Origin of the sequence: Chryseobacterium limigenitum (assembly GCF_900114875.1) — a bacterium.
Taxonomy (GTDB): domain Bacteria; phylum Bacteroidota; class Bacteroidia; order Flavobacteriales; family Weeksellaceae; genus Chryseobacterium; species Chryseobacterium limigenitum.
In genome coordinates, this window is sequence record NZ_FPKW01000009.1 from 113357 (window position 1) to 171027 (window position 57671).

Genomic DNA, 57671 nt, shown 5'->3' on the forward strand with positions numbered 1-57671 from the left:
AATTAAGAACGAAGAAACCGACATAACCAATAATTTTGGAACACTTTACTATCCTAAATCAGCACTGGTCTTTTATGAGACAGAAGATTATAATCGCGATGGTTATGTTGAACATTTTGATATTGACCCTAATGGAAACCCTGTCAATGCCCACCCTTTGACTGTAAGGGAGGCACAACGACTCTCCAAATCTTTAAATATTCAAAATAAGAAAGAAAAAGATTTTCTAAGACCAAGTGGTATTATTTCTGAAACTGTACTATTTATAGATACATCGGAAAATGGAAAAGTGGTCTGGTACACAAAAGCACAGGAACGACAGTTACTATTTACCGAAAAGCTTTCCATTCCAAATGGTTTAGCGAATGTGCCACCTTTGCTATGGTGTGCCAATAAGCAGGGAATGAAAATATTCGCATTGGAGACAGACCAACGCCCCAATACAGATACACCACTATTTCACGCTCCGTTCTTTAATGTTTACGAAAGCGGAAGTGTTTGTATGGGAACGGTCGACGTAAACATTAAAAGTTCCGCATCACTCGAAGAGTTTACTAAGAAATGGGAAAACTATTTTTTCAATTCTTATTTCAGCCATTTGGTCAACAGCCATAATCCGATTAAAGGAAACTTGGTAATCCTTTGGAAAAGCCTTATTGATTCAAAAGAGCCGTTTCCGACAGATATTCTAATCAATTCAAATCTAACTTTAAAAAATCTACTCTAATGATACAATCTGAAAAAACAAAAGTCCATTTTACCGATGATAGCCTTTTAAATCCTACCAATCCTGTAATGGTAAACCTCATAGGTGCAGGTGGTACAGGTTCTAAAGTATTGACCGCCTTGATCGAAATGAACCATTCATTGATTGAATTGGGACACGCAGGATTACAGGTGCGGTTGTGGGATGATGATATTGTCACAGAAGCGAATCAAGGCAGACAGCGTTTTGCAGAATGTGAAGTAGGATTACCAAAGGCAGTTGCACTGATAAATCGGGCAAACCGATGGTCTGGAACGAATTGGAAAGCCGAAGTCAGAAAGTTTGAAAGAGATTCTTTAGGAAGAATCCAAGAGAATATGCAGTCCGCAATTTATATGTCGTGTGTTGATAATGTCAAATCACGATTTGAAATTGCTGATATTCTGAATGAATTGAAAGAGGGTAGGAGATTATACAGAAACCAGGCTAAATATTGGATGGATTTTGGCAACAACCGATATTCTGGACAGGTTTTGCTTTCTACAGTTGAGAATATAAAACAACCTGATTCCGAAAAATATCAAACAACGTCGAATCTTCCTTATGTGACGGAAGAATTTGGAGAACTGCTTTTGCAGTCTGAAACGCAAGATGATACACCAAGTTGCAGTTTAGCAGAAGCATTAGAAAAGCAGGATTTGTTTATTAATTCTACATTAGCACAAATGGGATGTTCTCTATTGTGGAACTTGTTTCGCAACGGACTGACTGAAAACAGAGGTTTTTTCCTTAATCTAAAAAATTTCCATTCTCAACTGATAAAAATATAAAAAACCGCCTGACCAAAAGTTGGGCGGCAAAAATGCAATTCCTCCCTGCGGTCGGAAACGTATTTTTGCGGAAAGCGGAACAACCCCATTTCTAAAACAATTCCGGACTTTGGCTTTGGTTTGTTTTAGAAAAAAGGTTGTAAGTATTAACTGACTATAGAAAACTCGTTGTGCATAGTTTCAATTAAGCATTAAAATAGTTAGTTGAAACTATGCACTTTCAGTGCAAGAATTTCAGTTTCTATAAATTTTTTATTCGACACAGATGCACAGATAATAAAATGAATTTTTTAATATTTTATTATCTGTGCATCTGTGGAGTTTTTTAAACGAATTTCATTCGTTGTTCAAATCTATGGACTGAAAGTCCATAGTGGTTTAGTTATTTACAACAAGCATTTCCCTCTTGAATAGGTGGGCACTTTACTGTACCGTAACTACAAAACACGCAACAATCTCCCTTTATAGGTTTTAGAGTTGTTTTGCAACTCTCACACTGATAGAAAAATTGACAAGCATCAGTTGGCATTTCTTCGGATTTCTTATGTCCGCAGGTTGGACAAGTTATTTCGGATATTAAAATGATGTCCATTATGAAATAATTTTGCTTTTTAGTGATTTGTAACCAGTAGAGTTGATAGCTTTTTCGATTTGCTCGATGCTGGTTTGTTTGTTGTCGAACTTTACAATTGCGTTGCCTTTTTCGTAAGAAACAATAACTTCAACAATGCCTTTTAGTTTGCTAATTTCTGTCTTTACATGATGTTCACATCCTGAACAAGTCATTCCTTTAATAGTAAATTCAACTTTCTGAATTTTAGAAGTCGAAGTAACAATTGCCGTGATTTTTGTCTTCGGAACAAAGATGTGAGCATAACTCGGAAATGATAGAAGTAAAACTGATATTACGGTAATACTTCCTAACAATGATTTCGTTTGCATAAAATTTTGTTTTTGATTTGTTTCACAATTACAGTCAATTTGTTTTTGAGGTTTCAGTTTTTGATACCAAGCAAAGCCAAGAACTAAAACAGTCATACCAATAAAATAAGGTCGAAAAGGTTCGAGCCACGAAAAGGTAGAAGCAATTCCGCTTGAACCCGCAACTATAGCCAAAATTGGCGTAATACAGCACAAGGACGAAGCAATTGCTGTCAAAAGTCCTGCACCGATTAATTTTTTTTCTGTTTTCATATTGCTTCCAAAATTTTGTTTTCGTTAAGGATTTTGAAAAAAGGTTTGAGCATTTTTTCATACTCTTTTGCCAACGAATAGAAAATAGTTTGCGCTTGTCTTTCCGTTTCAATGAGTTTTCTGTCTTTGAGTTTTCGCAAGTGCTGAGAAACTGCCGAAATGGTCATACTGAGAATATCGCTTAGGTCGCAAACACAAAGTTTCTTTTCTTCATAAAGAAGAAAAAGTATTTTCAGTCTTACATTGTTACCCGCTAACTCAAGTCCGCTGGATAAATAATCAACTGTCCCTTTGATTTCACTAATCCGGTCTTTGCAACGCATTATCTGCTTAACGTCCGCCTGCTGCCTTATACAAGAAAGATTATCCATAAGTACAAAGATAAGCAAATTGTTTATTTAAGCAAATACTAAAATACAAAAACATCTTTTTATACATTTTCATAAAAGGATAAAAGATTTCCGTATAAGTCTAATGCTGCAAATTCTCTTGTGCCATAATAGGTACTTTCTATCTCTGTTTTTTCATTGTGAAGCACCTCTTTTTCTTTTAGCTCTTTATACAGCTCTTCAACTCCTTTTACTTCAATTCTGCAACTGTGTGTTCCTGCTAAAAAGCTTTCTGCCCCACTACTAATCGGTTTTAGAAATAGAAAAATGCTTTTCCATTTCCAACTATAATTGCAGGAAGCCCACAAATGCAGTTCTATGTTGCCCCGAACCAAAATTGCAAAAGTGTCTTCCTTGTGCCGACAATCAAAACCAAATTTGTCTTTGTAAAATTGAACTGCTTTGTCAATTTCCCTGACAGGAAATGCGGGTGTTGCCTTTATCAGTTCTATCATTGTCATGTGCAATTTTAAATTGTAATATTGTGGTAAATAGTTGAGACAGCTCAAACGGATTGAAAAAACGTTTTCGGTTTCCTGGCTTAGCTGTTTATCCTTTGTTTTAATAATTTAAAGATAACCCAATACCCCAGCCCATATCGCTATCATAATGTGTACGAATACCCACATTTTTATTGATAATATATTTTAGCTCTGTCATATATTCCATATCGGTGTTGACCATAAAACCAGCCCTCAATCTCTTTGTGATGGGAATATCTTCACGCATTAAAGAAAGACGTACAATTCCATCGTGATATACCTCTGCCTGAAAGTTTACTAACATTGGTAATGTGTACATAAAGCCCAAGCTAATAGCTCTACGTGTATCTTTTTCATTTTTCTGTCCGAATAAATTGGTTTCGTGTTCATCCATACCCATTTTACGATACCTCCAATCAAAACCTATAAACGGCATAAACCATTGCATTTTTCCAATGTACCTTCCTAAATGTGTTTCTACTTCATAACCGTGCATATCGTTATAGCCTAATCGCCATTCTGTCCCTAAACTCCATCTTGAATTCTGAAGCATCGCATCACCATCATTTCCATTGCTAGCAAAATCATTCTGAGCCATTAAGTGTGGCATATTGCTTTCTCTTTGCAACATATTATATGCTTGTTTTTTGTTAGGTAAATTCGGATTTTGATAATCGTCAACTGCAAATACCCTGTTCATTCCTGACATCATATGATAAAGGATATGACAGTGGAAAAACCAATCTCCTTCTTCGTTTGCTAAAAACTCAATGGTATCAGTTTCCATTGGCATTATATCTATAACATTTTTTAGTGGTGATTTTTCGCCTTTGCCATTGATTACCCTGAAATCAAAACCGTGCAAGTGCATTGGATGGCGCATCATTGAGTTATTATGAATGGTAATTCGTAGAATTTCTCCTTTTTTCACAGGTATTTTATCAACTTCTGAAAGTATTTTATTATCCATACTCCACACATAACGGTTCATATTTCCGGTAAGGGTAAATTTCAATTCTTTTACTGGCGCATCTTTAGGAAGTTCCGTATTGGAAGGAGATTGTAGCATTGCATAATTCAGCGTTTTGATTTCTCCCAAAGCATTTGCATTGTAACGGTTGGGATCATTTTCCATATTCATATTGTGTTGACTATGGTCTTCTTTTGGTTTTGCCTCTCCAGTAATTTCAGGATACATTACCACGTTCATATCCATTTGGTTCAGGCTCATTTTCATTCCCATATCGTCCAAATCTCCATTCATCTTCATCATATCGTTCATCATCTTCATCCCTTCAAAATATTTTAATTTAGGAAGTGGTGATATTAATTGTTTGATGCCATTGCCCACAAAATAACTTGCGGATTGTGTTCTGTCTTCAGTAGTAGCTAGAAACTGATAAGCAACACCATCTTCAGGAATTGTTACTACAATATCGTAAGTTTCAGAAACCGCAATGATTAATCTATCTACTTCCACAGGTTCTACATCATTACCGTCATTTGCAACTACGGTAATTTTACCGCCTGCATACCGCAACCAAAAATAGGACGAAGCACCACCGTTTGAAACTCGCAATCGTACTTTATCGCCCGCTTTTAGCGTTTTGCCGTCCACCTTTTTTAAATCGGTCGTATGGTTTCCATTGATTAAAATTTTGTCATAATACACATCGCTTACATCCATTGCCAACATCCGTTTCCATTCGTTGGTTAGTTTTGTTTTGAAATGTCCTTCTCTAATAGCTTCTGCATAAGACTGTGTTGCATTTTTTTTAATAGCTGCCCAATCGTTGGCATTATGCAGCATCCTGTTGATGTTGTCGGGATTAAGATTTGTCCACTCGCTTAAAATGATGGGTACAGTCGGCAAATCGTCAATTCCTTTTCTAAAGGTTTTATCATCATCCTTTTTCTTCATTATAAAACTGCCATACATCCCAATTTGCTCCTGCAAACCAGAATGTGAGTGATACCAATGCGTTCCGTGTTGGATAATTGGGAAGCGATAGGTATAGGTTGTGCCTGCCTTAATAGGTTTTTGTGTAAGCCAGGGCACACCATCTTCTTTGTTGGGCAGGAACACTCCGTGCCAATGCAATGAGGTACTTTCTTTTAATTGGTTATGTACAACGATTTCGGCTGTATCGCCTTCGGTAAAAGTGAGCGTTGGCATTGGTATTTGACCATTTACGGAAATGGCTCTTTTTTCTTTGCCTGCGTAGTTTACAAGCGTATCTTTTACATACAACTCGTAACGAACTACTTTTTGTGCAAAGAGAGATTGCGAACATAACAGTATAAAAACTGCTTGCAGCAACCTGATCGTAACATTTTTAGGTATATTCATTTTGATATTTTTTTTCTTGAAACTTAATCCTGCTCTTTTAGCCAATTGGTTAAAACTTTGATTTGCTCATCATTCAGTTTTGTGTTTTTATGCATCATTGTATATGATGCTAAGGGCATTTGTTTAGTTTCGATTTGTTCTTTAATTGAGTTTAATAATCTTTCCTGCTTCCTATTTGAGTATGTACCCCATTCGTTGAAATTCAAATCCTCTTTTGCGTTTTTTATGTGGTTTTCTACTAATGCTCTCATAGGTTGCACATAGTCGTACCAAACATAATTAGTATTGTTACTATGACAATCGTAGCAAGAGGTTTGAAGCATCGCTTTTACTTCAACAGGCATTTTATACGCTTGGGTAAAATCGGTTGTGTAAACCTGCCCTTTATCTACATTAAGGGCAGGCTGATAAAATTGAATAGCAATAAAAATAAACAGCACTATTGTCAACATTATCTTTAATACTCTCTTCATTTTTAGAACTCTTTTTTTACAGAGCCACAGGTAAGCATCTTGCTGCCATAATAAGGATTTTTGATAGTCTTAGCTTCGTTAATCCAAACCGCACCTTTACCATCATTGTACATTGGGCAGTAGTCCTGATATAATTTTTGGGTAGTTCCAAATAATGTGATAAGGTCAGAAACGTCTTTACTTAGCGATGCTAAATGCTCTCTCTGGTGGTCTATTTTACCAGCATTGTCACTAATATGCTCTGCATTTTCTTTGGCATTTTCCGCTATTTCCATATATTCTTTATGTTTATTCGCTGGGATAGCGTTCATATCCACATTTTTTAAGGTAGTAAACAATTGCTTTCCTGCATTAGCCGCTGCTTTGTCATTATCTTCAACAAGTGCATTTTTTAAAGCCAAATAATCCTTAATTATAGGTGCGACAGTAAACTTTTGAGCTTGCTTCACATCGGACTTTTCTGCCTCTTGAGAAGATGTATCCGTTGAAGTAACAGTTGCTACCGTATCATTGTGTGTAGGTGATTGTAACTCCGGAGTTGCAGCAATTGTTGTGCTATCATTAGCTTGCTGGTCGCTATTTTTATTTGAAGATTGATTGCAGGAAATTGTTACCGCTGCAACTGTTACTAATGTAATGATTGAGAAAATTATATTTTTCATTTTATTTATTTTTGATATTATTGAAGAAATTTGTCTTATTTATTTGTTTTCAAATTCATTTAGCTTACGCTTCATAAATTCGATTTCTTGTGCCTGTGTTTCCAGTATGTTTTTTTGTAACTGTATCAATTCGGGGTCGGTAAGCTTAGCTTTTTCAGACATCAATACTGCTGCTGCGTGATGCGGTATCATACCTTTTACAAACTCTTTATTTCCCACAAATAATTGCTCCCGAATACCAAACCAAGAAAAGATACCAATCGCAAGGGAAACCGTTATGATTGCCCAGTTGATTTTTTTGCTTTCATACATTCCTTTCATTATCAATAGTTCTATAATCAACATTGCAGAAACCATCAGCAAAGTCATATACAAATTATTGATGTTCAGGATAAGGTTCTGTAAGCCGTCAATCATAGCATACATAATGAAGTACATAGCTATGAACATAGCAACAGCCATTACAGCAAAGCGTTTGTACATTGCTAAAGAGTGATTAGTATTATGCTTTTCATTCTTATGGTTATGTTGCATTTCGTGTTGGTTTTCCATACTTTCCATAACAATAGCGTTTTATTTGTTATTAATAGTTTCCTGTACGCTACCGCAAGTAAGCATTTTGGAGCCGTAATACGGGTTTTTAATTGCTTCTTCTTTGCTTAGCCAATTTGCTCCTTTACCATTATTGTACATTGGGCAATGTTGATAATAAACAGGTGTTTCTTGTTTTGAAACTTTGGCTAATTCGTACATATTATTAGCCAGTAAAGCGAAAATTTCTCTTTGTTTGGTAACATCTTTTGCTATAGCAATTTTTTCTGCATTAGCAGTTAAATCTTTCATTACTTTCATCCAAACGGTATGTTCTTCGTTGGAAAGTTTTGTCATTTCTACTGCTTTAATGGCTTTTACCAATTCGGTAGCTTTTGCGGAAGAAGTACCTGCATCAGTTTTTACCAACGCATCTTTCACTGAAAAATAGTTATTGAAAACGGCTTTTAATTGCGGTACATTTTGTGTTTCAGTGGTATTTTTTTGAGCTATATCGCTTTGGTTATGGTTGGCGTGTTCATTTTTCATATCCATACCTGCATCTCTGGTTTTTGCAACTGGTTTTAGTTCCCTTTTATACTGGCAACAGTCGGATAATTTTGCATATACATCATCTGGAGCCAAAAATTTCTCACTGTCATAACCTGCTAAGGCAATGCGTTTCAATATTTCGTCCTGATTTGTTTTTTTACCATCATAGTTGAGTGTAGCAATCTTGGTATCTTTATTCCAATCTACCGTGGCTACATTTTTTAAATTTCCTGCTTTTTCGATGGTTGTTTTACACATTTCGCAGTTGCCATATATTTTTACAGTTTCTGTTTTTGCATTTTTGATTTGTGCAAAACTGTTTACGGCTGATAGTAATACGATGATTACCATCAATATTTTTGATATTGATTTCATTTTTATTTTTTTTAATTTAATAAGATATACGAAGAGTTTGCGAAAACTGGATTCAGCTTTCGACAAGGCACACGTATGGCTAACAAGCCATCGTTTTAGCTTATTTTAGGTGGTTGCCAAATGGAAGAGTAGCCTGAAGAATAGTAGGCTTCTTTGAAACCGAATTTTTGCTTTTTAATTTCAGCAAAAGGGTTAGCTGTTTTTAAATCTATTGGTATTGGTAAGCTTACAGAAGATGAAGAAGTGCTACATCCACATGAACTGTGCTTACAATTGCCGTCGCAGTCGTGACCATTTTTGCATTTTTTACAGGACTTGTCCTTGCAACTGCTTTTATGTTCTGCTTTTGCAGATTGATCTTTTGAGCAGGACTTTTGCTCTGTCTTAGTTGTTTTTTTTGCACAAGCATAGCTTATGCTTGGCATTAGGAAAAAGCCCAAACATAGTAAGATGACAAAGCTGATATGTTTACTCAAATTTTTCAACACTACAAAATTATGAAATTATTTCTTTTAATTGCTATATTTTGCACTTTCGTGAACTGCAAACACAGAATTATAGATAAAATATCTAAATCACTAGTCTGCATAGTCCTTTTTATGCTTATTAAAATAAATATACAGTTAATTACCTAAAGTGTTTGTTATAAGTTAAATAACTAAACAGGTTATTAGGATAAGGAAATTATCTTTGTTTAATGGTTCTATCTTAAAACCTGCTTTCTGTACAGTTTCAATTACCTGTTCTTGTGTAATTCCTTCTGATTTTACGGTAAGCACCTTGTCTTTAGTTGTATCTACTTCCCAATGGCATATTATACCATGGTATTATCCAAATGAGGTTTTACAGATGCTACACATCCACCACAGTTAATATTTGTTTTGAATCGTAAGTCTTGATTATTCTTTTCCATTTTGTTTATTGAATAATTCATTTAAAGTTTAAAACTGCGTAATCGCAATGCATTTACGATTACCGATACAGAACTTAAAGACATTGCTAAAGCTGCAATCATTGGAGATAATAAAATTCCGAAAAACGGATATAAAATACCTGCTGCAATTGGAACACCAAGCACATTGTAGAAAAAGGCAAAGAATAAATTTTGCTTGATGTTTTTCATAACAGCATGGCTCAAATTTTTTGCTTTAACGATACCTAATAAATCGCCTTTTACTAAAGTTATTTTGGCACTTTCTATGGCTACATCAGTTCCAGTTCCCATAGCTATTCCGATATTGGCTTGTGCTAATGCCGGAGCATCATTTATACCATCACCAGCCATAGCTACAATTTTCCCTTCTGCTTGTAAACGTTTAATTTCGTTGAGTTTATCTTCGGGTAAGCATCCTGCTTTATAGGAAGATAAACCTAATTCATCCGCTACTGCTTTGGCTGTATTAACATTGTCGCCAGTAAGCATAATTACTTCTACACCTTGGAGCATTAGTTCTTTTATCGCTGCTGCACTCGAAGTTTTTATCGCATCGGTAATTGAAACAAAACCAACTGTAACATCATCAACAGCAATGTAAGAAACCGTTTTACCAAGTTTTTGTTCTGCAATAATTTTGGTTTCTAAATCGTCAGAAATAGTTGCCTTAACCTGTTCCATTAGTTTTTTATTGCCTAATGCTACTTTTCTATTGGTAACCGTTCCTGTAACTCCTTTTCCTGTAACATTTTCAAAATCTTTGACTCCAATTAATGAAATAGATTTTGTTTTGGCATAATTGACTACTGCTTGTGCCAATGGATGTTCACTGTATTGGTTTAAGGAAGCTATATTTTGCAATAAATCATCCTCGTTATTAGTTGATGCGTAAATTTTTTCTACAGAAGGTTTTCCCTCAGTTAGCGTTCCTGTTTTATCTGTTATTAAAACATCCACCTTATTCATATTTTCTAAGGCTTCGGCATTTTTAATTAATACTCCAGATTGTGCTCCTTTGCCCACACCCACCATCACAGACATCGGCGTGGCTAAACCTAAAGCACAAGGACAAGCTATGATTAAAACTGCAATGGCATTTATAAATCCATAAACCTTCGCTGGTTCTGGACCAAATAGTGCCCAAACAAAAAAGGTAATTACTGAAATGATTACTACAATGGGTACAAAATATTTAGAAATACTATCGGCTAATTTTTGAATGGGTGCTCTTGAACGAGAAGCATCGTTAACCATTTGTACAATTTGAGAAAGTAATGTTTCAGAACCTACTTTTTCGGCCATCATTACAAATGATTTGTTCCCGTTGATTGTTCCCGAAATTACATTATCGTCTTTCTTTTTGTCAACGGGAATTGGTTCTCCTGTAATCATTGCTTCATCAATACTGCTTTCACCATCGGTTATTTTTCCGTCAACTGGAATTTTATCTCCTGGTTTTACGCGTAATAAATCACCTTTCTTAATATCATGAATGGAAATCACTTTATCGCCCCCTTCACCAATCAAAGTAGCTTCGGTTGGTGCTAATTGTAATAACGCTTTTATAGCTCCACTGGTTTGGCTATGTGCTCTTGCTTCTAACAATTGTCCCAACAAGACCAGTGTAATGATTACTGTTGCTGCTTCAAAATAAAGATGAATGGTTCCGTGTTCGGTTTTAAATTCTTCCGGAAAGATATTCGGAATCAGCATTCCTACAATACTAAACAAAAATGCAACTCCAGTTCCTATTCCGATAAGGGTAAACATATTTAGATTCCAAGTGATTATGGATTTCCAAGCTCGTACAAAAAACATCCAACCAGCATAGAAAACAACAGGAATTGAAAACAGAAATTGCACCCAGTTCCACATGTTGCTGTCCCTTATTTGAAATAACGGATTGTTATGTACCATTTCCATCATGGCAATAATAAAAATTGGCACCGTAAAGAGGGTTGCAATTTTCATTTTTTTAAGCAAATCCAGATAGGTTTTTTTTTCTTCGGAATCGCTTGGTTCCATGGGTACTAAATCCATTCCGCATATAGGACATGAACCCGGACTATCTTGAATAACTTCGGGATGCATTGGGCAGGTGTACATCGTTTTCTTTACATTCAATTCTGCTTCTTTTACCAAATGCATTCCACAAACAGGGCAATCGCCAGCTTTATCATAAGTTTTATCGCCTTCACAATGCATTGGACAATAGTATTTGCCTTTTATATTGCTAGTCACTTCGATTGTTTTTTTATCATCGTGAGAATGAGCAGAGCAGCAGGATTTTGCCACTGGTTCATTTGTCGTGGTATGTTGTGGGCTTTTGTTATTGCTCATTTCTATGGTATATTTTCCAACAGCGGTTAATGCTTTTTGCAATTGTGTAGTTGGAATGTGTTTATCCATTGTCAGGGTAGCTGAGTTTTCATCTTTTGAAACTTCAACATTTGTCACATTTTCAACCTTTAATAAAGCTGATTTCACCTTTGCTTCGCAACCTCCACAGGTCATACCTGTTACTTGATATTTGTGTACCATTTTGTATGAGTTTTATGATACAAAGTTCCGTATTGTTTCCATTTTTTCGTTGTGGAATTTTGGGAATGATTTGTAAGATTTACTTAGACCTTATCCAAAGGTTTTCTTTTATCCTCTCGTATTCGCTTGAAATAACTTGGGGTAAGTCCTGTTACCTTTTTGAATTGGTTGCTTAAATAGGCTACACTTGAGTAATTTAAACGGAAAGCAATTTCACTCAAAGATAGTTCATCATATACCAATAATTCTTTTACCTTCTCTATTTTTTGGGCAATAAAATATTTTTCGATAGTAGTGCCTTCAATTTCTGAAAATAAATTAGAGAGATAATTATAGTCGTGGTGTATCTTGCTATTTAAAACATCCGACAAATTGTATTTTGTTTCGCCATCCTGATGATGAACGAGGTCAATAATAATATTTTTTATTTTTTCTATAATTCGGCTTTTTTTATCATCTATTAATTCAAAACCTAATACAGTCAGTGCTTGCACTAAATTGGTTTTAACGTTTTCAGCTAATTCTTTATCCAAGGTAACTTCTCCCAGCTTTATATTTTTCACAGTCAATCCAAGCTTCTCCAATTCATTCTGCACTACCATAATACAACGGTTGCAAACCATATTTTTTATAAAGAGTGTTGTCATATATTTTGTGCTTTATTTGAAATTAGCTTAAAATAAGCTCTATAAAATTACAATTAATATTTTCTTGTAATTGTAGAACAGTTGTCAATTGATGTATTTATCCACTGCGTTGTCCAATTCTTCATTTTTAATATTGCTTAAATTTATATCTGCCAAATGGAAAACTGGTCAAGTAGTTTGCTGACTTTCTTTATATCATTTCTTTATTCAAAGCATCAATGAGCATTTTGGTCATAATATTTCTTCTTTAGCCACAAACTTGCACGTACCAATAATATCAGTACAGGAACTTCCACCAATGGGCCGATAACGCCCACAAATGCCTGTGGCGAATGAATACCGAAAACCGATATTGCTACGGCTATTGCCAATTCAAAATTGTTTCCTGTGGCTGTAAATGCGATGGATGCGTTTTTATCGTAAGGAACTTTAAGAGATTTATTGATAAAGAAGCTCACGAAAAACATAAGTATAAAATAGATGATTAACGGTATTGCTACTTTTACTACATCCATTGGCAACTCTACTATTTTATCGCCTTTCAGACTGAACATCAATACTATAGTAAACAGTAAAGCATACAATGTAATGGGCGATATTTTGGGTACAAATTTCCGGTTATACCATTCTATACCTTTTGATTTTACAAGGATGTATCGGCTTAAAAAACCTGCCAAGAAAGGAATACCTAAATATATCAATACGCTTTCGGTAACATCTTTCATTGATACGCTTACATTGAAATTGGCTAATACTAATTTTGCAGGTAATACGTTGATGAATAACCATACTAAAAAACTGTAAGTAAATATCTGGAAGATACTGTTTAATGCAACTAACATAGCTGTATATTCTCTGTTTGCTTTAGCTAAATCACTCCAAACGATTACCATTGCGATACATCTTGCCAAACCTATCAGTATCAAACCTGTCATATAATCGGGTTCATTCCTTAAAAATAAAACGGCTAACCCGAACATTAGCACTGTACCGATAACCCAATTCAGCAATAAGGATATACCAATTACTTTTTTATCCTTAAACGCCATAGGCAATAATGAATAATCAACCTTTGCTAATGGCGGATACATCATCAATATTAAACCTATTGCCAACGGAATATTTGTAGTGCCTACGGATAGCGCATTTGTAATTTTTGAAATACCGGGAAAAATATATCCCAATCCTATACCTACTGCCATTGCAAGGAATATCCATAAGGTAAGGTATCTGTCTAAGAATTTTAGTTTTGGTTGCATCGGCTACATTTTAATCATTGAAAAAACATAGAACATTTCCGTTGCTATCTGTAAACTTCTATCAGCATAGACCTTTGATTGTTCCGGTGTATTGTCTGAAATTTTAGGGTCTTCAAATGTGATAGGTATTCTCTTTTCTGCTCCTGCAATAAAAGGGCATCCGCCGTCTGCCTGTGAACAGGTCATAATAGCTGCAAACGCTGATACAGGATTGAAAGGGCTATCATATTTTTTGGAGAAACCAACAATCGGCAAAGAATTATCACTATACTTTATGGCATATACAGGATTGTCGGTATCTGCTATTTTGAAAATACTTAATCCCTGATGTGTCAATGCTTCTGCCACTTTCGGGAATAATGCCGTTTCTTCTGTACCACCCGAATAACAATGTACCTTTGGGATAACATAGTGTGCTGCTGCTACCTGTGCCCAAACCTGCGATAAATGGCTTCTTCGGGAATTGTGGGTACAAATGAAGTTGATACTTATTTCCTGACTATTGTTTACTTTTTGCTGTACAAAATCTATCAGTGGTCGTAATATATTTTTGCGTTCTTCACTGATGTTTTGAAAAGTAGTAACATTATTTATTGTTTCAACTAAATTCTTATACATTTTGATTGATTTAAAGGGTTTAACAACATCCTGAATTAGGTGTGCAGGAAGCATTATTCAACGCTGATAATTTTATTTTTTGCTTTTCGACAGGAATACCGCAAGCATCCTGAGCAAGACAAGCTGTTGTTTTACTTTTCAGTACGAATGTTTTTCCGTTGAAATCCAAATCATATTTCCCGATAGTATCAATTTGATATTCTACTTCAATTTCGGCATCTTCCATACCTAATTTTTCTTCGGATAGTTTGATGATATTTAATAGTTTGGTTGGCTTCAATCTATGTTCGTAATCGTCAGCATTCCATAATTGGAAATTGACAACTTTTTCATTGCGGATTACACCACCACAATCAATAAAAATTTTATTGATTTGCCCAACTTCGGTAACGTGGAAATGTTCGGGAACAAACGTTCCGTTCTCTAATTGAAATTCAACATGCTCTAATGTTGGTAAGATTTCTTTGATTTTTGATAGTTTCATAATTTCATTATTTAATTGTTATATTGCATTATTACGATTGATTTGGTTAAAATAAATGCTTAGCAACATTTATCTATACCTATATCGTCAACAAAGAAAGTATTGAGTTCCTTCTTAATCTGCTGCCAGACATTTTCATCAATGCAGTAGCATACACTGGTTCCCTCTATATTTCCTTTGATAATACCAATGTTTTTTAGTTCTTTCAAATGCTGCGAAATGGTAGCTTGTGCCAATCCCAATTCCTCTACCAAGTCATTACAAATACAGGCATTTTGTTTAATGATATATTGCAGGATAGCTATGCGTGCAGGATGAGCCAATGCCTTTAGCGAAGTTGCTAAACGGTTCTGCTGTTCCGTGTATATTTCAGTTTTTGTAACTCCCATTTTTATCAAAAATTATACATCGCAATATTACGATTAATATTTTAACTACCAAAATTGTTTAAAAAAATATTTAGTGAAGTTTACCCCTGTTGCACCAAATGTTGCAAATTCGGATCATTTTTTTTATCCGCTCTTTTTCATTTTCAATAATATTTACAATGTTTATTTTTATCTGGCGGTAATTCAGTAAAGATATCCTGTTGTTGATTTCCGGGCAATGATGGCGGTTGCTTTTAGGGTTGGTTTTGTTGGATGTCCTTTCAAAGCCACTTCGCTTTTTTGCAAAACGCAATTCCAAAGTCTAAAGTCCTACGTTTTTCCGAACAAAAAAGCTTTGAGGGGATGTCAGGTTCTCTTCCCTTTTTTAATTTGACGGAATGTATTGTGAACTCTGCTGTAGCTTTCCCTGCAAACTGTATAAAAAGGATTATACTAGTCATCAACCTGCATAAAATAAATACAGCTTTAAATTCATACCTGTGTAAATAAGATACAGATCATCATCATAAAATAGAATCATGCCGATCATCAAACCTGCGTAATACACATACAGCTGGAGTTCATACCTGCGTAAATCATATACAGGTCACCTGCTTAAGATAAGTACAGGTCAAAATCCTTACGATTTGATCTACAATACGATAGATAAATTATCACTTTGAAAGGATTTATTATTTACTTTCGTATGCTCAGACTTCACTTCCACACATTTCCAATAAAAACAATAAAAGAATCAAAACTGCTGATTATCAATACTATTAATCGTTTTTCAGAACTCCGAAAAATAAGCGGCTTTTTTTGAGCAAGATGTGTCTTTGTATATACAAACTTTTCAAGTTTTATATCCAAAGACGATCTTGCCTTTTTTTCAAAAAGGGGAAAAAAACTGCGGAACTTGTTTTTTTGTTTTTAATTAAATTTTGGTACAAGAATCCAAATTAATCCAAATCATTCTTTTTTAATCCTGGGAAGTTTCCAAACTAATCCAGATTATTCTTATTTAGCCCAAACCCATTGAATACTATTGTTTTAGAAGGTTTTAACGCCCAATTTTGTCACAGAATTTTTAATCAAAATACTAATGAAAAAATTGAGTCATCTTCTACTGGCATTAATAGTAGTATCAATCCAAGGTCAGGTCGGCATCAATACCGAAACTCCAGAGGCGACTTTAGAAGTGGTAGGAAAACCAAATGATGTCAATCATTATGACGGAATTATTCCTCCACGAATTACAGGAAATCAACTCGCTGCAAAGACATATTCATCTACAAAAAAAGGAACTGTCGTCTTTGTAACATCTCCGGCTAACAATTTATCAGGACAAGTCATTCAAATAACTGAACCCGGATTATATTATTTTGATGGCAATTTGTGGCAAACATTTTCAAAAGAAAAGCAACCCACTGAATATAGAATTCTATTGACGTTTGACCATACCAGTACTGCGGCTCTTAGTGCAACTTCTACATGGTCCGCTCCGGTTAATTATAATGGAAATACAAATAATTATTTAACCGCTTCTAAATACTATACCATTGGGACCAAAAATTATGGAGGCTTAAAAGGATCCGTATCATTCAGAAAAGTTAATGGTATCGTCAATGTAAAATTTCAAATATTCAGGTCGACTGATTCAGAACCAATTACTTCCGACGCACTTATAAATATTCCGGATATCTTTAGTGACATAGGGTATATTCCTAACCAGATTGTTTTTTTACATCCTGAGAATTCAACAATGCTTATTCCTGCCTTGCTTGAAAATTTCACCATAAAAATTCCTCAAGCTTCTTTAGGCGCAATATCAACATCATATTATACTTATGGAGAAGTTCAGGGCTACTCAAATTGGATCAGACCCTATCTACACTAGGACGCTAAAATTATAGCAATTAATACAAATTATACACAGTTAATACGATTCTTAAGACCAAATGAATTTTAATAAAAAATAAAATGAAAACATTAATTTATTTTTTTCTGCCTTTCATAGCAACAACAATACAGGGACAGATTGGCATCAACACCCAGACGCCCGAGGCTACTTTAGAAGTTGTAGGGAAACCAAATGACACCAATCATTATGACGGGATTATTCCTCCAAGGATTACAGGTAACCAACTCGCAGCAAAAACATATTCATCTGCAAAAAAAGGAGCTGTCGTGTTTGTAACATCTCCAGCTACTAATTTATCCGGTCAGGTTATTCATATCACAAAGTCCGGGTTGTATTATTTTGACGGTGATCTATGGAAGTCATTTATAAAAGAAGACCCACTAAATACAGTTGCACTCAAGGGCAACACTTCTACGGTTGAACTTATTGTCAAGAACAGTCTGCATCTTAATTTTGATGAGAAAGAAAATTACATACTGGGAAATTCCAGAAGTCCAATCACCGGTGACTACAATTCTATTTTTGCAACCGACTCTAATATAACCTCTGGAAAAGGAAATTCCGCTAGTGCTTATGCAATGTCTCAAGGAGAAGTTACAGGCAAACTTAATTATGCTGCAGGAGTTTCTGCTTTGAATGGCATCGCAAACGGCGTAATCTCCGGTAGTAGAAATATTGGAATTGGTCCGGGAGCTATGTCCTACATTACTTCAGGAAATGATAACATCTCTATTGGCTATCTGTCAGGAACAGGAAACCGAACAGGGTCTAACAATATTTTCATCGGCATTGGCGCTGGTAGCCCGGCCACAGGAAACAGAAGCGTAAGTAATAAACTAGCTATACATTCAACCCGCGTTACAACAAGTTCAACCAGCTTTTGGGATAGTATCACGAACAATTATACGGATTACAAATTTGCTTTGATTTCGGGGGATTTTTCTGAAAGATGGTTAAATATCAATGGCAAGCTCAGCGTTACACCTTCCCAAATGCCCAATGCAGACGGAGATTCATCCTATACGAAAAAAGTAGTTGCCAAAACAGATGGTTCATTTGGTTTTGCAACAGAGATAGTTCCAACTCCGCCTGCTACCGGAACATATATTCTAAAAAGCGTAAACGGTTTGACAAGTTGGGTAACACCTTAATCATAAACTATGAAAAACTTTTTCAAATTTTTATGCCTGATGATCACTCTTTCACTAACATCTTGTAGGTCTATTGTTTCGAATCCTGGCAAACCATTAAAAGATAATTCTTTAGCATTAAATCACAAATATGACGTTCAGGATTTCACTGCAAAAATCCACAAAATAAAAATCACATCAGTTGATGGCAACAATATTTATGGTATTTCCAAAAAAGGAGAGACGATTTCAATAGATAAAAAACAAATCAGGGAAGTGAAAAAAGTAAAAGTCGTTAGTTCTATCGTTGTAGGCATTATGGCAATTGCGGCGGTCATCTTTGTTCCAATATAGAAAACAACATTTTTAAAATCAAATTTGAATTTGAAAGATGAATATTGATGAGCAAAAAGATGAAGTTATTTTTTTCAGAATTAAGAGTGAAAAGAAGAAAGATTGGAAAAAAATCTGTTCCAATAAACAAATTTCCCTGACTAGTCTAATCATCAATTCCGTAGAGAATAGAATGATGGATGACGAGAGACGAAAAGTATTGGCGTTCATTGAAAAACAGGATAACATCTTCGGAAAAATTGAAAATAATATCAATCAGGTAGCAAAAATAGCAAATGGTCAAAAATTTATCAGCGAAAATAAACTCAGAAATTTTTCGGATAAGTTATCAGAGATCATAATTCTGAAAAAAGAACAGAACGAAATCTTTACAAAAATCTATGCAAAGCTATCAAGATGATTGTTAAGATCATGGATCCGGCAGGTCCGAGTTTTCCAGGAGTTCATTATAACGATAAGAAAATTGATAAAGGCATTGGAGAATTAATGCTGATGAAAAATTTTCCTTCATTCATTAACGAATCAAGCAGCAAGCAAGAAGTAAGAAACTATTTAAGAGCTATTTCAATCGGGAATAAAAAAGTGTTGAAGCCTCAATTTCACGCGATGATCTCTACAAAATTTCAAGGGCATTCGAAAGAAGAGCTTACTAAGATAACGGAGAATTTTATGGATGAAATGAAATATGGCGAACAGCCTTTCATTGTGGTTTTTCATAAGGATACAGATAATAATCACGTACACATTGTTTCAACCCGGGTTGATAAACAGACAGGGAAAAAGATCAATGACAGTTATGAAAGGCTTAAAGCCCAAAAAGCATTAAGCGTTACAATGGAAAAATTATATGGTCAGAAACCGGAAGAAGAACTGGAAAAGCTGCTGAACTACAAAATAAGTTCGCTTGATCAGTTGGAAACTCTACTCAGCAGAAATGGTTACAAGATAGGCAAAAACACAAGTGATGAAAATTCTTTTAACATTTTAAAAAACGGAGTAAACCAAAAATCTATTAGAGGGGATCAGATTGTTTTTGATAACAGCAAAAATGAAAAAAGGGCTAAGCAGATGAAAGCCATATTAAGCAAATACAAAGAATTGTATTCCAATAAGGTTTTTAAAGTGGTGGATAATAGAAAAAATGAAGCAGTGCTTCCAAAAGAGAAGACTACTGACGGAGGAAATGATTCAAAAATGAAGATTGCCTTTGAAAGCGAGCTCCAAAAAAAGCTGAAAGATGTTTTCGGGATCGATATGGTTTTTCATCATAAAGAAGATAAAAATCCTTTCGGCTACACCGTGATCGACCATAAAACAGGAGAAGTATACAAAGGAAGTGATATTATGAAAATGAATGAAGTATTTGAATTTACTTCTGACAAGGTGGATAAGAAGACTTTTGAAATACTGAAGGATTATAATATTCGCAGCCAGGAAACAAAAAAGATCCTGCTTGAATTTTTTAAGAAGAATAATCCGGAAGCAGAAATCAAGGACTTTATGCTTTTTGAAAACCGAGGGAAGAAAGATTTGGAAACCTACCGAAAAGTCCAGTTTGAAGTAAAGGACTTTATTAGAAATAACAAAAACACAAATGATGAAAAAAAAGATATTTCTATAACAAAAGGCGAAGATGGAAAGCTGTATGCTGTTCATACCAGATTTCATTACGTGGGTGAACTTCAACCATTAATCGGAGAAAAGGAATATCAAAAATTTCTGAATCCCATAAGCGTCAATGAAGTGCAGACAGAAAACCGGACTGAAAATAATGAAAAAACAGAATTAAACAAAGCCGTCAACGAAATGCTTTTTGAGTTGATGAAAAGTTCGGGAACTGCAAAAGACCCTGCCGAAAATGAACTCAAAAAAAGACGAAAAAAGAGACGATAAAGTTGATGGAAAAATCATCTTCAGTCCAATAAAAATCAACTAAAACCTATGATCATCACATTTGCTACCCAAAAAGGAGGAACCGGAAAAACGACATTAGCCATCGCTTTTGCCAATTACATTACCGCACTTTCAGAAAGAAAACTCAATGTTTTCGATTTTGATTATCAGAAATCATTCTATCACAAATGGAAAGAAGATGAGCTATTGGACATTCCAAAATTGTACGATGTAGAAATTATTGGCGAGGAAGAAGAGCAGCCTTTTTCAGACTTTGAAACTCTCATTAATTTAAAAGAAAGCGATGAGATCAATCTCTTTGATTTGGCCGGAACGCTCGATGCAAAATACAGTGATTTGCTCATATACAGTGATTTTATCGTAACACCTTTTGAGTATTCCGATGTTTCTGTAAAATCGACTTTGGTCTTCATCAATATGCTGGGACTACTGGAAAGTGAGGCCGAAAGAATATTTATCCGTTCCAAATATGATAAAGGCTACAAGTATCTGAATCAGGAAGCAATGGACATTGAGCTCGCAAAATATGGAATGCTGCTGCCAAGCCCGGTATTTAAAAGAAACTGCCTACAAACTATTAATACCAGAAGCCTTATAGGCAAGCAAAAATATGCAGTAGAACATACATTCGATGAACTTATAAAATATATCAATGAAACCTCAAAAATCAAAATACAAGTGATTAAAAAGAGGTAAAAAATCAAAGATTCAATACCAACAAACGACAACGATTGACTGACAACTAAATCAATAAAAAATGATAAAAATTTCACTTACTATTCTGGCTGTTTACGTGTTGTATTATGCAGGTAACATTGTATACGATCTGTTTCTGAAGAAAGAAAAAGAAACCTATAAAGAAGAGACGGAGGAATTTTCTTTGTCCGAAATTTCCGAACAGTACGAAGATCTTACTGCAACTATAGGGATTGAAGATGTAGAAAATCTCAACACTCCCAAGTCCTTTAATAAAAATGTAATCCATTCTGATATCACTGAAGGAAATGAAGAACGACAAGATCTGGAGTATTTAAGAAAACAATTTGAATCTGAACAAGATCTGGATGAATTCGATAATCCATCAAAAAAGGATTTTACCGAAATTGAAAACCAATCACATCCTGAAAATGCTGAATCAAGCGAAGAGTATTTTGAACAAAAGGAAAAAATATCAACCGAAAAGGAAAATCAGAAACCTAATGAAGTGATTAGCGAAAACCCGATCACGGTTAGTGCAGACCAGAAAACTTCCAGAATTAAAGATTGGAAGGCGATGCTGAATCTTTCTGAAACCCTGGTTCAATTGGTTGCAAATCACGATGGATATAAGGTTTATCAATCCATTATGTAGTTAGTCAACTTAAACAAAATCTAACGTACTGATTATTAGACTTAACAGCGGATTTCCATCCGTTGTCCGGGACTTCTATGCCCAAAATTTAACACTCAATTGATTATTAACCCTTTATAAATTTTTTGAATTATGATGAAAAATTTTTTCACAAAAAACGTGACAACAAAGAAAGTTCTAACCCTAGCCTTGGCAATTATGGCGATAACTCCAGCATTTGCACAAGGTGGTGCAACCGCTATTTCAAATGCCGCAAGTGATATCACTGATTATTGGGATCCGGTCAAGCTGATTTTGAAAGCAGTAGGAGGATTGGTCGGTTTTATCGGAGGTCTCCGAGTGTATAATAAATGGACGAATGGTGACCAGGACGTCAACAAAGAGATCCTTGGTTATGGGGGAGCAATGATCTTCTTGATTGTAGTTCCGGAATTCGTAACAGCATTCTTTGCCTAATATGGGATTCTACCTTTATAAGGGGCTGAAAAAGCCCCTTATATTCTTCGGACTCAAAGGGAAATATATCTTTTACGCAGTTGGTGTCATCGGAGGCGGGGTCATTTCAGCATTGGTACTCTCGAAGTTCGGTCTCTTAGGCTCTTTACTTGGTCTTGCAGTCACCGCAGGCGGAGTTTATCTTATCTTCAGAAGACAGGACAAATATGGTTTGTATGACAAAACCAAAAACTTCGATCACATCTTAATTTTTCCCAAAAGGTTAGACAGTAATAAACTTTTAAAGAATGGCAACAACAAAAAAACAGGCATTTAGCATTCCTTTTATCGGATATGATCTTGGAAAGGATTTCAATTGGGATTTTGATGTACTTTTCGGACAATACGGAAACCCTATTATCGGGATCAAGATAAAAAACATTGTCGAGCAATATTCGGCAGATCCTGACAGCTATCTCACTTTCCACACGGTTTTAAATCAGGTGGTATCAATCATTGGAGAAGGAAGAATTGTTCAGAAGCTCGATATTTTTTCAAAAAAGAAATATTCAGCCGAACAATCCAACCAATTTCTACAACAAAAATATTCGGAACATTTTGACGGCAGACTTTTCAAAACCATTGAAACGGTTCTGTTCTTTACCGATATTATTGATGACAAGCTGAAAAAGAAAAATAAGCATTACAATTTCTCTGAAAAAAGCTATAAAGAACTACGGGACAAATGTCAGAAAGTATTGATGCTTTTGAAGCAGAATGACTGTGAACCGCAGTTTTTGTTTGAGAAAGATTTTGAATATTATATATCAGGTGTTTTGTCGATGCAATTTTCCGATTCTCCCATATTTGATAATATCAAAAGCACCAACGAATTTTTGCAGATCGGAAACAGGTTTGTAAAAAATATTTCCTACGTGGATGTAGAAAATATTGATCTTCCTTCAGAAATTGAGCCTTACTCTGTTCTCGGCGGTAACGGTGCAGCAGCAGAAACAGCAGTTGATAATTTTAGTTTTATCAATGAACTAGAAGATTATGAGACCATTGTCTACAATCAGATCATTACGATTCCGCTTCAGGCACAACAGCAGAGGGAACTCGACAAAAAAAAGAAAAAGCACGAAGGAGCAGCCAACAATTCTCCGTCCAACGCCATTATAGCAGATGAAATCCAGACCCTGCTTCATAACATAGCCATTGACGGACAGCTCGTTGTCAATGCTCATTTTTCAATCCTTTTTTCAGCACAGACACTGGAGAAAATGGAAAATATTCAGTCAATGATTGAAAACAAGCTTTTTACGAAAGGAATCATTGTTTCTAAAAACGCTTATAACCAATTGGAACTCTTTCGGTCAGCTATTCCGGGCAATGGAACAGAACTTAGGGAGTATGATTTATTTATGACGACAAGCGAAGCGGCCTTGTGTTTTTTTTTTAAGGAAAGTTACCCCGTCAATGAAGAGTCCAATTTCTACCTGAGATTCACCGACAGACAAGGTGTTCCGCTAAAAGTTGACCCATCGGATCTACCGATGAAAACAGGAAGAATAAACAACAGGAACAAGTTTGTATTAGGACCGTCAGGTTCGGGGAAATCATTCCTGATGAACAATATTATTGAGCAGTATTTGACCTACAATTATGACGTGGTCATTGTTGATACAGGAGATTCGTATTCGGGAACGTGCAAATATAAGGGAGGCAGATACATCCAATACACTGAAGAAAAACCAATCACGATGAATCCTTTTCTTATGGATCAAAAAGAATTTAATATCGAAAAAATAGAATTTTTAACCAACCTGATCTTCTTGATTTGGCAAGGTCCGGATTCTTCAATGTCTTCCGCACAAAAATCCATTTTAGACAATGTGTTGATGTCGTTTTACCACGGGTATTTCAATGCTGGAACTCGATGGTATGAAAATAAAACTTCTGAAGAACTGATTCTATATCTCGGAAAATACAACATTCACGAAGATGATCTATTCACGGAATATGAGAATGAAGCAAAAGGACAGCATACTTACTATGACATTTTGGGAATTACTTTCGATGCCAGTTCCGATGAAATAAAGGAAGCGGGAAGAAAATTATTGAAATTCTATCATCCTGATAAGAACATCAATAACCCGGAATATGAAAGCGAAAATTTCTATAAAGTGTATGAAGCGTATGACACGCTGAACGATGAAGAAAGAAGGAAAATATACAATGAAACGCAGTTGATTTTAATCAAGTCGAATGACATCATCAGGCAACCCCGATCAGCAGAAGAATGGAATGAATCCTTTAGAAAAGCCATCATCAGGAAAATAAAAGAACTGGAAGAAAAGCTGGTTGTAACAGAACTTTCGTTCAATGGGTTTTATGATTATTGCGATCAATTTCTTCCTATTTACCTGAATAATAAAAAACATAATATTATAGAGAAAGAGTTTAATCTGCGCACCTTTTTATTTGTACTGAAAGATTTTTACAAAGGCGGAAGGTACGGAACAACGCTCAATGAAAGTGCAGATAATACGCTGTTCGATGAATCTTTCATCGTTTTTGAAATTGATAATGTAAAAGATAATCCCAAGCTCTTTCCGATAGTAACGCTCATTATTATGGACACTTTCATTCAGAAAATGAGACTCAGAAAAGACCGCAGAAAAGCCTTAATAATCGAAGAAGCATGGAAGGCCATTGCTAGTAAATTGATGGGTGGATACATTCTTTATTTATATAAAACGGTGAGGAAATTTTGGGGAGAAGCGGTGGTGGTAACGCAGGAACTGGATGACATTATTGGAAATGCAGTGGTTAAAGATTCCATCATCAATAATTCGGATACATTTATTTTGCTTGACCAGACGAAGTTCAAAGACAACTTTGATAAAATCGCTTCATTGCTATCGCTCAATAAAGTAGAGCAAAACAAGATTTTTACCATCAACAATCTCAACAACAAATTCGGGAGAAGCCGATTCAAAGAATTTTACTTAAAAAGAGGTTCAAAAGGAGAGGTCTATGGAAATGAAGTTTCGCTTGAACAATATCTCACCTACACTACAGAAAAACCGGAAAAATCGGCAGTTGAATATTATGTGCACCAATACGGAGACTATGATGAAGCATTGCGCAGAATAGTTGGTGATTTAAAAACCTTCGGAGACAGTCTGGAAAACTTAGTGTCACTCGTGAATTTATACCAAAATCCTTTAGATCAAAAAATCAATTCCTTTTATAGAATGATGAAAAAAGAGAACAAAGGAAAGAATGTTTTTAAAATCATTTCACAGCAACTGGAAGACCGTAATATCAGTTTTTCAGAATTAATCAGTAAACAAAATTACGCTTATGAAAACGTTTAAACCTATAAATTTCCCAAGAGGATTTCGTCACGTTTCATCTCTGGCGAACCATATTATATTGAAGGTTTTTCTACTAATTTTCTCCCTCTGGGGGACAATGGGATTCGCCCAAAACACCTACATCGACCCTACGGTAACAGCGGCAATGATTCTTTATTCTGAAAATCTAAAAGCCAAGCAGAACGAAGTCATTGAGGAAACTTCAAAATTAAAGGACGCACAGACCTGGGTGGGAACACAGATGGTAGCGGCTAATGACATTCAGAATAAAATTCTGAAGGGTTTAAAAGAGGTTTCCGGCACTTTACAAAATGGAATCCAAGCACAGGAAATCTACTCTGAGCTCAATAAATGTTATGCTTATTCATCACAAGTGGTACAACTAGCATCAGAACATCCTGAGTATGCCATTTTTGGGGTGAAAGCTTCACAAAAAACGTATGAGCAAAGTCTAAAGATTGTTACCGACGTTTCTGATATTCTCGCTTCCGGAGAGCTGAATCTTGCAACAGCAGGAGACCGCTACAAAATTCTTCATAATATTTCCGGTAATGTGAAAAATCTGAAGCTTTGGCTTTTAGCAATCAAACTGCGATTAGAAAAAGCAAACCGATTGGGATTCTGGAATTCTATTAATCCATTTGCCGGATATATCAATACAGACAAAGCTATTGTTGAAAATATAATGAACCGGTATAAACGGAATTTTTAAATTTTTCTATGATGAAATCGAAAAATGAGATTCGCCGACCTTACGGTGGCAAAAATAAAATTGTTGTCAGTTTGCTTATTCCTCTAGTTTATTTGGTATTGAGATCCTCCGGTGGTGGGTCTACCCCTGCATGGCAACAGGAAAATGTTTCATTTCCGATGATGGATATAGAAATCAATGCCACGATGAAAGAACACGACAGGCAAAAAGAAATGCGACAAAAACAAATTGCGAATGCCACCGTAGAAACGGCCAACAGAAACCAATGGAACAATTTTAAAGAAAAAATCACCAAAGTTCAGGACAGATTGCGAATTGTTTCATTTGCCATTCAAGCGATACCCACCGGAATAGCAATGAGCAGGGAAATAACCAAAATAACAAACAATCAGACTGCTATTATCAATGAAATAAACGATGCTCCCTATTCCATTATCGCTGTTTTGCCTTCTCAGGTTCAGTTTGTTGATGATCTGCAAATGGTAACACGGCTGGTAACCGGGATCATTTTGTCTTACGGAGCCATCAACCAAATGGAAAAATCAGAACGTAAAGTATTATTAGACTATGCTTTGGGTGAAGTAAAGGCGATAAGCAGAAATTCTACCCATATGCTTTTAAAGATAAGGGATATTAAAGCCAAGGTAAAACGTAACAAAAGAGCCTTTCAATATTATGTCAACAGGGATAAGCAAGTAGTTGAAAGCATCATGGATAACATTAAATCTTTCTAAAATGAAAAAAATATTTTTTTCCGGAGTTTTTTTCTTCTCTGTTGCATCTGTAAAAAGCCAGCAAATAGTGATTAACGACAAACTTCTGTCACAGATCACCGTAAACCACGGTGTTCGATTAGGAAGCGAACAGGCTTTTCTGGATTCCTATGAAAAGCAAAAAGAATTGTATGATGATATCAACAATAAAATCACGCAGATCATTGCGATTCAGGAATACATCTATCAACAACTGAAAAATGTGAATTCAGCCTTGACCCAGAGCAAAAAACTCATTTATCTCTATCAATATTTGGGTAAAATAGTAACGAACTCCAATAAAATGCTGGATCTATCAGCACAGCATCCTGAATATTCGGTACTCATTTCAAAATATTATGTTGAAATCGGGAAGCAGACGACGAAACTTCAGCAGGAAGTTACGCAGGACATTCTAAATGAGGAAAAAGATTTTCTAATGGACGCAATGGATAGGGAAATGCTGATTGAAAAGATTTTTACAAGGGTCAGAAATATCAACGGAAATATTCTGTACATCAATTTACGATTAGAGAATGCCAAGAAAATCCCTTATCTGTATCAGGTTCCGGTGCTTCGTAATTACATCAATATAGACAAAGCCATTGTTGGCGACATCATCACCAAATACCATTACCTCTTTAATTAAAAAATTATGGAAAATCTACTAAAAAAAATCAGCCTATTTCAGTTCATCTTGATTACAGGCAGTGTGTTTGGACAAGTCAGCGTCAAGAGATTAAATGATCCTTCCATTGTTGCCCAGCATAAAAGAATGGTCTTTCAAGATTGGGGAGATTGGAGACCATATCCAAAATACTTTTTAGGAATCCAAACCAATTTTGCCTACGCAACGGTGTGGGGAATTTGGGCTCCAAAAATCAACAGGGATTATAAGGATGGGGAAGACATTCGTCCATTAAAACCGACAGGAGTTCAAAATCAAAGGTTTGCCCAGCTAAAGTTTCAAGAGGAAGAAGCAAAAAAGATAAAAGCAGCTTCAGATACCATTCATAAAAGGAGCGTTCAGGATTTTGCCCATTGGACGTCCGCTACTGTCGATGCCGATCCTCTTTGGCTATTGTATTACAAACGAATGCTAAAACCTATTACTGAATTTCCCGATACACCTCAAAATTTTATCGAGTGGCGACTGAAAGACCTGCAAACGTTTGAAACACTCAGCTCAACAGGAGCATTAAAAAGACTTCAGGAAGAACTGGATCTCATCAAAGAAAAATATTCAATGTCCAGAAGTATGGATATGCCAAGGGGAAAAAGGTTCATTATGTACCACGAAACCCTTATCAAATGGCGAAAATTTGTTCAGGAATTAAGGAAGCACAACAACAAGACAACACTTCTTACAGATTACAAGAATATTCTGAAAAACCATTCAAATTTTGCTTTGCCACCTGCGTGGACACCTTCATCAGACGGGCAGATTGTTCAAAATATAATGAACCACTACAAACACCGATATTAAAAATGAATAAAACGATAACATTAACTTTTTGCCTATTAGCAATTCTTTTACCTGTAATGGGTTTCGCCCAGACAGACGGCGATTACAGTAATCTACTCCAATTTTTAAAAGGAGATGGCGCTTTTGAAAAATGGTTTATGGAGGTTTTTACCAAATTAGACAATAGTGTACAAGATAGCGCCGCCGGATCTGCTTTGGTAGGAAAAGCAATAGGCGGCTTAGGCGCTCTCATGTACCTTGGATATATGGGTTGGCAAATGGCGGCCGGAGATAGAGAATGGGAAATCACTCCAATGCTGAAACCAATTCTTATCGGATTTACGCTTGTTTATTGGAGTGGATTTGTCAGTATGATTCAAGCGCCATTTGAGGCCATTGCCGAACCCGGAATCTCAATTTTCAGCGAAATCGAATCGGAAGTCAATGATCTACGGGTTGAAAGATTTAAAAAACAGCAACAATTATTGGATGCTGTTATAAAACTGAAAGCGGAAGAAGATGCGAAGCAGGAAGTCATTGAGAATACCACTGAAGATGCTGATGATTCGTGGTTTGATATCAGTGAGGGATTGGATAAATTGATTCAGCCTATCAAAGAATGGTCAATACGAATGGAATTCCAAATGCAAAAATTAGTCGCAGAACTCATTGAGTTTTGTTGCCTTTCCATTCTTAGGATTTGTGTATATCTCATTTTCTTCATTCAAAAAATATGGTCTTACATTTTAATCATTTTAGGACCGATAGCTGTTGGAATGGCTCTTATTCCCGGATTTGAAAATTCATTATACAGTTGGGTATCAAAATTCATCAACATTAATCTTTACACTTTTGTTGCCTATACGATCATCAACATCGGTCAGCAATTGATCGCTTCCGGTTATACAATGGAGATCGAAAGGTATGATACCTTATTATCCAATGGAACCATTACCAACTTAGACGCTTTGATGGTCTATGTGAGCAACTCCGGAATGATCTACAATCAGCTTTTCACCTGTGTTGCCTATGTTGTTACGGGAATCGGAGTACTAATGACCCCAACCATTGCAGACAGTATTGTTTCTGCAGGAGGGGCGGGAGCAATGACGAAAATGAAAAGTGCAGCAGGAAAAATGGCAAGCAGTGCTAAAACAGCAATATTGGCTGCCAAAACAGGAGGAGCTTCTGTAGCAGCAAGTGCAGCAGCAGGTTCAGCATCAGGCAGAGTTCAAAGAGCGATGAAAAAAGGAAAATAAATGTTGTACGAATGACCAACAACCAAACATTATCAACCAACAACTAAAATAAAGATGCTTATCAAAAATATAGAACAAAGAATCAAGATCAACAAGGTCATTTCTTTATCCACCATTGCTTTTGCTGTTTTCATTGTCATTGCCGGATTTTTCTTTGCATACAGAATGATCGAGGATTCCAGAAAATCAATTTACATTTTAGACAATGGCGTTCCGGTTCTTGCCAAGCAGACTGATGTCCTGCTGAACCGACCTGTTGAATATAAAGCTCAAATTGAATTATTCCACAGATTGTTTTTCACACTCGCTCCCGATGATACCTATATCAAGGATAATATTCAAAAGTCATTGTATCTTATTGATGACAGCGGAAAAAAGGAATATACGAACCTAAGGGAAAAAGGATTTTACAATCAAATAATAGCTTCCAGTTCGATGGTCAGTATCCATACCGATTCGATTACGCTTAGTATGGAACAAAAGAAATTTAGCTTTTTCGGTAAGCAGATGATCACAAGAAAATCTTCTGTCATTACGAGGAAGCTCATCACCGAAGGTTTCTTTGAAGACATCATCAGAAGTCCCAATAATCCTCACGGTGTGATTCTTAAAAACTGGCGAATCATCAATAACGAGGAACTGTCCAATCAAAATAAAAATTCTTACTAAAATGGAAACTACATTAAAACAAAAGGGTCAGAAATGGCTGCAGTGGGCAGTTCAAAATCCAAAGAAATTCTTCACGTATTCAATGATTCTACTGTCGGTTTCATTTATAGGGTCTCTAATTCAAGGTATCTTTTTCCCTTCCGAAACAGCATTTAAAATAAGACCTCCGGTTCTCTATTCTAAAAATAAGTCGAGTCAAAATCTATCTGTCAACAATGATAAAGAGATGGAAAAAATAGTACAAGAACTGAAAACTTTAAAAGTGAAAAGAGACAAAAACGCACTGAAAAAAGAAGACAGTTTACGAATTGACTACTTGTTCAACCAATACCAAAAATTAAAAAATGGACATTAAAAAAATAAATTTTAAAGAAAAAAAATATGTTCTGCCTCTTTTGGCTCTGCCATTTCTTTTTCTTTTCGGCTACGTAGGAGCACAGTTTCTCAAAGAAGATACTTCTGAAAAAAATAAACCAAAAGAATTGTCACTATCACTCGGCGATACGCAAGATTCCATTATGACCAAAAATGATGCGTATGATGCTTTTTTCAAAAAAGAGGATAACAGAACGATGCTTGGTGGTTTGGATAAAGAAGAAGATAGTTTATTGAACTATGATGACCAATTGTCACTGGACCAAAAAAGAAAAATTGACTCCTTAAAAGCAGAAAACGGAAGACAAAACAGATACCAGGCAAAAGAAAATCAATCCTCGTATTACAAACCAAATCAATCACAGAGGGATGACAAAGATTACAACAGGTCTTCAGAAATCATTAAAATGCTGAATGACAAATCTTACGGGAACCAAGAAGATAAATACGCAGATACACCAAAAGAAAAGACACAAAGTGTCCAACCAGACCCTGTAAAATATCTGAAAGAACAAATGCTCGTGATGGATTCTTTAGAAAAATCCCGTGATCCTGAGTACCAAAGTAAACTCGCAGCAGAACAAAAACTGAAGTCCAATAAAGAGAAAATGGAAGATTTTCTTAATTCAACTTTCAATGTGAGCAAATCCGGAATCAACAGTGGTTTCAATGCTTTCTATAAGGAGAAAGAAAACAGCTTTATCAAAGCGGTCATTGACGAAAATAACAAAGGCTTTCTTGGAAGCAGGATTAGGTTCCGATTGTTGGAAGACATCTTTGTCGGGAACAAAAAAATAATCAAAGGTTCGATATTATACGGACAAATCTCAGGATTTTCAATGCAGAGAGTCAATCTCAACATTGTATCTGTATTCACAAAAGGAGAAATCTATCCTGTCAATCTTTCGATTTATGATGTTGACGGGATGAAGGGATTGTACGTTCCGCAAAGCGTTTTCAGAGATATGATGCGGGAAATGGGAAGTAACTCAGTACAAGGAACTCAGATGGATATGGGCGGAAAAGGATTTTTCTCAAGCATTGGATCCAGCCTGTTTACATCAACATCTAAATCTATTGCCAACCTGATCAAAGAAAATAAAGCAAAACTGAAATACAACTCATATGTCTTTTTGATCGACGAAAATCAATTGAAAGATTCACAAAACCAACAAAAAAAATAAAACAATGAGAACTTTATTATACACCCTTTTAATATTCACAGCTCAATTTTTCACGGCTCAAACTGCAACCAAAGAACAGATTGTTTCCGATTTACCTGAGATTGAAATTACCGAAGGCATCAACCTGCATATTATCTCGCCTGAGCCCATTCAGTACGTGGATTTGTCAACAGAAAAACTGACTGGAGATTTGCCTTCTACAAACATTGCCAGAATAAAGATCACAGACCATCCTGATTCTGACGAGAAAGGAAAAATCAATATACCTTCCGTTTTTGTTAATGGAAATACTATTGGGATCATTACCGTTGTCGCACAATCTTTCATTGCACAGTATAAAGTGGTGCATAGAAATCAGGATAACCTCAATACGATTACCAATATTCATATACAGCCCGAAGCGATGCAGCCTGTAGAATTTGATAAAATGGTGTTCTCTAATCTTGAACTGAGAAAATTTTCGATGGATATTATTCGAAAAAAATCTGAAAAAAATCCGATTAGAGAAGAAAAAAATCTAAAACTCAGCTTCCAGCTCAATAATGTCTATGTGATGAGTGCTTATATTTTTTTAGATATGACCATCAAGAATAATTCTAATCTGAACTATGATATTGAGGATTTGAAATTCTCCTTGGAAGACAAAAAAATACACAAAGCCACCAATAACCAAAGTGTAGATCTAACACCCATTTTACAGCTCAATCCGCAGAAACACTTCAGAAAAAATTTCAGGAATATTTATGTTTTCAAAAAATTCACTTACCCAAACAGTAAAGTGATGATGATTCGCTTGATTGAAGAACAGCTCTCGGGGCGCACCATAGAAATGAAAGTCAACTATTCAGATATTCTGAAAGCAGATACCTTTTAATATTAAGACTATGGAAAATTTTACAGTTATGCTGTGTTTTGCACTGGTGATATTACTATTTACCTACCATTCTGTTGCTATAATTATTATTTATAAAAAACGAAAAGAATTTATCATTGCCTATAAAAGGGTGTTAAACCTTAAAGATTGGTGTGATAAAATATCTGAAGAGCCAGGTCACTCATACATTATCGAGAGTGTCGAAAAAAGAGGAAATGAATTAATAAATAAATTGAATCTGTTGAATGCCAAACTTGTTAAAATACAGGAACATCATAAAAATTTGCAGGAACGGCAACAGAAGCTACACGATAGTTTACTGGAAGAACACAAATTACTGAATCAATATTTCGAAAATTATTCTTAATGCAAGAGCAACAACACCAAATAAAGATCTATGGCTTTCTACAAAAAGCGGTGTACGCAGTCGTAGCACTCGATTGTGCTTCGCTTTTCTACCTTAATGCCAATGTTCCGGTAGTATCAAACTTGTTGAAAAATTTTTCAAAGTTGAGTTTTATCTACCCTCCTATCAATGCCAAATTTGCAACATTGATTCTGATTGGATTAGTGGCTGTCGGAACAAAAGCCAAGAAAAAGAAAGACCTTAATATTAGTAAAGAGATTATTGCTCCTATGATTTTGGGATTGCTGATGATTTTTTCTTCACTGGTTTGGCAGAATGAGGCAGGAAATGAAAAACTTCCAAGAGTGTTTCCCGGATTTAATCTCTATCAGGGAATCTATGCAGTTCTTTCTTTTTTAGGGGCAGTTATTCTTCAAATGGGTGCAGATAGTATTTCAAAACTGATGCAGCAGAAAATGGGAAAAGACCGATGGAATGTTGAAGAAGAATCTTTCGACCAAAATCAGGAATTGGTAACATCGGATGTCACAATCAATATTCCATACTTGTTCCGTTACAAAAACAAAAGCAATAAAGGTTGGATGAACATCAATCCTTTTAGAGGAACGATGGTCATTGGAACACCAGGTTCTGGTAAATCTTTTGGTGTGATCAATCCTGCCATAAGACAAATGATTGCAAAAGGTTTCTGTCTCTGCATCTACGATTTTAAATTTCCTGATCTAGCACAGATTGCATACTACCATTATTTGTTGAAAAAAAGTAAGGAAGCAGACTACGATTACAATTTCCACGTCATTAATCTGAAAGAGGTTGAAAAATCAAAACGAGTCAATCCATTTCACAAAAAGTACATCCAAACTTTAGCAGAAGCCCAGGAAATGGCAGAATCAATGGTTTCATCTCTACAGAAGGGAGGTTCGAGTTCCGGAGGTGGTTCTGAAGCTTTCTTTACCCAATCCGCCATCAATTTTCTGTCTTCCTGTATTTATTTTTTTGCAACATTTGAAAATGGAAAATATTCTGATCTGCCTCATATTCTTTCCTTTATGAACCGCAGTTATAAAGAAATTTTTGACACACTTTTTACCAACGAAGAAATTTTCTCTTTGCTTTCGCCTTTCAAAACGGCGTATGACAACAAAGCGTTTGATCAGCTGGAAGGACAAATTGGAACTTTGAAAATATTCCTTTCCCGATTGGCAACTAAAGAAAGCTTTTGGGTGTTTTCGGGAGATGAAGTGGAATTGAAGATTACTGATCGTGAAAATCCATCCATTATCATATTAGCATCAGATCCGGGAACACAGGATATTAACTCAGCCCTTTATTCCTCGGTGTTAAACAGGACTTTAAGATTGATCAATTCCAAGCACAATTTACCGGGAGGAATTATCGCAGACGAATTTCCGACGATTTATATTCATAAAATTGATAACATCGTGGCCACTGCAAGAAGCAATAAAGTTGCTGTAATGCTTGGATTACAAGAAATTCCGCAGCTCAGACAGTTCTACAAAAAAGAAGTTGCAGATACTATTTCTGCGATTGTTGGAAATATTATTTCCGGTTCTGCCAGAGACAAAAATACATTGGATTGGTTGGAAAAACTATTTGGGAAAATTAAACAGAAATCATACTCACAATCAATTTCACAGCAAGGGACGACCACCAGTATTAATGAAAAGATGGACAATATGATTCCTGCCGGAAAAATTGCGGCTCTGAAAACCGGAGAAATGGTTGGAATGATCGCACAGGGAGAAGAAAATGATGCTGAGGAATATAAAACGTCTGCAATTAGTGGTAAAATTAACCTGGATATGAAAGCGATTCAAGAAGAAGAAAAAAACTATGTTAAAATGCCATCTTATTACTCTTTTGTAGATAAAAAAGGGGTTAACCGCAAAGAAGAAGTGCTGATGACCAACTTTAGAAAGATCAACAAAGAAGTGGAACTCATTGTGAATGAAAATATTAAAGCTGCGTAAAATGAAAAAACTAAAATACACATTTACATTGATGGCGCTGTTTTACAGCTGCTTATGCTTTGCCCAATTCAATACGATTACACCAACAATACCGAAAAAATCTGAAAATCCAAAGGTATCCGAAAAATCTAATATTGAAGATCCGGTAAAACAAAAGAAGGCTAAGAAATCTTGGAAGCAAGTTTTAAATATCACCACAAAATCAGATTTAAAAAATGAAACCAAAGGTTCGACGAAGTGGTTAACGAGTCAAATAGATTCACTGAAAACACTGATTAAAGAGTATAGCAGTGTAAAAGAAATACGAAAAAATGAGTTTGAAAAACTGAAAGATTCTTTGATGCTGCAAGCACAAAATAGAGTAGAAGAAACAAAGAAAGCATCAAAAAAACAAAACTTTTTTACAACGTATGATTTTGTAGACGAACCTGCAGCATCTTTTTCAAAAATTGTAATGCCTCTTAAAAACAAGATCACCATTACATCTTCTTATGGGACAAGAACTCATCCTATTTTCGGAACAAAAAAAACGCACAACGGCATCGACCTTAAAGCCAGTTATGAGAATGTCTATTCTGTAATGGATGGAATTGTTGCAGCAACCGGTTGGGATTCTAAAGGCGGAGGGAATTTCATAAAGGTAAAACATTTTAACCGTTTCGAAACTTCCTATCTACATCTTTCAGAAATGTATTATCGAGCTGGAGAAATAGTAAAAGCTGGATTTGTCATCGGAAAAAGCGGGAATACCGGAAACTCCACAGGACCACATCTGCATTTTTCGGTGAAAGAATTCGGACAAAACATCAATCCTTCTCATTTTTTAAATGACCTCATAAAAGTAAACAATTTAATAGCAACATACAATGAATAACATAACCTTACCTACCGATGAACTGAAAAAATACGGAATTATTAATGAGGATAATTCTTTCTCTAAAAAGCTAAATATAGAGGATGTTCAGAAATTTCTGCAAGGATATACCATCGTTGCAGACCACGACAAAAACAGGGCGACTTTTCAGCTGACTGATAATAATACTAAACTGAAGGTCATCTTTTTGGAAAGAGATAAAAGTATTTCTGACATCCTCGAAAACAGTAAAAATAATATTCAATATACTGATGTCAAGAATGTTTCTAAATCTGAAAATGAACTGAGTTTCGAAAAAAAAGCTTTCATTTTTGACAAAGAGACCGAAAAAGTAGTTGAATTTGATTTCATTAAAAATGCAAGAGAATTGACCGCAATTATTGCAGATAAAAAAAATACAGAAGAACTTAACCGTTACATAGCAGAACTTCTAAAACTTAAATCTTTTCTGCAAGATAAAATTGTTCAGTTCCCAGAAATGGCAAAAGAAATTACGAATGATTTGAATATTGTATCCAAAGAATTTAATACAGTTGCTGGAATCTCTGAAAAGCAAAATCACTCTCAAAAGCAGGAAAAATCAGATTTACAACTAAATGTGAACGACCCTGATGTCTATCAGGATGCCAATCGAATGAGAGATGAGGAAAGCCAAGAGCAGGACGAGGAAATACCAAAGTCAAGAGGTTTTAGAAGATAGCTTAATAGGTGGAAAAAATGGAAGACAATCTAACCTGGTTTGATAAGAATATAGTTCCCAGAACGAAGGCTTATAAAAATTTTGTGAAGGAAATTGAAAACACTTCACCTGAACAGTTTTTTCGGGACGGAGAGAGGCTGTTTACCGATAGAGAGAAAAAGTTTATGGCAATTCATCAATCTAAGGGAAAAGAATTTATTCAAGGTTCAAATTTTACATTGAAAACATTTTTCAATTCAAATCAGGGTTTCCCTATTGAGGATAAATTTAATACTACCGCTGAATTAGTCAGATTTATTGAAAAGCAGCAACTAGCCAATAAACATTTGATTTTGCAAAATAACAGGGAGTCTACTGAAATTGCTATAAGTAATGAGTCCATAAAACAGAAATTTCTCTCTGATCTCTGGGCTCAGGAATTGGAGAAAAAAACTGATTTAAGTTCCGGATTGACCTATACGCAAATTGATGAAAAGCAAGCTCATCATTATCGAAATTATGAAGTTGAAGCTGTAAAGTTATCATTAGAAGGGGTTCATCAAATTGAAATGACTGATCTGGAAGAAAATGCAGACTTTTTTTCAGATGAAGGCTTTGAAGAAAATTTAACCCCTGCATCTGACCTTCCGGACGGCTGGACCTGGAACGATTACGATGATGGGAGTGGCTCGCTGAAGAGTCCAAGCGGTCATAGGTATTACAGCTATGATCTGCAAACTCAGGAATATACATTACCGTACGGTCGGCGAGAATGGACAGGTATGAGAGATTTTTATGATGCTCCAAAAAGTTTGAACGAATTCAAAAGCTATGTCGAAAACGACTTAAAAGCAAAAGCGGTGCAAAATAATCTTTATCCGAAACTTTCCGAAGAGGAAAAAAATGATATTCTCAAATACAGGATCTTTATGAAAGAAAACGAATTCATACTGGAGAACTTGCAGATCACAGCGAGCCAAAGAAAAGCTTATTCAGAGAAAATGGAATTCGGAACAACAGATGGAGATTATTCTCTTACAAAGGCACAAATGGACACAATCCCAAATGTTATTGATGGTCATACGTTGTCAAAAAATGACAAATACGAATTGGCTTTCGGCCTATTGGAAAAACAGCTATATGGGGAATCCTACGAATTATTGGATAGCGGTGAAATTCTAAAAAATTATCTGGATGAAAATGTTTTTTCAAGAAACAGAATATTAACAATGAATGATATAAAATTTAACAATCAAACCCCAAACATTATGGAAACACAGAACGAATATGAACCATCTCAGTATCCGAAATTTCAATTAAAATATCTTGGTTTCGGAGAAGGAGAACAACTGCACAAAGATTTAGAAAACGGAATTAATGCTCCCGAAAAAGAGTTCGAAATTAAAACCACTTCCGACAAAACGATGCCCGGAAATGAAATGGAATTCACGTTAAAATTCAATAAGATAGAAAATGGAAGTGTCTTTATGAATTTTTATAATGCTAAACTCACTAAAGCAAATGGCGACGTTATCTCCCACAATTTTCCTGTTAACAGGGTGAATACATTTACTGCTAAAGAAGCAGTCAACCTTTTGGAAGGGCGTACGGTAAAAATACAATTTCACAATCCGAAAACAGAAAAAATAGAACCTGCATTTGCCAAACTGAATTTTAACGAACCCAAAACCGAAAAAGGAAATTACAATTTCCAGAATTTTTACAAAAATTATGGAGTTGATACGGCTCAGATCGTAGAAAAATCCAAACTGATCTTCGATAAGCCGGAATGGAAGGAAAGTACCATAAAATCTTTGGAAAAAGGAAATATCGTGAAGGTAAAATTTGAATTGGATGATAAAGTAATAGAAGGCAAAGCGGTGCTGAATCCGCAATACAAAAATCTGAATCTGTATGATTCTGATATGAACAGAATCAATACCAACAAGCCTTTAGAAGGTTTGGAACAAGACAACAAGCACGAAAAAAATAACGTGAAAGAACAAAGTATTAAACGATAGATAACACTTACAACCAATCATTTATTTCCCAGCGGTAAGTCAAATTAATTAGGCTGCCGCTTTTTTAAACCCTATATCTATGAAAAAACTTTTAATACTACCCAGCTTGTTTTTTCTTTTTGTAAGCACTTCCTGCCACAAAGAAATCAAATCCGAAAAAGGAGGAATCGATGTTGTCTCCAATGTATATTTTGATGTTTCCAAAAATCTGAACAATATCCAAAGTTTTCATTTGTCAAGCCTTAATTATTCAGGAGATTCCATAATAGAAAGGATTCCGGATGTTGATGCTCCCGAAATAACCCAACAGATTTATTTCATTAAAGATTCATTGTGCTATACTATTGAAAATGAAAATCCCGGCAAAATTATTCTGTCAGACATCATAAAGAAACAAAAGCCGCTTTCGGTTGAAAAGAAAAAAGGAGGAACATTGTTTTCTCAGGAAAAAATCCCCAATTACAGAAACAGAAAAAATCTGAATGATACGGTTTTGTTTAAGAAAAAATACAAACGATTTGAAATCAACTCACCTTGGATGTACACCCGGTTTTACATTTATCCAACGGATACTATTTTACCGTACTCTATTTACAAACACGCGGAAAAGGACTACCACGGAAGGCTCGAAAGGATTGATTCTTACAATAAAAAGACGGACATATTCGTGACGCTTCAATTAATATCAAGAAAAAACTGGGACAGTGAAGCCAAAGAAATTTTTGAATTTAACCACTTCATAAAAAACAGAAAAAAGTGAAAGATGAAGATTTTTTTAATGAGATAAATGATGACATTTCTGTAGTTGAAGGAAATAAAAAGGAACTTATTGTTTTCACAAACAGTAAGGATATGCTTTCATTCTTGGAGCTTCTTCAATTGAACAAGCAAGTCAATAATAGAACAATTATTACCTTAAATTCCGGTTCCAATAGCAAAAAGTTCCTCAATAGATACCAGAATTATGATGGCAAAATGTTTTTATGTCTGAGCGGGGACAGAACAGGAAATGCAATAACCAGAAAAATTCTTACAGAATTTAATGGCAAAAATATCAAAGACGTTCGTCCGTTGTATGAAATTTCTGAAAATGGGAATCAAGACCTGACCGAATATTTAGAGAATAAACTCAATTTTCAAGATAAAAATACTAATTTAGTTGAACCAAAAATTTCTGAAAATGAAAGCAATGCAATTGAATCCGGAACAACATCCGATCCTCAGCAAGTGGGAAACGGAACACCTGAACAAAACACTGGAGAACTTGGCTCAAAAATCCAATCCGAGCAAAACGGAAGTTACGAAAGCGGACAAGCAGTGGGCAGCAACAATGCTGGAAATGGACTTGCAGGCACAGAACGGAGCGATTTGGGAAACCGAAACCGAGGAAGAGGATCCAATGGAGGAACACAACCGCAAAATGATGAAAAAAATGAGGGAAGAGAATATTCCTTGGGCGGAATCGTATCCGGGAGAGCTATATCCGATAGAAGAAGATCCGATAGAAGACCTTCCGAGGTAAGTGAAAATTCAACAAATAAGGTAGAGCTAGATGTTCTCATTTCAAAATATAAAGGGCGAAAACTTAATAATGAACAAGTTGCGGAAGTAGTTTCTGCAGCTTGTTTTGTTTCTAATGACAACAGAATTCTTCTCAAAGAAAATCTGAAAGTCACGGATGATTTAAAAGAAATCTGCAATCAATTCCAAAGTGGCGGAACCGCAAAAGAAGGCAGAGGGATTTTAGATGAATATTACACACAAGATAAAATTGTCGATGCAGTCCGCAATTTAATCAAAGACCATTTCAAAACTCAAAAAGAAATTTCTGTTTTAGAACCCAGCGTTGGTACAGGAAATTTTATCTATGCCACTCGCGAATTATCTGTAAATTCTAAAATTACAGGCTTTGAAATCAACGAAACCACGGCGAAAATTGCAAAAATTCTACATCCCGAAGTCGAGATCAACCTTCGTTCGTTTGAAACTGAATTTATTGATGACAGAGGTAATAAAAAAGACTCAAAAGATTTTTCAGAAAGATATGATTTGGTCATCGGAAATCCGCCTTATGGCGAACATCGTGGGCTTTACAAAGGATTAGGCGAAGAACCTAAAATTTCAAAATACGAAGATTATTTTGTTAAACGGTCATTAGATTCTTTGAAACCCAACGGCGTTTTGGCGATGGTTCTTCCATCAGGTTGGCTCAACCGACAAAAGAATTTACAGAATGCTAGTGTTTTGGAAGGTTTCCGTTTACCCAATGGCGCTTTTGCAGGAACACAAATCGGAACGGATATTATCATTCTCAAAAAAAACAATCACCAGATTTCTGCGGATATTTCCAAATATTTTGAAAATAATCACACAAGAGTTCTCGGGGAAAACCGTGAGAAAACCAATCGTTTTGGGCGTTTGGAAAATTATATCCACGGAAATTTGGATGAAGCTCTCTTTAAGATTGAACAATTTAAAAATAAAAAAGAAACCGAGAGAATCGGAAATCTTTTTGAAGATTTGTTTTTAGAAAATACTGAGTCCAATTCTGTTACAAAAGTTCCTGTAAAAAAAGAAATTATTGCGGAGAAAATAGATGAGTTGAATTTAACAGAAACTCAAGAAAAAATTGAATTGGTACTTTCTAAACTCAATAACATCAAGTTTAAATCTCCCACCATTACGACTGAAATAAGAAAGTATGAAAAACTGCGCGAAGATTTAATCACAAAACCAGCATCGTTTTCAGAAGAAAAATTAAAAGAATTGATAGAAAAAAGTGATAGAATAATTTCTATTCACAATACGAGAACTGAGAAGGAATATAAAGTCCAAACGGAGCCTTCCATAAAGAAAGGAATTTTAAAATATCAATTCTCCAAACAGGATGAAATTGTAAATACTTCCTTGCAAAATAGTTCAAACATTACGAAAGAACAAATTGAAGCATTCAGAGATACATCTTACGATGGAACGCTCAACAATCACGAAAAACATTCCAAATTTTCAAATTATTCTGATGGAGTTTGGATTCACGATTTTTATTATGCAGAAGGAAATATTTATGCGAAGTTAGAGCAGCTCGAAAAAGATTTTGCAGATAAAAATGCTGTTGGTGGAACGGAAAATCAGTACGAAAAACAAAAAGCATTATTAGAAAATGTTCTACCAAAAGCGAAATCTTTAGATGAAATTTATATCAGTCCGAACCACGAGTTCGTGCACAAATTTGAGTTAGGCCAAATAGAAAAAGACCAATATAATCATATTACAAAACGTACCGAATCAGTCATTGTAGATTACAATCTTGCGGAAAGATTCAAAGACTTTGTAGGCACTTTGTCAAGTGAAGCCTTTGCGGGTTCTTCAGCTTGGGAAGTGCGAAGCTTTGTAGATAATGAAACGGTTACAGGAAGCGATAAAGAGCGAAATGCGTTAGTCAGAGAAAGACGAAAAGCTGCTGCGAATGATTTGTTTTACAAATTTGTACGTGAAGAATTATCAGATGACATTAGAACTCGTTTTGTAAAAGATTTTAACCGCAATTACAATAACATCCACGTTCCGGATTATTCTAAATTCCCATTGTTTTCAAAGATTCATAAGAATTTCAAAGGAAAGGAATTTAGATTAGCAGAGGTTCAGAAGGCGGGAATCGGAAGACAGACCACAAAAGGCGTAGGACTTTTAGCGCACGAAGTGGGTTATGGAAAAACATTGTCCGGAATCCTTTCAATGCACGAAGCAATGGAAAGAGGAAATGCGAAAAGACCAATCATCGTAGTTCCGAATGACAGCATTATGAAACAATGGGTGGAAACGATTTTTGAAACGATTCCCAACGCGAAAGTTAATGTTTTAGGGAATTTGGGGAAAGATTATGACCTTTCAAAATTTGATAATAAAGACGGAGAAATAACCATCGTTACTTATGAAGGTTTTAACAATATTGGATTTTCATCAGAAATAACCGAAGAACTTTCGTCAAAATTCAGTTACATCTCTGCAAGTGAAATGAAGGGCGTTACCAATACCGAAAGAGACCTCCAAATTGAGTTTCAGAAAGAAAAGGAGATTGAGGGAAAAATGAAGCGTGGTAAAATCTATGACTGGGAAGATTTTGGATTCGACCATTTGACTTACGACGAAGTTCACAATGCCAATCATATTGTAGGAAAAGTAAAAATTGAGGACCGAAGATTTGCGTCCGATTTTAGAAGTCAAAACCAACAGACTTCCAAACTGGGAATCAATACCTGGATGGCAGCTCAGTACATTCAAGACAAAAACGACGGAAGAAATGTGACCTTGCTTTCCGCAACGCCTTTTACCAACAAGCCTTTGGAATATTATTCCATTCTTTCTTTAATAGCAAATAAAAGATTAGAAGAATCGGGATATTTCAACGTCAATACTTTCTTCGAGACCTTTATGGAAGCGGATAATGATATGGAAATTGATGCAAAGGGTGATGTGAAATTTAAAGCCAACGTTCGGAGATTTAAAAATAATTCGCTGTTTCAACAATTACTTTCGGAATTCATTGATATAAAAGGAGAAGAAGACAATCCTGAATTAATTCGTCCCAACAAAATTAACAAAGAATATAAAATTGAACAGAATGATCTCACAAGAGAACAGTATGAGCTGCTCAATGAAAATTTCAGTGAGACTGAAAAAGGAGCAATTTTAACACATATTCTCAATGCCAGATTGATTGCTATTTCACCGTATTTATCGCCATTTTATGATGGCGAAGAACCTTCAATAAAAAAATTCATAGAAAATTCTCCGAAGTTAAAAGACACGATGGATTTGATAAGGCAGAACAAAAAAGATCTTCCTGACTCAGGACAAATTGTGTATTCTGAATTAGCAGTTGCTCAGTTTCCAAAAATAAAAGAATATCTCATAACAGAAATTGGTTACAAACCCGAAGAAATCGGAATCATTACCGGGGCGACCAATAAAAACCAAAGAATTTCTATTCAAAATGATTTTAATGAAGGAAAAATAAAAGTAGTTATTGGAAGTGAAGCCATTCAGGAAGGAATGAACCTTCAGGAAAACACAACCGATGTTTATATGCTTACGTTGCCATATAATTTTACGTCACTCCGACAAGTGGAAGGACGAGCCTGGAGGCAAGGAAACAAGAACGAAAATGTGCGGGTTAATTTTATGCTGACCAATGACAGTATTGATGTGTTTATGCTTCAAAAACTGCAATCCAAACAGGCAAGATATTTAGAAGCAATGAAAAAAGGAGCCGATGTTTTGGATATTTCAGACATCAGGACTCAAGAATTAAAAACCTCCATCATTACCAATCCCGAAACCAGAGCCAATATCGAAATCGAACTCATTAAAAAGAAGATTGAAAGTGAAAAAAATAAACATTTGGCCGATAGTGCATTTGTTCTGAGAAAATATGAAGATGTTTTGAAAGTAAAAGAATTGGTAACCCAAGCCGAGCATTCATATAATAGAATTGAAGGCTATTCGAAAAATGGCGATGCAAATGCTGAATATTGGGCAACCCAATTACCATCATATCAAAAAACAATTGAACTTCATAAAGTTCAAGTACAAGAAGTAATTGAAAATTTAGCTCAGAAAGGAATAGATGTTACTCAAATTGAATATCAAACCAAAATGACTGAAGATAAAATTGCGGAACTGGATAAAAAGCTGGAAGAGCTTCCAGCAGTTAGAGAAAATTTAGTAGTTCAATACAGAATAGAAAAAGAGGAACAGCTTAAAGCGAATGAAAATAGAAATTATGTGAGAGAAAGAGCGAGGGAAAATACAGTTTTATATAACAATTTAACAACAGTAGATTTTATAGATAAAGTATTAAACCAAAAAGAGAATATTTACTTAGATAATTTTCAGAATGTTGTCCGAAGAAGGTAGTTATTTATTTGTATATAGCTTAGTAAGATATATTTATATTGATTGTTTAGTACGGATTATTAAAAGAGATTTGTGCTTTGTAAGATACTGTAGTATAAATAATTTTTTTTAAAAGTCTTGTTAGTAATAAATTTTAAAAAAATAGATAAAATTTAATATATATTTATAAATGTAAAATAATTAACTTTGTCGCATGAATTTTCTAAGATTGCTTTTTACAGTCTACTTCATGGCATTATCATTAATGCCATGCATGGATGTTGCAAAAGCGCAATCAAAAAATGAAAATGTATCATATTCCTATATAAAATCTGAGCAAAACGATGCTCATTCAAAAACAGATTCTTGTTCTCCTTTTTGTTATTGTAATTGCTGCAGAATCAGCGTTACTTCGCTCAAAATAAATCCTGTTTTAGAATATCGTAAACAGATAAAAGAGTACTATTCTAAAAAAATTCTTTTCATAAAGAATGACTTTGCATATTTGGTGTACGATCAGATATGGCAACCTCCTAAAATATAATTTTTGTTAATCAGACGGAAGAATTGTCTTTCGTCAAAACAGTTATGGAAACATTGCAATAGCATTGCGTTGTATTCTTACTCATTTTTGTCGCTCGATTTTTAGAACAAATAGTTGTTCCAAAAGGTAGTTGTGACATTCAATAAAAATTATATTCTCATGTTAGATAAAATCATAAGATTTAGCATCAAGAACAAGATTGTCATTGGTATAATGACCTTGTTGTTGATTATTTGGGGAGTTTGGAGCGCAACCAAACTTCCGATCGATGCCACACCCGACATCACCAACAATCAGGTTCAAATAATCACGGTATGTCCTACTTTGGCCGGTCAGGAAGTTGAACAGTTGGTGACATTCCCTATAGAACAGAGTATTGCTAATGTTCCTGATATTGAGGAGACCAGAAGTATTTCACGATTCGGTTTGTCTGTAATCACTGTTGTATTTAAAGAAGAGGTTGACGTTTATTTTGCCCGCCAATTGATCAGTGAAAAGCTGAAGCAGGCTGCTGAAGAAATTCCAAAAGGAATTGGCACACCAGAGTTGGCTCCGGTAAGTACAGGACTTGGGGAAGTATATCAATACATCCTTCATCCAAAGAAAGGAAGTGAGAAAAAATACGATTCCAAAGAACTTCGTACAATGCAGGACTGGATCGTTCGAAGACAGCTTAATGGTACTCCCGGAGTTGCAGAGATTAACAGCTTCGGAGGACAGCTAAAACAATATGAGGTCGCTGTTAACCCTGATCGTCTACGAGCGATGGGAGTTAGTATTTCTGATATTTTTGCAGCTCTTGAAAAAAATAATCAGAACACAGGCGGAGCCTACATTGACAAAAAGCCTAATGCTTATTTTATCCGTGGAATTGGACTTGTGACCTCTCTTGAAGATGTTGGGAATGTTGTAGTTAAAAATGAAACAGGGAGTGTGCCTATATTCATTAAAGATGTTGCTGAGGTTCGTTTGGGAAGTGCGGTTCGATATGGTGCCATGACATTTAATGGTGAGGTGGATGCTGTAGGTGGAGTGGTGATGATGCTTAAAGGTGCTAATAGTAATGAGGTAGTGCAATTAATCAAAGAAAAAATACCAACTATTCAAAAATCTTTACCTACTGATGTGATTATTGAGCCTTATTTAGACAGAACTAATCTAGTTGGCAGAGCTATTGATACTGTCGAGAAAAATCTTATCGAAGGAGCGTTGATAGTGATTTTTGTGCTGGTAGTATTTCTCGGTAATTTACGAGCCGGTCTTATTGTGGCATCTGCCATTCCGTTGTCCTTACTCTTTGCTTTGGGAATGATGAACGTTTTCGGAGTAAGTGCCAACTTAATGAGTTTAGGGGCGATTGATTTTGGATTAATTGTCGACGGAGCTGTTATTATTGTTGAAGCGACTCTTCATCACTTAGGATTGCGGAAAACAACACGTCTTCTTACCCAGTCTGAGATGGATGAAGAGGTATTTCTTTCAGCTTCTAAAATCAGAAGCAGCGCAGCATTTGGGGAGATTATTATTTTGATTGTCTACATTCCTATTTTAACGTTAGTAGGTGTTGAGGGTAAGATGTTTACTCCGATGGCTAAAACTGTAGGTTTTGCAATCTTTGGTGCATTGATATTATCATTGACCTATATTCCAATGATGAGTGCACTTTTTTTATCGAAGAAAATCTCGCATAAAGAAAATTTCTCAGATAAAATGATGAACCGACTCCAAAAAATCTATCAACCTCTACTAGAGAAAGCTTTAAAAGTAAAATATTGGTTAGTAAGTGTTACTGTTGCATTATTTGCAGTTTCATTATTTATATTTGGAAGAATGGGGGGCGAGTTTATCCCTCAACTCCAAGAAGGTGATTTTGCTTTTCACTGTATTCTTCCACAGGGAAGTTCATTAAGTCAGAGTATTGAAACCTCTATGCAGGCCTCCAGGCTGATCAAGCAGTTTGACGAAGTTAAAATGGTTGTAGGGAAGACCGGTGCTGCTGAAGTGCCTACTGATCCAATGCCTCCTGAAGCTACTGATATGATGGTGATCTTAAAACCGCAAAGTGAATGGAAAACAAAAAAATCATATGATGAATTAGCAGATGAGATCTCTGAAAAGCTTGAAGCTATTCCCGGGGTATTTTTCGAAAAAAATCAACCGATCCAGATGCGTTTCAATGAGTTGATGACAGGAATCAGACAAGATGTAGCGGTTAAAATTTTCGGTGAAAATTTAGATTCTTTAGCGATATATGCGGATAAAACAGCAAAAATTATTCAGTCTGTTAATGGTGCGAGTGCTCCACAGATCGAACGTGTTAGTGGTCTTCCGCAAATTAATGTTGAATATGACCGCACAAGAATGGCTAATTACGGGCTGAATATTGAAGACGTAAATACTGCTGTAAGTACTGCTTTTGCAGGTCAGGCTGCAGGTCAGGTATTTGAGAATGAAAGAAGGTTTGATCTGGTGGTTCGTTTGGATAGTTTACATAGAACCAGTATTGATGATGTCAACAATCTGATGGTGTCTACGAAGACAGGAATACAGATCCCGCTTTCACAGGTGTCCAATATCAATTATAAACTTGGCCCCGCACAGATTAGTCGTGAGGCAGGTAAAAGGAGAATCGTCATTGGTTTTAACGTAAAAGGCCGAGATGTAGAAAGTGTAGTAGAAGAAATCCAGCAGAAGCTTAATAAAGAAAAATTACCATCAGGATATTATTATACATATGGCGGACAATTTGAGAATCTTAAAGCTGCCAGTAAACGACTGACCATTGCTGTACCTGTATCATTATTTTTGATCTTTATGCTGTTATATTTTACTTTTGGTTCGCTAAAGCAGGCTGCCTTGATCTTTACGGCAATTCCAATGAGTGCTATCGGCGGTATATTCGCGTTAATGCTTCGCGGTATGCCTTTTAGTATCAGCGCGGGAATTGGGTTTATTGCATTATTTGGTGTAGCGGTACTTAATGGTATTGTGTTGATCGGAACATTTAACGAGTTAGAGAAGGAAGGTGAAACCAATATTTTAAAACGTGTGATGGAAGGAACTAAAACTCGTCTGAGACCTGTTTTAATGACAGCCACAGTCGCATCATTAGGATTTTTACCTATGGCAATTTCAACCGGAGCCGGGGCAGAAGTTCAGAAACCTTTGGCGACCGTTGTAATCGGGGGACTGGTTACAGCAACTTTCTTGACTCTTTTTGTTTTACCGATGTTATACATTATCTTCAGTACTAAACTAAAAATCAAAAAGCCTTCAGGTAATAAGCCACTGACAGCGGTTTTAGTTTTAGGTTTTTTATTCATTGGACAGACCTTTAACGCACAACAAGGTACCCCTGTTACAGTTGAGGAAGCTACGAGCATCGCATTGACCAACAATAATTTAATGCGGTCGAAAGATTTGGATATTAAAGTAACAGAGGCACTGAAACCTACTGCTAAAGAACTTCCAAAAATGAGTTTAGATGCTCAGTTAGGCCAATACAACAGTAAAAAATTCGATCAATCTTTTTCTATATCTCAAAGTATTCCGTTTCCAACATTGTTTAAAGCAAGAAGAGAACTTATCGCTGAACAGATCAAAGGAAAGCAGATCAATAAGGAGATTTCGGTCAACGAACTTGCAAGACAGGTTAGGACCTATTACTATCAGATCGAATATCTGCAATTTAACCAGTCAAAATTAAAAAATCTGGATAGTTTATATCAGGATTTTATAAGAATTGCTACGGTCAGATTTAAATCAGGAGATATTAAAAAGATAGAGATCAATACTGCAGAAACTCAGAAAGGGGAGATCAATTTGTTGTTGAAGCAAAATGAAGTTTATTTGAATAATGCATACAAAAACTTAAAAACCTTATTGAATACTTCGGGAGACATCTCGGTTCCTTATAACACAAATTATGAGCCCCTGAAAGCTAATTATGTATTTGACAGCGCGTCAATAGCGAATCATCCAACAGTAAGGTCTTACTATCAGGAGATGACCATAGCAGAAAAAAATAAAAACGTTGAAAGGTCTCTGGGCCTACCTGATTTCAGTATAGGTTACACCAATCAGTCTTTAATCGGTACCCAGACGATCAATGGTATGGATCGGAATTTTAATGCGGGAAATAGATTTCACGCAGCAACTATTGGCGTTACGATTCCCCTGACTTTCGGTGCTACAAAAGCGAGAATGCAATCTTGGGAGTTCCAAAAGCAAGTAGCGGAATCTAATGCAAAATTACAGCAAAAACAGCTGGAAGCGCAACTGGAAAACGCTTTGAATCAATATCAGCAGGATGTAGAGCAATATAATTATTATATTAATCAGGCTATACCCAATGCTGAGAAAATAGCTAAAGCCGGACAATTGGGATATAAAACAGGAGAAATTTCCTACGTTGAATATCTTTTTGCGCTTCAGACTTCTACCAATATTCAATTAAAGTATCTCGAATCGATTCAACAGGTTAATCAATCTGTTATTACCATTAATTCTATCATAAACAAATAAAATGAAAATTAAATATAATATAGTATCTACGCTGTTAATTTCTTTTTTAGTCTTAAGCTGTGGAAAAAAAGAAGCCTCTGAGGAAACGGAAGTAAAAGCAAAAACCGAACAGGTAGAGGAGGCTCATGAAGAGGCACCGCAAACGATCGCGGCATTAACAGAAGAACAAATGAAAGCAGTCGGAATCTCCTTAGGTAAAATTGAGATGAAAGATCTGACCTCACTTGTTAAAGCCAATGGTGTATTGAGTGTTCCCAACAATAGAAAAGCTACCGTTACCTCTCTGTATGGTGGGGTGATTAAGACATTAAATGTACAGATAGGAGATCATGTGAGGAAAGGGCAGGTAATTGCATCAATCAATAATCCCGAGTATATTCAGCTTCAGGAGCAATATCTTACAGTGAACAGCAGGATCGCGTTTGCTGAACAGGAATATAGAAGGCAACGTGAACTATTTGATAATGATGCCGGAGCAAAAAAGAATCTGCAAAGCTCTGATGCTGAATTAAAAAGTTTAAGAACCCAAAGATCATCACTACAGAGACAGCTCCAGCTTATGGGGATCAGCCCGGGTAAAGTAAGCAATGGTAATCTACGATCTGGGTTGGTTATAACTTCACCGATCAGTGGAACCGTAAGCAGTATCAATGCGCAGATTGGAAGTTATGTTGATGTGGCATCACCAGTTCTTGATATTATTGATAATAGTTCTATCCATTTAGATCTTCAGGTTTTTGAAAAGGATCTACCTAAAATGAAAGTTGGACAAACTGTACAGTTTAAGCTGACCAATAATCCGGAAACTTTGTATAACGCTACCGTATTTAGTATCGGGTCGTCATTCGAAAATGAGAGTAAAACGATCTCTGTACATGCGAGTGTTACAGGAAATAAAGTGGGGTTGATCGATGGGATGAATGTTACCGGAATGGTAAGCCTTGGAAACTCAAGCACCGCTGCCGTTCCTGATGAAGCAATCGTGGAAGCTGACGGTAAATTCTATGTTTTCATACAGACTTCTAAAAAGCCTGAAGAACATGCTGAAGAGGAAGAAGGGGGTGAGAAAGAGGAAGGTACAAAAGAGGCAGCGCATACCAAGAATCAAGGAAAAACATTGAATTTTGAGAAAATAGAAATTGTTAAAGGTTCTTCAGATCTAGGTTATACTGCAATCACTCCAGTGACCAAAATTGCACCTGATACAAACATTGTGGTAAAAGGTGCATTCTTCGTCAATGCTAAATTATCTAATTCAGGAGGGCATGAAGATTAGATTTATTATTACGAAAGCCTTTATATAAAAGTTTCAGCTGTAATAAAAAATAACATTATGCTACGAATCGAATTAAATCGTGAACTACGTATCATAATGTTATATCAAATCTATAAACAAAAGTTATGTTACTAAACAAGAAAATTTCAATCTGGTATTTTATTGATCAAATTAAAAGCCAAATATTACTGATTGTTATACTTGCTGTAGGTATAGGTTTGTTGGATCTGCATCCTATTTTCAAAAAAATATCAATTCCATTAAGCATTCCCGCAATTTTAGGAACTGCTGTATCACTGCTACTTGCATTTAGGACGGCGCAGTCATACGAGAGATGGTGGGAAGCAAGAACCGTTTGGGGTGCTATTGTTAATGATTCCAGGTCTCTTATCCGATTAATTATTCAGTTCATTCCTCAGGATAGTGCGGACGTTAAAATATTTGCAGAAAGACAAATCGTATGGGTCTATGCGTTAGGCGAAGCATTAAGAAAACAGCCTTTTTCCGGTAAAGTAGGGGAGTATTTGAATATGCATCAGATTAACGCTGTTAATATACCCAATGCAATTTTGGATGAACATTCTTATCACTTAAGACAAATAGCCGAAAAAGGATTGGTATCAGATTTCAAGGAGGTTCAGCTTAACGAAGTTCTCATGAGGCTGTGTGACAATATGGGAAAATGTGAAAGATTGAAAAATACGGTATTTCCACGTGCCTATAGTATTTTACTGCATACTCTTATATATGTTTTTGCTTTTATACTCCCTTTCGGATTGGAAGATTCCCAGCTCACCTTGGAAATTATTACAACGATCACTATTCCTCTGCTATTTATAGCCATTGAGAAAACAGCAATCATCATGCAGGATCCTTTCGAGAATACTCCTGTGGATACGCCAATGACATCTATTGCACAAACTATAGAAATCAATATTTTACAGATGATCAAAGAAAATGATATTCCTGTTAAAAAAGAAAATAATACTTACTTCGAAATGTAGAGTCAATCTAGTAAATACATAAAATTATGAGCGACACAAATAAACAGACTGGATCTGCATCAAGCAGACATAAGAAAAATTTACTCATCGTCCTAGCACTAAGTGGTACTTATCTTATTGCTGAAGTCATTGGAGGAATTGCAACAAAAAGTCTTGCATTGCTTGCGGATGCTGCTCACATGCTAACAGATGTTGTCGGTTTACTCCTAGCATTTATTGCAATCAAAATTGGTGAGAGAAAGGCTAGTCCTGAAAAAACATTTGGGTACTATCGCACAGAGATTTTGGCTGCTGTGATTAATGCTGTTGTGCTATTGGGTATCTCATTATTTGTTTTATATGAGGCATTTCAAAGATTTAAAAATCCTCCTGAAGTGCAAAGTGGCTCCATGATGATCGTTGCAGGAATTGGTTTTGTGGTCAATATCATCGGTATCCTTATCATAAGAAAGGACTCCAATGAAAGTCTTAATATGAAAGGTGCTTATTTTGAGGTCTTGTCGGATATGCTGACATCCGTAGGAGTAATGATCGCAGGTGTGATAATGCTGACAACACAATGGTATTACGCAGATCCGATCATTTCTGCGGCAATAGGTCTATTAATCATTCCCAGAACCTTAAAGTTGCTTATGGAAGCGGTTAATGTCTTATTGGAAGGTACACCGAAAGATGTAGATATCAGCAAGCTTAGAGCATCACTGGAAGAACTCCCGGAAATCAAGGGACTCCACGATCTTCATGTTTGGTCTCTTACGTCAGGCGTTAATGCCATGAGTGCTCATGTGATTGCAGATGAAAATAAAAATCGCAACGAAATCCTGAAAATATTAACAGACAAAGTGACAACAGATTTTAAAATAACCCACACCACTTTTCAAATCGAATATGAAGGCTATGATGAAAGTGTAATACACTTATAGATGAACGGTAAAAATAGATTGATAATAAATAAAATCTAATGGTTAGTTCTCTATCACATAAAATTGATTTCAAAGGATAATAATGTTTTAATCACTTATAAAACTTGTTTATGAGACTAATTAAAATTAAGAGAAGCACTTATAGCCTGCTCACTAATTTTTTCTTATTATACATGATCTTGTCCTTTTTTCTTAGGATAGGGCTTTCTGTGGCCAGCATTCAAAAAGCTGATCTTAGTTTTATTTCATTGTTGAAAGTATTTGCTATGGGATTTTTGTTTGATATTGGTGTAGGGGTATTTTTTGTGCTACCATACAGCCTATATCTGCTTTTGTTTCCCCAGAAATATAATAATTCGCTTTTCAATAGAGCTATGACTTTTTTTTGTTTTACTGTAGCTGTGCTTATATTGTTGTTTTCATTTTTTGCTGAAGTAACATTCTGGCAGGAATTTGAAAGTCGGTTTAATTTTATTGCAGTTGATTATTTGGTTTATACCTATGAAGTAATCAATAATATTAATGAATCATATCCTTTGCCATTGCTCATTACAGCCATGTTACTAATGACCTCTTTGGTATTTTTACTTTTCTATAAGAGGCATTATTTCACAGATAATTTTGAAGGCAGTACACCTTTTATACAGCGATTCACTATTTTTTTAGGATTGCTTTTTATTTCAGTCTTCTACACATTTTTTATTGACAACAGTTTAGCAGAGAGCAGTGAGAACAGGTATAGGAATGAGTTGTCAAAATCAGGAATCTATTCTTTTTTTTCAGCTTATAAAAATAACGAGATCAATTATGAGCACTTCTACACACTCATCGATAATAGAGAGGCGTTTAATATTGTGAGAACTGATCTGCAGGAAACTGACTCACATTATGTATCAAAAGATTTCTCAATTGTACGTAACATTAAGGGAGATGACTCCTCTGAGAAGCCCAATGTTATTATGATCACATTGGAAAGTTTCAGTGCAGACTTTATGAAAACATTTGGCAACAATCAGAATCTGACACCTACGTTGGACTCATTGGCGAATCGAAGCATTTTATTTACCAATATGTATGCTACCGGAACAAGAACCGTGCGAGGAATGGAGGCACTTTCACTTGCCGTTCCGCCTACACCGGGGAATAGTATTGTTCGTAGGAAAGACAACGATAATCTGACCACTGTAGGATCTATCTTCGGTCAAAAGGGATATGATACTTCATTCTTATATGGTGGTGATGGATATTTTGATAATATGAATAATTATTTCGGTAATAATGGATACACAATTGTTGACAGGAAAAGAAATTCTTTTGTAGGGGAAGATTATCAGTCTCCAAGAATACCAATAGAAGACAATGAGGTCACTTTTGAAAATGCCTGGGGTATTAGTGATGAAAATCTTTATGATCAGGTGATAAAGCAAGCAGATCAAAAATTTGCAGCGGGGAAACCTTTTTACGATTTTGTAATGAACACTTCCAATCATCGTCCTTATACATATCCTGAAGGAAAGATTGATATTCCCTCGGGATCGGGAAGGGAAGGCGCCGTGAAATACACAGATTATGCGATCGGTCAGTTTTTTAAAAAGATAAAGAATAAATCCTGGTACAAAAATACCATTGTTATAATTGTTGCAGATCATTGTGCCAGCAGTGCGGGCAAGAACGATATCGATGTCGCAAAATACCATATCCCTGCAATGATTGTCAACCTGAACGACAACGAACCATTCAGAATTGAAAAAATGTGCTCTCAGATCGATTTGTATCCAACACTTTTCGCACTTTTAGGTTGGACATATCAGAGTAATCTTTATGGTAAAAATGTTTTAGGCGAAAGCTATATTCCAAGAATATTTGTAAGTACCTATCAGAAACTTGGATATATGGAAAACAACAAATTGGTTATTCTAGGTCCACAGCAAAAAACAGAGACGTATTTGTATGACAAGGAGAAAAATAAACAAAATCCAGAGATGCTGTCTGAACAGTATGTAAAAAAAGCGATAGCAAATTATCAGTCGGCCTACTATCTTTTCAAGAATGAAGGATTAAAACAGAAGCGGATTAAAAAGGGAAATATAACCACAACTAGATAAAGTGATATAAAATGGATCTAAAATTTGAACTTTTACTTGCCGGAAAATTATTATTAGCACTGTTTTTTGGCGCGATAATAGGTTTCGAAAGAGAAACTGCCCATAAAGATGCAGGGGTTCGCACTTTTGGCGTTCTCTGTATGGCTTCTTGCTTATTTGTGGCAGTTGCCTCGCATCTTACAGATGATAAATCTGCAATAGCGAGAATGTTGGCGGCGATACCTGCCGGTTTAGGATTTATCGGAGCTGGACTGGCATTTAAAGATAGTTCCAAAAGCATGCAGGGGCTTACAACATCCACTGCTTTATGGGCTGCATCGGCAATAGGATCTGCCCTTGCACTGAACATGTTTTTGTTATCTTTTTTAGCAACTGTTCTTACCTTGTTCATCTTAAGTATTAACAAATTTGGCTGGTATAAAAAAATTCTAAAAACCGGAAGACAATCAGACCAGGATATATATATAAAGTAACCTAAAAATCATAAAAATAATATTATTATGGAACATAAACACATCTACGACGAAAATGGAAAGCAGCTCTGCTGTACTCCACAGGAAGGCAAAATCTATAAAGATGCTGGAGCCAAAAAATTAGTTGAAGAAGACGGATGCTGCGCTCCAAAGAAGAAAACGGAAGATCATCAACATACAGATGATGATGGACATGATCATGCAGAAACTGATAAAACAGCGTTTCAGATGTTCTTGCCTGCGATTATTTCTTTGGTATTGTTATTAGCAGGCATTGCATTGGACAATTACATTAAGCCTGAATGGTTTAAAGACTGGGTACGTATTGTCTGGTACGGTGTTGCTTATCTACCGGTAGGCCTACCGGTTTTAAAAGAGGCATTTGAAAGTATCAAACAAGGTGATGTGTTTTCAGAATTTTTCCTTATGAGCATTGCAACGATAGGGGCTTTCATTATCGGAGAATTTCCTGAAGGAGTAGCGGTTATGTTGTTCTATGCAGTAGGAGAGGTTTTTCAGACTCTGGCTGTGTCGAGAGCTAAAACCAATATTAAGGCTCTTTTAGATCAACGTCCTGATGAGGTAACGATTATTGAAAATAATCAGCCTAAAAAAATCAAAGCTGCCGAAGCCAAAATCGGGGATACGATTCAGTTAAAATCAGGAGAAAAACTGGCATTGGACGGAGAACTGATCTCCGATTCTGCGTCTTTCAATACCGCAGCGTTAACAGGAGAGAGCAAACCTGATTCTAAAAATAAAGGTGAAACAGTTTTAGCCGGAATGATCAATATGAACAGCGTAGCTTTGATTAAGGTTAATACAGCTTATGAGGATAGCAAACTCAGTAAGATCCTTGAACTGGTACAAAATGCAACAGCTCAAAAAGCTCCGACTGAACTTTTTATCAGAAAATTTGCAAGAATTTACACCCCAATTGTGGTTGCATTAGCTGTTTTGATCTGCTTAGTACCTTATTTCTTTGTTGATGATTATGTTTTCAGAGATTGGTTGTACAGAGCATTGATTTTCTTAGTTATATCTTGTCCGTGTGCATTGGTGATCTCTATCCCGCTTGGCTATTTTGGAGGTATCGGAGCAGCGAGCCGCAATGGTATATTATTTAAAGGAAGCAACTTTTTGGATAAGATCGCTGAGATTCAGAATGTGGTAATGGATAAGACCGGAACTATGACAGAAGGTGTTTTCAAAGTTCAGGACGTTACCATTAAAGAAGGATTTGACAAAGATGAGATTCTCCAATTGGTCAATGTTGTTGAAAGTAAAAGTACCCATCCTGTGGCTACTGCTGTTCACGAGTTTGTAGGAGAGATCAACAATTCGATCAATTTAGAGGATACTGAAGAAATTGCAGGGCATGGGCTTAAAGCGAGAGCTAATGGGAAGGAAATCCTGGTGGGTAATTTTAAACTATTGGATAAATTTAAGATCGGTTATGATGTAGACCCATCCAAAATCGTATATACGGTGATAGCTATCGCATATGATGGAAAATTTGCAGGATTCATTACGATTGCCGACCGAATCAAGGACGATGCAAAGCAAGCTGTTGAAAAACTTCATAGCTTGAATGTAAAAGCGACTATGCTAAGTGGTGACAAGACAACTGTAGTAAAATATGTGGCTGAGCAGATCGGTATTGACAATGCTTTTGGAGACCTGCTTCCGGAAGATAAGGTCAACAAGGTCAAAGAAATCAAAGCAAGAAATGAAAGTGTGGCTTTTGTTGGTGATGGTGTAAATGATGCGCCTGTAGTAGCATTAAGTGATGTTGGAATAGCAATGGGTGGACTTGGCAGCG

The 57671-nt window shown here is 35.7% G+C and carries 52 protein-coding genes (2 of these 52 running past the window's edge); 36 read left to right on the top strand and 16 right to left on the bottom strand.

What is annotated here, in order from left to right; all coding sequences use genetic code 11:
- Nucleotides 1–727, top strand: partial view of a PRTRC system protein B gene (locus BT156_RS12680; protein WP_051259640.1) — the 3' portion only. The gene continues 20 nt to the left of window position 1, outside the view; only the last 727 of its 747 coding nucleotides appear in the window; the start codon falls outside the window, past its left edge; the stop codon is at nt 725–727.
- A 2-nt stretch (nt 728–729) separates the two neighbouring features.
- Nucleotides 730–1536 carry a PRTRC system ThiF family protein gene (locus BT156_RS12685; RefSeq protein WP_028122595.1) on the top strand — a complete coding sequence of 269 codons (807 nt, stop codon included), beginning with the start codon at nt 730–732 and terminating at the stop codon, nt 1534–1536.
- A gap of 382 nt (nt 1537–1918) precedes the next feature.
- Here BT156_RS12685 and BT156_RS22375 read toward each other — a convergent pair whose 3' ends face one another.
- The 16 genes from BT156_RS22375 to BT156_RS12770 all read right to left on the bottom strand — a co-directional run bounded on the left by BT156_RS22375 (nt 1919) and on the right by BT156_RS12770 (nt 15416).
- Entirely contained in the window at nt 1919–2128 is a 210-nt protein-coding gene (locus tag BT156_RS22375) for a GDCCVxC domain-containing (seleno)protein (RefSeq protein ID WP_072410579.1), read from the bottom strand.
- On the bottom strand, nt 2128–2730 hold the full coding sequence (merTP, locus tag BT156_RS12695; protein ID WP_034975961.1) for a mercuric transport protein MerTP: 603 nt from the start codon (nt 2728–2730) through the stop codon (nt 2128–2130). The genes BT156_RS22375 and merTP overlap by 1 nt, the downstream gene beginning before the upstream one ends.
- Complete coding sequence (locus tag BT156_RS12700) at nt 2727–3101, bottom strand: ArsR/SmtB family transcription factor (protein ID WP_027381139.1); 375 nt, start codon at nt 3099–3101, stop codon at nt 2727–2729. Before BT156_RS12700 ends, merTP begins: the two co-directional genes overlap by 4 nt.
- A gap of 59 nt (nt 3102–3160) precedes the next feature.
- Entirely contained in the window at nt 3161–3574 is a 414-nt protein-coding gene (locus BT156_RS12705; protein ID WP_198417452.1) for a bleomycin resistance protein, read from the bottom strand.
- Nucleotides 3575–3680: 106 nt separating this feature from the next.
- Nucleotides 3681–5951 (bottom strand): multicopper oxidase family protein, encoded by a 2271-nt coding sequence (locus BT156_RS12710; protein ID WP_034742681.1) that lies wholly within the window; start codon nt 5949–5951, stop codon nt 3681–3683.
- Nucleotides 5952–5974: 23 nt separating this feature from the next.
- Nucleotides 5975–6424 carry a heme-binding domain-containing protein gene (locus BT156_RS12715; RefSeq protein WP_072410580.1) on the bottom strand — a complete coding sequence of 150 codons (450 nt, stop codon included), beginning with the start codon at nt 6422–6424 and terminating at the stop codon, nt 5975–5977.
- Between the two features lie 2 nt (nt 6425–6426).
- Nucleotides 6427–7086 carry a DUF3347 domain-containing protein gene (locus BT156_RS12720; RefSeq protein WP_072410581.1) on the bottom strand — a complete coding sequence of 220 codons (660 nt, stop codon included), beginning with the start codon at nt 7084–7086 and terminating at the stop codon, nt 6427–6429.
- A gap of 39 nt (nt 7087–7125) precedes the next feature.
- A complete protein-coding gene (locus BT156_RS12725) occupies nt 7126–7647 on the bottom strand; it encodes a DUF305 domain-containing protein (protein ID WP_034741369.1) in 522 nt (173 codons plus the stop codon).
- Between the two features lie 12 nt (nt 7648–7659).
- A complete protein-coding gene (locus tag BT156_RS12730; protein WP_072410582.1) occupies nt 7660–8544 on the bottom strand; it encodes a DUF3347 domain-containing protein in 885 nt (294 codons plus the stop codon).
- A 95-nt stretch (nt 8545–8639) separates the two neighbouring features.
- Entirely contained in the window at nt 8640–9020 is a 381-nt protein-coding gene (locus BT156_RS22140; protein ID WP_159437615.1) for a hypothetical protein, read from the bottom strand.
- 458 nt (nt 9021–9478) lie between these two features.
- Complete coding sequence (locus tag BT156_RS12745; protein WP_072410583.1) at nt 9479–12019, bottom strand: heavy metal translocating P-type ATPase; 2541 nt, start codon at nt 12017–12019, stop codon at nt 9479–9481.
- A gap of 83 nt (nt 12020–12102) precedes the next feature.
- Nucleotides 12103–12666 (bottom strand): helix-turn-helix domain-containing protein, encoded by a 564-nt coding sequence (locus BT156_RS12750; RefSeq protein WP_028122606.1) that lies wholly within the window; start codon nt 12664–12666, stop codon nt 12103–12105.
- Between the two features lie 215 nt (nt 12667–12881).
- A complete protein-coding gene (gene arsB, locus BT156_RS12755) occupies nt 12882–13925 on the bottom strand; it encodes an ACR3 family arsenite efflux transporter (RefSeq protein WP_034741357.1) in 1044 nt (347 codons plus the stop codon).
- Nucleotides 13926–13928: 3 nt separating this feature from the next.
- The gene (locus tag BT156_RS12760) at nt 13929–14543 is read right to left on the bottom strand and encodes an arsenate-mycothiol transferase ArsC (protein ID WP_034741354.1); all 615 of its coding nucleotides are present in this window, start codon (nt 14541–14543) and stop codon (nt 13929–13931) included.
- Between the two features lie 19 nt (nt 14544–14562).
- A complete protein-coding gene (locus tag BT156_RS12765; RefSeq protein WP_028122608.1) occupies nt 14563–15027 on the bottom strand; it encodes a DUF6428 family protein in 465 nt (154 codons plus the stop codon).
- Nucleotides 15028–15086: 59 nt separating this feature from the next.
- Nucleotides 15087–15416: an ArsR/SmtB family transcription factor gene (locus tag BT156_RS12770; protein WP_028122609.1), complete on the bottom strand. Its 330-nt coding sequence runs from the start codon at nt 15414–15416 to the stop codon at nt 15087–15089.
- A gap of 1081 nt (nt 15417–16497) precedes the next feature.
- Here BT156_RS12770 and BT156_RS12780 point away from each other — a divergent pair.
- The 34 genes from BT156_RS12780 to BT156_RS12945 all read left to right on the top strand — a co-directional run.
- A complete protein-coding gene (locus tag BT156_RS12780) occupies nt 16498–17292 on the top strand; it encodes a hypothetical protein (protein ID WP_034975954.1) in 795 nt (264 codons plus the stop codon).
- Between the two features lie 83 nt (nt 17293–17375).
- Nucleotides 17376–18467 carry a hypothetical protein gene (locus BT156_RS12785; protein ID WP_034975952.1) on the top strand — a complete coding sequence of 364 codons (1092 nt, stop codon included), beginning with the start codon at nt 17376–17378 and terminating at the stop codon, nt 18465–18467.
- A 9-nt stretch (nt 18468–18476) separates the two neighbouring features.
- Entirely contained in the window at nt 18477–18800 is a 324-nt protein-coding gene (locus BT156_RS12790; protein WP_034975949.1) for a bacteriophage spanin2 family protein, read from the top strand.
- Between the two features lie 37 nt (nt 18801–18837).
- A complete protein-coding gene (locus BT156_RS12795; RefSeq protein ID WP_034975947.1) occupies nt 18838–19200 on the top strand; it encodes a hypothetical protein in 363 nt (120 codons plus the stop codon).
- Nucleotides 19197–20693 (top strand): relaxase/mobilization nuclease domain-containing protein, encoded by a 1497-nt coding sequence (locus BT156_RS12800; RefSeq protein ID WP_034975946.1) that lies wholly within the window; start codon nt 19197–19199, stop codon nt 20691–20693. The genes BT156_RS12795 and BT156_RS12800 overlap by 4 nt, the downstream gene beginning before the upstream one ends.
- Before the next feature lie 48 nt (nt 20694–20741).
- On the top strand, nt 20742–21410 hold the full coding sequence (locus BT156_RS12805; RefSeq protein WP_040995592.1) for a ParA family protein: 669 nt from the start codon (nt 20742–20744) through the stop codon (nt 21408–21410).
- A gap of 61 nt (nt 21411–21471) precedes the next feature.
- Nucleotides 21472–22065, top strand: coding sequence for a hypothetical protein (locus BT156_RS12810; protein WP_072410587.1), 594 nt, complete (start codon nt 21472–21474; stop codon nt 22063–22065).
- Between the two features lie 135 nt (nt 22066–22200).
- Nucleotides 22201–22521: a DUF4134 domain-containing protein gene (locus BT156_RS12815; RefSeq protein ID WP_371462110.1), complete on the top strand. Its 321-nt coding sequence runs from the start codon at nt 22201–22203 to the stop codon at nt 22519–22521.
- Nucleotide 22522: 1 nt separating this feature from the next.
- Entirely contained in the window at nt 22523–22837 is a 315-nt protein-coding gene (locus BT156_RS12820; protein WP_034975939.1) for a DUF4133 domain-containing protein, read from the top strand.
- Nucleotides 22809–25883, top strand: a complete 3075-nt coding sequence (locus BT156_RS12825) for a TraG family conjugative transposon ATPase (RefSeq protein ID WP_072410589.1) — start codon at nt 22809–22811, stop codon at nt 25881–25883. Before BT156_RS12820 ends, BT156_RS12825 begins: the two co-directional genes overlap by 29 nt.
- Nucleotides 25870–26595: a hypothetical protein gene (locus tag BT156_RS12830; protein ID WP_228400879.1), complete on the top strand. Its 726-nt coding sequence runs from the start codon at nt 25870–25872 to the stop codon at nt 26593–26595. Before BT156_RS12825 ends, BT156_RS12830 begins: the two co-directional genes overlap by 14 nt.
- An 8-nt stretch (nt 26596–26603) precedes the next feature.
- Nucleotides 26604–27329 (top strand): hypothetical protein, encoded by a 726-nt coding sequence (locus tag BT156_RS12835; RefSeq protein WP_228400878.1) that lies wholly within the window; start codon nt 26604–26606, stop codon nt 27327–27329.
- A gap of 1 nt (nt 27330) precedes the next feature.
- Nucleotides 27331–27996, top strand: a complete 666-nt coding sequence (locus BT156_RS12840) for a hypothetical protein (RefSeq protein ID WP_072410593.1) — start codon at nt 27331–27333, stop codon at nt 27994–27996.
- A 6-nt stretch (nt 27997–28002) separates the two neighbouring features.
- Nucleotides 28003–28833: a hypothetical protein gene (locus BT156_RS12845; protein WP_028123315.1), complete on the top strand. Its 831-nt coding sequence runs from the start codon at nt 28003–28005 to the stop codon at nt 28831–28833.
- Nucleotides 28834–28835: 2 nt separating this feature from the next.
- Nucleotides 28836–30071 (top strand): hypothetical protein, encoded by a 1236-nt coding sequence (locus BT156_RS12850; protein ID WP_072410596.1) that lies wholly within the window; start codon nt 28836–28838, stop codon nt 30069–30071.
- Between the two features lie 54 nt (nt 30072–30125).
- The gene (traK, locus tag BT156_RS12855) at nt 30126–30740 is read left to right on the top strand and encodes a conjugative transposon protein TraK (protein WP_034975926.1); all 615 of its coding nucleotides are present in this window, start codon (nt 30126–30128) and stop codon (nt 30738–30740) included.
- Nucleotide 30741: 1 nt separating this feature from the next.
- Nucleotides 30742–31095, top strand: coding sequence for a hypothetical protein (locus BT156_RS12860; protein ID WP_028123304.1), 354 nt, complete (start codon nt 30742–30744; stop codon nt 31093–31095).
- Nucleotides 31091–32299 (top strand): conjugative transposon protein TraM, encoded by a 1209-nt coding sequence (gene traM / locus BT156_RS12865; protein ID WP_028123305.1) that lies wholly within the window; start codon nt 31091–31093, stop codon nt 32297–32299. The genes BT156_RS12860 and traM overlap by 5 nt, the downstream gene beginning before the upstream one ends.
- Before the next feature lie 4 nt (nt 32300–32303).
- Nucleotides 32304–33173, top strand: coding sequence for a DUF4138 domain-containing protein (locus BT156_RS12870; RefSeq protein WP_028123306.1), 870 nt, complete (start codon nt 32304–32306; stop codon nt 33171–33173).
- 10 nt (nt 33174–33183) lie between these two features.
- Nucleotides 33184–33540, top strand: coding sequence for a hypothetical protein (locus BT156_RS12875; protein WP_028123307.1), 357 nt, complete (start codon nt 33184–33186; stop codon nt 33538–33540).
- Entirely contained in the window at nt 33540–35531 is a 1992-nt protein-coding gene (locus BT156_RS12880; protein ID WP_034975924.1) for a type IV secretory system conjugative DNA transfer family protein, read from the top strand. Before BT156_RS12875 ends, BT156_RS12880 begins: the two co-directional genes overlap by 1 nt.
- A 1-nt stretch (nt 35532) precedes the next feature.
- Nucleotides 35533–36405 carry a M23 family metallopeptidase gene (locus tag BT156_RS12885; protein WP_083582346.1) on the top strand — a complete coding sequence of 291 codons (873 nt, stop codon included), beginning with the start codon at nt 35533–35535 and terminating at the stop codon, nt 36403–36405.
- Nucleotides 36398–37105 (top strand): hypothetical protein, encoded by a 708-nt coding sequence (locus BT156_RS12890; protein ID WP_034975922.1) that lies wholly within the window; start codon nt 36398–36400, stop codon nt 37103–37105. Before BT156_RS12885 ends, BT156_RS12890 begins: the two co-directional genes overlap by 8 nt.
- A 17-nt stretch (nt 37106–37122) precedes the next feature.
- Entirely contained in the window at nt 37123–39105 is a 1983-nt protein-coding gene (locus BT156_RS12895; RefSeq protein ID WP_051879934.1) for a hypothetical protein, read from the top strand.
- A gap of 79 nt (nt 39106–39184) precedes the next feature.
- Nucleotides 39185–39865 (top strand): hypothetical protein, encoded by a 681-nt coding sequence (locus tag BT156_RS12900; protein ID WP_034975921.1) that lies wholly within the window; start codon nt 39185–39187, stop codon nt 39863–39865.
- The gene (locus tag BT156_RS12905) at nt 39862–45021 is read left to right on the top strand and encodes a helicase-related protein (protein WP_042279187.1); all 5160 of its coding nucleotides are present in this window, start codon (nt 39862–39864) and stop codon (nt 45019–45021) included. Before BT156_RS12900 ends, BT156_RS12905 begins: the two co-directional genes overlap by 4 nt.
- Before the next feature lie 193 nt (nt 45022–45214).
- Entirely contained in the window at nt 45215–45544 is a 330-nt protein-coding gene (locus BT156_RS12910) for a DUF6660 family protein (protein WP_072410597.1), read from the top strand.
- 159 nt (nt 45545–45703) lie between these two features.
- Nucleotides 45704–50068 carry a CusA/CzcA family heavy metal efflux RND transporter gene (locus tag BT156_RS12915; protein WP_072410604.1) on the top strand — a complete coding sequence of 1455 codons (4365 nt, stop codon included), beginning with the start codon at nt 45704–45706 and terminating at the stop codon, nt 50066–50068.
- A gap of 1 nt (nt 50069) precedes the next feature.
- Nucleotides 50070–51344: an efflux RND transporter periplasmic adaptor subunit gene (locus BT156_RS12920; protein ID WP_028123472.1), complete on the top strand. Its 1275-nt coding sequence runs from the start codon at nt 50070–50072 to the stop codon at nt 51342–51344.
- 125 nt (nt 51345–51469) lie between these two features.
- Nucleotides 51470–52348, top strand: coding sequence for a bestrophin family protein (locus tag BT156_RS12925; RefSeq protein ID WP_028123473.1), 879 nt, complete (start codon nt 51470–51472; stop codon nt 52346–52348).
- 26 nt (nt 52349–52374) lie between these two features.
- Entirely contained in the window at nt 52375–53271 is an 897-nt protein-coding gene (locus tag BT156_RS12930) for a cation diffusion facilitator family transporter (protein WP_072410598.1), read from the top strand.
- A gap of 110 nt (nt 53272–53381) precedes the next feature.
- Nucleotides 53382–55376: an LTA synthase family protein gene (locus BT156_RS12935; RefSeq protein ID WP_072410599.1), complete on the top strand. Its 1995-nt coding sequence runs from the start codon at nt 53382–53384 to the stop codon at nt 55374–55376.
- A gap of 11 nt (nt 55377–55387) precedes the next feature.
- The gene (locus tag BT156_RS12940) at nt 55388–55849 is read left to right on the top strand and encodes an MgtC/SapB family protein (RefSeq protein ID WP_034975913.1); all 462 of its coding nucleotides are present in this window, start codon (nt 55388–55390) and stop codon (nt 55847–55849) included.
- Nucleotides 55850–55876: 27 nt separating this feature from the next.
- Nucleotides 55877–57671, top strand: partial view of a heavy metal translocating P-type ATPase gene (locus BT156_RS12945; protein WP_040995614.1) — the 5' portion only. 254 nt of this gene lie beyond the right edge of the window; only the first 1795 of its 2049 coding nucleotides appear in the window; it begins with the start codon at nt 55877–55879; its stop codon lies beyond the right edge, outside the window.

Excerpts from the sequence above, each read along its gene's own strand:
- BT156_RS22375 (WP_072410579.1), bottom strand. The coding sequence starts at position 2,128 with ATGGACATCATTTTAATATCCGAAATAACTTGTCCAACCTGCGGACAT.
- merTP (WP_034975961.1), bottom strand. The coding sequence starts at position 2,730 with ATGAAAACAGAAAAAAAATTAATCGGTGCAGGACTTTTGACAGCAATT.
- BT156_RS12700 (WP_027381139.1), bottom strand. The coding sequence starts at position 3,101 with ATGGATAATCTTTCTTGTATAAGGCAGCAGGCGGACGTTAAGCAGATA.
- BT156_RS12705 (WP_198417452.1), bottom strand. The coding sequence starts at position 3,574 with ATGATAGAACTGATAAAGGCAACACCCGCATTTCCTGTCAGGGAAATT.
- BT156_RS12710 (WP_034742681.1), bottom strand. The coding sequence starts at position 5,951 with ATGAATATACCTAAAAATGTTACGATCAGGTTGCTGCAAGCAGTTTTT.
- BT156_RS12715 (WP_072410580.1), bottom strand. The coding sequence starts at position 6,424 with ATGAAGAGAGTATTAAAGATAATGTTGACAATAGTGCTGTTTATTTTT.
- BT156_RS12720 (WP_072410581.1), bottom strand. The coding sequence starts at position 7,086 with ATGAAAAATATAATTTTCTCAATCATTACATTAGTAACAGTTGCAGCG.
- BT156_RS12725 (WP_034741369.1), bottom strand. The coding sequence starts at position 7,647 with ATGGAAAGTATGGAAAACCAACACGAAATGCAACATAACCATAAGAAT.
- BT156_RS12730 (WP_072410582.1), bottom strand. The coding sequence starts at position 8,544 with ATGAAATCAATATCAAAAATATTGATGGTAATCATCGTATTACTATCA.
- BT156_RS12745 (WP_072410583.1), bottom strand. The coding sequence starts at position 12,019 with ATGGTACACAAATATCAAGTAACAGGTATGACCTGTGGAGGTTGCGAA.
- BT156_RS12750 (WP_028122606.1), bottom strand. The coding sequence starts at position 12,666 with ATGACAACACTCTTTATAAAAAATATGGTTTGCAACCGTTGTATTATG.
- arsB (WP_034741357.1), bottom strand. The coding sequence starts at position 13,925 with ATGCAACCAAAACTAAAATTCTTAGACAGATACCTTACCTTATGGATA.
- BT156_RS12760 (WP_034741354.1), bottom strand. The coding sequence starts at position 14,543 with ATGTATAAGAATTTAGTTGAAACAATAAATAATGTTACTACTTTTCAA.
- BT156_RS12765 (WP_028122608.1), bottom strand. The coding sequence starts at position 15,027 with ATGAAACTATCAAAAATCAAAGAAATCTTACCAACATTAGAGCATGTT.
- BT156_RS12770 (WP_028122609.1), bottom strand. The coding sequence starts at position 15,416 with ATGGGAGTTACAAAAACTGAAATATACACGGAACAGCAGAACCGTTTA.
- BT156_RS12780 (WP_034975954.1), top strand. The coding sequence starts at position 16,498 with ATGAAAAAATTGAGTCATCTTCTACTGGCATTAATAGTAGTATCAATC.
- BT156_RS12785 (WP_034975952.1), top strand. The coding sequence starts at position 17,376 with ATGAAAACATTAATTTATTTTTTTCTGCCTTTCATAGCAACAACAATA.
- BT156_RS12790 (WP_034975949.1), top strand. The coding sequence starts at position 18,477 with ATGAAAAACTTTTTCAAATTTTTATGCCTGATGATCACTCTTTCACTA.
- BT156_RS12795 (WP_034975947.1), top strand. The coding sequence starts at position 18,838 with ATGAATATTGATGAGCAAAAAGATGAAGTTATTTTTTTCAGAATTAAG.
- BT156_RS12800 (WP_034975946.1), top strand. The coding sequence starts at position 19,197 with ATGATTGTTAAGATCATGGATCCGGCAGGTCCGAGTTTTCCAGGAGTT.
- BT156_RS12805 (WP_040995592.1), top strand. The coding sequence starts at position 20,742 with ATGATCATCACATTTGCTACCCAAAAAGGAGGAACCGGAAAAACGACA.
- BT156_RS12810 (WP_072410587.1), top strand. The coding sequence starts at position 21,472 with ATGATAAAAATTTCACTTACTATTCTGGCTGTTTACGTGTTGTATTAT.
- BT156_RS12815 (WP_371462110.1), top strand. The coding sequence starts at position 22,201 with ATGAAAAATTTTTTCACAAAAAACGTGACAACAAAGAAAGTTCTAACC.
- BT156_RS12820 (WP_034975939.1), top strand. The coding sequence starts at position 22,523 with ATGGGATTCTACCTTTATAAGGGGCTGAAAAAGCCCCTTATATTCTTC.
- BT156_RS12825 (WP_072410589.1), top strand. The coding sequence starts at position 22,809 with ATGGCAACAACAAAAAAACAGGCATTTAGCATTCCTTTTATCGGATAT.
- BT156_RS12830 (WP_228400879.1), top strand. The coding sequence starts at position 25,870 with ATGAAAACGTTTAAACCTATAAATTTCCCAAGAGGATTTCGTCACGTT.
- BT156_RS12835 (WP_228400878.1), top strand. The coding sequence starts at position 26,604 with ATGATGAAATCGAAAAATGAGATTCGCCGACCTTACGGTGGCAAAAAT.
- BT156_RS12840 (WP_072410593.1), top strand. The coding sequence starts at position 27,331 with ATGAAAAAAATATTTTTTTCCGGAGTTTTTTTCTTCTCTGTTGCATCT.
- BT156_RS12845 (WP_028123315.1), top strand. The coding sequence starts at position 28,003 with ATGGAAAATCTACTAAAAAAAATCAGCCTATTTCAGTTCATCTTGATT.
- BT156_RS12850 (WP_072410596.1), top strand. The coding sequence starts at position 28,836 with ATGAATAAAACGATAACATTAACTTTTTGCCTATTAGCAATTCTTTTA.
- traK (WP_034975926.1), top strand. The coding sequence starts at position 30,126 with ATGCTTATCAAAAATATAGAACAAAGAATCAAGATCAACAAGGTCATT.
- BT156_RS12860 (WP_028123304.1), top strand. The coding sequence starts at position 30,742 with ATGGAAACTACATTAAAACAAAAGGGTCAGAAATGGCTGCAGTGGGCA.
- BT156_RS12870 (WP_028123306.1), top strand. The coding sequence starts at position 32,304 with ATGAGAACTTTATTATACACCCTTTTAATATTCACAGCTCAATTTTTC.
- BT156_RS12875 (WP_028123307.1), top strand. The coding sequence starts at position 33,184 with ATGGAAAATTTTACAGTTATGCTGTGTTTTGCACTGGTGATATTACTA.
- BT156_RS12880 (WP_034975924.1), top strand. The coding sequence starts at position 33,540 with ATGCAAGAGCAACAACACCAAATAAAGATCTATGGCTTTCTACAAAAA.
- BT156_RS12885 (WP_083582346.1), top strand. The coding sequence starts at position 35,533 with ATGAAAAAACTAAAATACACATTTACATTGATGGCGCTGTTTTACAGC.
- BT156_RS12890 (WP_034975922.1), top strand. The coding sequence starts at position 36,398 with ATGAATAACATAACCTTACCTACCGATGAACTGAAAAAATACGGAATT.
- BT156_RS12895 (WP_051879934.1), top strand. The coding sequence starts at position 37,123 with ATGGAAGACAATCTAACCTGGTTTGATAAGAATATAGTTCCCAGAACG.
- BT156_RS12900 (WP_034975921.1), top strand. The coding sequence starts at position 39,185 with ATGAAAAAACTTTTAATACTACCCAGCTTGTTTTTTCTTTTTGTAAGC.
- BT156_RS12910 (WP_072410597.1), top strand. The coding sequence starts at position 45,215 with ATGAATTTTCTAAGATTGCTTTTTACAGTCTACTTCATGGCATTATCA.
- BT156_RS12915 (WP_072410604.1), top strand. The coding sequence starts at position 45,704 with ATGTTAGATAAAATCATAAGATTTAGCATCAAGAACAAGATTGTCATT.
- BT156_RS12920 (WP_028123472.1), top strand. The coding sequence starts at position 50,070 with ATGAAAATTAAATATAATATAGTATCTACGCTGTTAATTTCTTTTTTA.
- BT156_RS12925 (WP_028123473.1), top strand. The coding sequence starts at position 51,470 with ATGTTACTAAACAAGAAAATTTCAATCTGGTATTTTATTGATCAAATT.
- BT156_RS12930 (WP_072410598.1), top strand. The coding sequence starts at position 52,375 with ATGAGCGACACAAATAAACAGACTGGATCTGCATCAAGCAGACATAAG.
- BT156_RS12935 (WP_072410599.1), top strand. The coding sequence starts at position 53,382 with ATGAGACTAATTAAAATTAAGAGAAGCACTTATAGCCTGCTCACTAAT.
- BT156_RS12940 (WP_034975913.1), top strand. The coding sequence starts at position 55,388 with ATGGATCTAAAATTTGAACTTTTACTTGCCGGAAAATTATTATTAGCA.